Raw genomic sequence first — 57,671 nt, 5'->3', positions numbered from 1 at the left:
AAAGAGTGCCCAAAATGACTATAAAAATCATTTTAAAACACTCTTTGTTTTTTACTATATACTTAATTAAGCAGTTAACATATATTTAATTCATTCATTAATTTTTTAATCTCACATACTTGATTTTCATTTGGTTTTGTAAAAGGGGCAGTCATATAATCACTTACTTGTAATCCCCTTATATTCAGAGCTTTTTTCATTGCTGGTATAAATGGGTTTGTTATTAAATAAAAATCCATTGCTTTGTTGATATATTTTTGAATTTCTATAACCTTATCCATATCTCTATTATTATAAGCTTCTGCCCATTTTGAACAAACTTCTGGAATTAAATTTGATAAACCTCCTATACAACCTGCTCCCCCAGACATTAGATTATGTATAAAGTTTTCGTCATAACCACTATATATCTTAAAATTTGGGAACTCTGCTTTCATAGTATTTATTAAATCTCTAGTATGCCCCATTAAAGTTACTGTATCCTTATAACCAACTATATTTTTATGTTTTCTTACAAGTCTTAATGTAAGTTCTGGACTCAAATCATAACCAGTTCTATCTGGATAATTATATAGATATATTTCAGCTTCTGTATTTTTAGCTATTTCACTATAAAACAACTCAATACTGTCATCATCAAGAGAGAAATAATAAGGGCTTATTATCATAACTCCATCAGCTCCACTATTATGTGCATAATTTGAAAGCTCTATAGACTCTTTTATACTCATACGACTTGTACCTATAAACACTTTTACTCTCTTATTAACATAACTAATTACTAAATCTATAAGTTCTTTTTGCATATCCATAGACATATTAAAGAACTCTCCAGTACTTCCCATTATAACTAGACCATCTACACCTCCATCTATAAGATGGTCATAGACTTTCTTATTTCCTTCTTTATCTAAATTTCCTTCTTCATCAAATATTGTAACCACTGGTGTCAAAAATTCTGCTTTCATAATTTAAACTCCTAAAATTTATTTTAATATGTTCATTTAATACATTCAGGTTTTGCCTTAACATTACCTATATTAAAACATTTATTTAATGTAATTTCTTAAAATTCCAATACTTTCAACCTCACATTCAATTACATCTCCACTACTCATATATCTAGGGGGCGAAAAACCCATACCAACTCCAGAAGGTGTACCTGTAGCTATAATATCTCCAGCCTCTAAAGTCATCCCCTTTGAAAGTTCTGAAACTATGTCTGAAATGTCTGATATGAATAATCTTGTATTAGAATTTTGTCTTTCTTCACCATTTACTCTACTACATACCTTAAGTTTTACAGGAAAAGAAATTTCACTTTTATGTAAGATACATGGGCCTAAAGATGTAAATGTATCTAATCCCTTTCCTCTAAACCACTGAACATGCTCTTTTTGTAACTTTCTAGCAGAAATATCATTTATAACAGTGTACCCAAAGATATAATCTTCGACCTCTTCTTTTTTAATATTAACACCTGTTTTACCTATTACTACTCCAAGTTCAACTTCATAGTCTAATTGACTATTTATATTAAAATGACCATCTATCTCATCTTCTGGACCTATCGCTTTTGTTACACGTTTTGTAAAATAAACTGTTTTTTGAGGTTCTTCAAAACTATTATCAAAGTGAGTTTGAGTTTCTTCAAGATGGTCTTTATAGTTCACTCCCACACATAAAATATCATGTATAGGTTTTTCTATCGGAACATGTATAATACATTCTTCTCTTTTAAAAACATCATAATTGTGGAATCTATCTTCCTTTATAATACTTTTTATCCTTATAATATCGTCTTGAGATATATTTTGAATTAAATCATTTAAATCTTTAAAAGATTTGCTAATATTTAAGGAATTAATGTCTATAATAAATAATTCATCTTTAGAAAAAAAACCTATCCTTTTACATTCATTTTTTCCTTTAGTAAAACTGACAAACTTCATAATCTCACCCTTTATTAAAATTCTATATATATTCAGTCTTTTACTTAAATCTTATACATAGTTACATACTCTAGCTATTGCCATTTCAGTATATCCAAGAGACTCTGCTTTTGATTGCTTTCCATTTGCTACATCTACAATCATGTTTAATAAATCATCTGTCAATTCTTCCATTGTTTGTGGACCATATATAACTGGACTGGCATCAAAGTCCATATTATCTTCCATATTTGCAAAAGTTATTTTGTTTCCAGTTATCTTTATCACTGGAGCTATTGGATTTCCTGATGGAGTTCCTCTACCTGTACTAAATACTACTATTTGAGCCCCTCCTGCAACCATACCAGCAACAGATGAAGCATCATTTCCAGGTGTATCCATTATAACAAGACCTTTTTTATCAATTTGTTTAGCATAATCATATACTTCACTTATTGGTCTATGACCACCTTTATGTATACAACCTAGTGATTTTTCTTCAAGGCTTGTCAATCCACCAGCTATATTTCCAGGAGATGGATTTCCTTCTCTAACCTCTTCTCCAACTAATTTTAACGAATTTTCATACCTATGTACTATATGTAATATTTTTTCTTTTACTTCTTCATTTACTGCTCTTCTAGCTAATATATGCTCTGCTCCTATAAATTCAGTAGTTTCACTTAAAATTGATGTTGCTCCTAAATCAACAAGTCTATCACTTAATTCACCTATTAGTGGATTTGCTGCTAATCCACTTGTTGGGTCAGACCCTCCACACTCAGTTCCTAGTATAATTTCAGATATTGGAAATTCTTCTTTTCTGAGTAAAGATGCCTCTTGAGCCATTTCTCTAGCATAACGAACAGCCTTTTCTATAGTTTTCAAAGTCCCATGTTCTTCTTGTATTACAAGAGTTTTTATTGGTTTGTTTGTTCTCTCTTTTATTGCATCAACTACCAAATCATTTTGACAATTCTCACATCCTAAAGATACAACTATTACCCCATATACATTTGGATTTGCTGCATATCCAGCCATGACATCCATAGTCAATTGTTGGTCTGAATTTACTTGTGAACATCCATTTTGATTATTAAAAGTAACTGCTCCTTGAACTTGAGATGCTATTATTCTAGTTGTATCTGATGCACAAACACTAGTAGGTAATACTAATATGTGGTTTCTTATACCAACTCTTCCATCGGGTCTTTTATATCCATAAAATTTCATACTGATTTCCTCCTAAAATAATCTATATACCTTCTGTAATTTTTATGTATTATAACTTTTTATTACACTTACTAATCAAATATTTAAAATCATATTTGACAATTATTAAATAGTAAAAAACAATGAATTTAACTTCTATAAACTTAAAAGAATTATTTTATACATTAGCCATAGCTTGTTCATCCAAATCTTCTCTAACACTTCTAACATTATGGATATGTACATGTTGACCAATTTTTATTTCCTGATTTGCTTCTCCTATATGTTCCCCATACTTAGTAACCTTATCGCCTTCAGCCATGTCTTTTATAGCCAATTTATGATAAATAGTTATATCATCTAGTGCTGTAATTGTTTTTACTGTTTTATCTTTTAATTTAAAACTAATTTCGCTATTCTTACCTATTGCTTCAATAGCTACTGCAACATTATCTTTTTCATCAATTATCACTGCATTTATCATTATTCTTATTCTCCTTTGTAAATAATATAGTTTTATTAATATCCTAAAATCTAATTAGAGAGTTTACTATTTAAATAGTAAACTATGTAATATTAAGCTACTATTGTTCCATCCTCTTTTTGTTTTGGGAACTTAGGACACCCATACTTCTTAGCCCACCAACTAGTTATAAGAGGTACTAATATCGCAGTGACAACTACTGCTGCTGCTACTTGAGTTGTTGCTGTTGCAACATATGGTTGCCATGATGGGTCAACTAATGCAACAGCAGCAGGTACGGCAATCGCATTTCCAGCAGTTGTAGCTACAGCCCACCCTGCATATCCTGGACGTTTTCCTATAAATTTATCACAGAATACTATAAATATACCTCCTACAAACACAGATATTAATCCAAGTAGTACTCCTGATAAGCCTCCTTTTAGTATACTTGCAAGATTTATGCTACTACCTAGCGCAAATCCTACAAAAGGTACAAGCAAGTTACATCCTGGCTCTAGAAATTCTTTCATTTTTTTATCAAAATTACCTATTATCATACCAACAAGTATTGGTACTATTGCAGCCAATAAAGACAACAAAGGTACATTTGCAAGACCTGAAGTCCCAAGAGCTATTAATGTAAAAAATGGTCCATCATTTAAAGTAAGTAAACTCATAGTTGCACAATCTGTTTCATCTCCATATGAAGTCATCAATGAAAGATATATACTACCATTACTATTTGTAACTGCACTTATAACAGCTAATGTTGTAAGACCAAGTACTCCATCCATTCCAAATAGTTTACCTATAAGTATACCTACTAAAGCACCTATAGCAAATTTTGAACCAAGAAGGATTCCACCTCTTTTTAAAACTTTTGGCATTTCTCTAAATTGAAGTTGAGTTCCCAAACACACTAGCTGAACTCCAATTATAGTTGCAGACCCAACACTTGAAAATACTGCTGTTGTAAATGAACCTATTTGCACAATATCTGGGCAAAATGTATTAATGAAAGCTGCTATAAACATTGGAACTATCATCATACCTGCAGGAATTTTTTTAATAAAATCCATTATCATAAAGTTACTCCTCCTAAAACATGATATTTAATTACTCTTATTAAATTTTTAGCTTTAATTCTAACGGCCGTTTCAGTTCGTATTTAAGAACTAGGTTTTTATTTACGAATCTTTGAGTTAATGATAGCATTTTCCTATTTATGAGTCAATAAGAAAAATAAGTTTTTGTCAAAATTTTTTCAAATTATCTGACAATGTATTATGTATTATCAAATAGCTTCATTATATGCAAAAATACAAAGCACTAAAAAATATAGATTACTAAAATATACAAAATTTTTCACATAATCGAAATAAAACACGAATTATAAGATACAATTCATAATATTTTGATATATCTATACAAAATATAGCTATTAAATAGATTCTCTTAAATTATATAACTAAATATCACCAACTTTCTTTAGGTATATTTTGGAAATCAATGTACTTATTAATCTATAATCTTCTAAAAAATATATATCAGTCCTTAAATCAACAGCTTCTTCATGTACAAATTTACATATTTATTTTCCACATTGTAAAATATCACATAGTGTGCTAAAATCAACATATTCTAATACTTTAAATTAATAAAAAGAGGTGGTAAATTTATGACTTCAGATAATCATCGCCCGACAGCTAGGATATTAGATATTTTAGAAGCATTAGCTGAATCCGAAAACGGATATACTCTTACAGAAATAGCAGATGCTATTAATGCTCCAAAAAGTAGCATCTTTCCTATAGTTCATACACTTAGTGCTAGAAAATATATTACTATTGACAAGAATACATCCAAATACTCTATAGGGATACGTTCTTACACATTAGGTTCTTCATTCTTTGAAAAAAGAACTATTTTCAATTATGTAATTGAAGAAATGACTAATATAGTTAATTCTTGTTCTGAAACTTGCCAGCTTGGTATACTTGACAACAATGAAGTCCTTTATGTTGGTAAAGTAGATTCGCCAGAACCAATTAGACTTATTTCTTATGTTGGTAAAAAAATACCTGCTAATTGTACAGGTCTTGGAAAAGCTCTTTTATGTGATTTTGATAAGGAAACACTAATAAGTTTATATCCAGATGGTTTAAAAGGCTTTACAGAAAAATCAATTACAGACTTTGATGTTTTATATGAGCAACTTCTTGAAGTTAAAAAAACACAAATAGCTTCAGAATGTGAAGAATCAATGCAACATCTAAAATGTCTTGCTGTACCAATAAGAAAAAATGGATGTATAAGAGCTGCTGTTAGTGTAACACTACCATTGTTTAGAGCTAATGAAGAAAAAATAGAACTGATAAAAGAATTACTTTTAAATGCTCAGAAAAATATTCAATCTATGATGGAAGAACGCAATGAAGATATTATAATAAATTAAGTTAATATTTCACAGATACGATATATTGAAAATTGTAATAATTAAAGATTCTATTTTAAACTGGCATATTTATTTGATTTATACAATAAAAAACAAAGCTACTAATTTAACTACAGTAGCTTTGTTTTTTTATGATAGTTTTTATTTTTTTGTTGACATGACAAAAATACTATGTTAAATTCTAATCATAATCGTATTTACGAATTAAGTTCTTGTATAGGAACTCACATATCTGCATTAATCTAAAGCATAATTATATGATAAACAAGCTAAAGAAAGATTATTAGATATATATTTCTTATATAAAAATCAATTTAAAATAAAAGGAGATTTTAGTTATGAGCATTTATTATGTACCACCAATAAATTTACTTGGAAAAGGATGTCTTAATGAAGCTAAAGATTCAATTAAATCACTGGGAACTAAAAAAGCATTTGTTGTTAGTGATAAATTTCTAGTTTCAAACGGTACTGTAAAAAAAGTAACAGATATTCTATCTCAGATAGGTGTAGATTTTGTTGTTTATGATGAAGTTAAACAAAATCCAACTGTAACTAATGTAAATAAAGGGCTTGAAATATTAAAGTCAGAAAATTGTGATTTTGTTATTACTATAGGAGGAGGTTCTCCACAAGACTGTGGTAAGGCTATTTCTATATTAGCTACTAATGGAGGAGATATTAGGGATTATGAAGGTGTCAACAAAACTTCTAAAAAATGTCTTCCTATTGTAGCCATAACTACTACTGCTGGTACTTCTGCTGAAGTTACAATAAACTATGTTATAACTGATGAAGACAGACATGTAAAAATGATAATGGTTGATACCAATTCATTAGCTACAATGACAGTAAATGACCCAGAATTAATGATTAGTAAACCATCTAATTTAACTGCAGCAACTGGTATGGATGCGTTAACTCATGCTATAGAAGCTGTAGTGGCTAATGGAGCTTATGATGTTACAGATTCAACAGCTTTATATTCTATAAAACAGATATTTAAATACCTTCCAAGAGCTGTTAAAAATGGTAATGACATAGAAGCTAGAGAACAAATGTGTTACGCTTGTTTCTTAAATGGAATTGCATTTAGTAATGCAGGACTTGGTAATGTACATGCCATGGCCCATCAATTAGGAGGTTTATATGATTTACCTCATGGAGTATGTAATGCCATGCTACTTCCAATAGTTGAAGAAGAAAATGCTAAATCTGCTCCTTCTAAATTCCGTCCAATCGCCGAGATTATTGGAATGGATGTACATAATAAGTCAGATAAAGAGTGTGTTGACTTTGTAATAAATAAAATAAAAGCTCTTTCTGAAGAAGTAGGAATCCCAAAATCTCTAAAAGATGTAGGTGTTGATAATCCTAATTTTGAGTTACTTGCAGAAAACTCTATGAAAGATGCATGTGCTGGAGCTAATCCTGTTTTCTTTGACAAGGATAAACTTATAGAATTATTTATGAAAATATCTTAATTATAACAACCTCCCCCGTAAATTAATTATATATACTTATAAGGGAGTGCCTCAAAATACAATTATTTTATTATTGGCACTCTCTTACTACATCTTTCAAATCGTAATTCTTATCAAATACTAACATATACTATTATTAATTAAGAATCTTAGCTCTTAATTAACAAATCAAATATTTTATTAATGAATTATGACTGTTGTTGTATCTGGTATATTATCGTATATCCATTTTGCATTTTCTGTATTCAATCTTATACAACCATGACTAAGAGCTTCACCAAGTCTACCATCTATTATATAGCTACCTGTCGAATCGTATAATACCGAATGATAATAATATCCACCTTTAATTCTAGTAGCGTACTTAACCGAATATTCATCTGTCCCAAAAGAAGGTTTTCTTCCACTTATATAAAATGTCCCTGTTATAGTTGGAGTTTCAGGTTTCCCTATAGTACATTGCCACTTATAAAGTTGACCCCAACTTCCATTATCTTTCTTAAAAATATAAGTATATTTATTTCTAAGGTCTGTCACAATTAGATAGTCACTCGTGCTTTTAATATTATTTTCGTTAACAAATTTAGTCATATCAGTATAAAAATACTTATAATCTAACTCATTAGGTTTATTTCCATCAGTTGATAAGAAATAATTAAAAACATATCCTATTTTGTCATCATATACAACTTTACTCCAATCCCCATCTATTTCTAAAACTTCGACCCTAGATTTTTCGGGAATTACTGTAATTATATTTGAAGTCGTAGATTTGTCTTCTCTTAAATTTAAGTTACTCCAAGTATATTCGCTTACTGATACTAAGTCCTTATATACATACCCTTCTTGAGAATTATACATTACTTTAATCCATTCATCTTCTTCATCTAATACCTCCATTTTTGCTTCTTGAGGTATTACAGTTATAATACTTGAATTTGTAGATTTGCCGGACCTCAAATTTACATTTACTAAAGCATATTTATATATAGGTGTTCTATATTTTTTAATGTTTATTTTAGTTAGTTTCACACATACCATCCTCTCATATGTCTTTTTACAACATTTTATGAAATTCGATATGTATTCGTTCTCCTATTTTCAAACTTTACTTGTATTACTGATAATATTGCTATATACAGACTGGTTTTTTCTCATTTATATTTATCTATTTATTTAAATTCACAATATTACAATCCTTAATATATTCTTCAATTATACCTCTAGCAATATTAAAATAGCTTATGCATCTATCAACTATAACTGCATCACTACTAACTACTCTATCTAATTTTTCTAATACGACATCTGCATTTTTTACTAGCTCTACCTCAGTTTCAATTCCCCATATTTTAGCATACTCCAGTATCTTATACTTTAAATTTCCTGAATTGGAAACTGGAGAATCTAGATAAAATCTAATTTTTTGTGCATTGTATTTATTAAAAAATTCCCCTATCAACTTTAAGGCTTCTTCTGTTTTATCTATAATCTTATATGTCCCCCTAAGCCCTGCTAAGTCTCTCATATTACCATCACTACCTATTACTAAAGTTCCACCAGATAATGCCACTTCTATAGCTATTATTAAATTAAAACCATCTATATTTATAAGTCCTTCTTTGATTTTATCTAGAGAAAGTTTTTTTGACTGTCTTATTATATTTTTTTCTTCAGTGCATACTGCCCTTTTTAGTGCATCTCTTTGCCTTATGGAAAACTGATACCTATCTCCAACAAAAGTAACAACTGGGTCTATTTTATAATCCCTATTTATTAACCATTCTATTTCTTCCTTGGCCTTCATAAGCCTTACTAATTCACTACTTGAAAACCATCTCTTGTCATTCTCATCAAACCCTCTTTTAGATACTTTATTCATATGACTTCACCTCCGTATTTTAAACATTGCTCTAATACTTTAAGTATGATAAACTTACTATTTTAAAATATTTTTGATACTATTATATTATCCATTTAAGTTATCCAATACTTAAATTATACCGTTTAATTCCAGCTTATAATACAAAATAATAAATTCTATAGTACATTTATAACTTTACAATGCAAAAAGGATACTATTAGTAATTTATTATAGTATCCTTTTTATAAAATCTATTTATAATGATAATTTTAGGCTTTATATATTTAAATTTATGATTATACTTCTTTTATCATATTAGGAGATAGAATATCATTAAGAGCTTCTGTCATAGTTGGATGTGCATAAACACGGTCTCTTAAATATGTGTACTCTACTTCTAAATCTATAGCTAATTGAATTAAGTGGATAATCTCACTTGAATCTTCACATATCATAGTAGCTCCAAGTATCTTATTTGATTTTTTATCAATCACAATCTTTATAAAACCATCTGTCTTACCGATTTGCTTAGCTCTTGGAATCGCTTCGACTGGCATCTTTGCTACTAATACTTCATATCCTTTTTCCTTAGCTTGTTTAACATTAAGACCAACTCTTGAAAATGCTGGACTTATAAATATAGAATTTGGTATATTTTTTCTATCACTATTGCTTCTAGTCTTATCTCCAAATAATTGATTAATAATTATACGATAGTCATCTAGTGAAATATAAGTAAATTGTGGACCTCCATTTATATCTCCTATAGCCCATATATGCTCTTTGTTAGTCTTAAGAGTATTTGATACTTTAATAAATCCCCTTTCATTTAATTCTATACCTGCATTTTCTAGTCCTAACCCCTCAGTATTTGCCTTTCTTCCTGTGGCTACAAGTATCATATCGCTTGTTAATTCCTGTAATTTACCTTCTATTTCATACTCTACTATAGCTAAGTTAGAAACTTCTTTAATTTCTTTTATCTTTGTATTATTTATAATTTTTACATTTCTCTTTTCAAGTAGTTTTATTATTTCTTCTGAATCCTCAATATCTTCATTTGGTAAAATACCATTATTAGAATTTAATATTGTAACTTCTGCTCCAAATGAACTGTAAATACCTGCAAACTCTAGACCTATAAAGCCAGCTCCTATGATTGTCATTTTTTTAGGTAGAGTTCTTAAATTCATAAGAGACTCACTATCATATACTACATTCTTATTTTCCACACCTTTAATATTAGGTATAAATGGTTTTGAACCAGTATTAACAAATATCTTGTCTGCTACTAACTCATAAACTTCATTTTCAGTTTTAACTTGAACTGTATTTTCATCAATAAAAGTTCCCATTCCTGTGAATATAGTTATATTATCATTTGAATTTAATTTATTATAGTTAACTTCTCTAAGTTTTGTAATTAAAGTTTCTTTTTTATCTATAGCTTTCTCATATTCAGCTTGAGCTTCTTCCCAAGAACTTATATGTTTCGCTTTTACACTGTTTGCCGAGTTCTCTAAACTTTTAGTTGGTATACATGCCACATTTATACATGTTCCACCATACATCTTATTTGATTTTTCTATTAAAGCTACTTTTAAGCCTTTATTCGCTAAATCTCCTGCTAATGTTTTTCCACCTTTTCCAAATCCCATTATTATTGCATCAAATGTTTTTTTCATATAATTTTCAACCCCTTCTTGTATTATTTATACTTTTACTATAACAAGATTATCTAGGTAGTACAATTAGGCACTTTTTTGTAACCTTAAATTGATTTGAATCCTTATATTTAAACATTTTAATCTATTTATTTCTTTGATTCTCAATAAAAGATGCCATAGTCTCTTTATCCATAGCTCCTGGAATATACTGAGTTACATATCCTTCTTTATCAATTATAAACGTAGTTGGAAAAGCATTAATTCCATATTGATACGCTAATGCTCCATCTTCATCAAGTGCAACAGGGAAAGTATACCCTTCTTCTTTTAAGAAGTTAATCACATGTTCTCTTGAACCTTCTCTACCCAAATTAGGTGAAGCTACACCTAAAATTACTACATCTTCATTATTTTTCTTATAGTCTTTGTATAGTTGTTCTATGTGAGGCATTTCTTCTTTACATGGAGGACACCATGTAGCCCAGAAATTCAAAAATACAACTTTACCTTCATAATCACTTAATTTATGTGTCTTACCATATTGGTCTGTTAGAGTAAAATCAATAGACTTTATTCTCTCTTCATCTTTAGCTCCTGATTCATTATTTCCATCATTAGAGTCTTTTTGACCACCAGTATCACTAGAGCTATCTTCTTTATTATTAGAATTTGCTTGTTTATTATCTTCCTGATTACTTTCAATTTTACTATTTTGTGGGATATTAAAATGTTTGCTTATACTCCCAAATCCATTTACCATCATTAATATTCCTGATACTATAAGTATAAGCCCACCTATTTTTTTAATAATTTCCATGTTGGATTTTATCTTGTCTATAGTTTTAAAAAGTTTACTATAAAACATAGATGTAATTATGAATGGCAAAATAAATCCAATAGTATATACTGCTATTAAAAGATTTGCACTAAGGTGATTGGTTGAACTTGAAACCATTACTAATACAGATGCTAGTATCGGTCCAATACAAGGTGTCCACCCAAAACTAAACGTAAAACCTAATATAAAAGCTGTTATTGCTTTCATTTCTTTAAACTTTACATTAAATCTTTTTTCTCTATTCAATATTGAAGATTTAATTATTCCCATGTAAAATAAGCCCATGATAATAATTATAATCCCACCAATGAACATTATTAAATCTTTATTCTCACTAAAGAACATACTCAATACTCTTACTGATGAACCTAATATAAAAAATGTTGTCGAGATTCCAAGAGCAAAGAATATAGTATTTTTAAATAGAGAACTTCTTATAAAATTTGTCTTTCCTTCTTTTAAACTCTCTACACTACTATTTGATAATATACTCAAATAAATAGGCAAAATTGGCAATATACATGGTGAAAAAAACGACACTATACCTTCTATAAATACTAAAAATAAATTTACATTTTGCAAGCTAAAATTCCTCCTTATTTTATTTCCAAGATTAAAATTTTAAGATTTATTTATCACAGTTTAAGTTTTTATTACTCCACATTATCATTTTTTCCATAACAGGAAGTAATAGTAATCCTGACTCACTTAAAAAATAGGTTGACTCTACAATATTATTAACCAACCTTTTTTTCTTAACTATAATCTCTTGTTCAATTAAAAAATCTAATTGTTGAGTTAGCATTTTCTTACTACACTCTGGTATAGCTCTTTGTAACTCTCCAAATCTTTTTTTATCTTTTTGTATTTCCCATATTATTATAGCTACCCATTTTTTACCTAATATACTTGATAAAGCCTCTACTGGACAATCATATATCATGTCATCTATATTGTACATTTTACTCTCCTCTTTTCTTTAATATTAAATAAATTGTTATAACAGTATGTGTTTATAGGTATTATGTATACTTCTAACCTTACTTAATTAAAATTTTTATTGTATATCTCCCTAAAACAAATTATTTTAAGTTTCATGTAATTAATATATCAGTTTTATATACATATCACAATTGGTCACTTTTTTGTAACTACATAGAACTTAGCATAAAATCAAATTGAATAATTGTTATTGAAGTATATACCCTAATTCATTTCATTAAAATTTTGTCGATTCTAAACTGCATATAAAATTACTCTAATATAATAGTTCTTTGTATAAACAACTTATCCTGTTAAACTATTTTTCTACTTTAACAAACTTTATACAAAATACTAGACTTATATATTAATATTTACCCAAATTTATGCAAATTAAAAAGTCTGACCGATTGCTGTCAGTCAGACTTTAAAATAATAAACTTATTTTTCACTTATAAATCTAATAATATTGAAATAACATCAAAAGGTGCTATTTCATACACTTGTTGTTCTTGTAATTCTTCTATCGCATTTACTATTTTCCCGTTTCTACTTTTAAATATTCGTTCATCTAATATCATTTTCTTACTAGTTGGATTTTCCAATCTGATTACAAATTTTTCTTTACTATAGTAAGAAAGGTAACATGCTGACACAAGATAGTTCTCTGGTAAAGATATTATTTCCAATTCTCTACTTACAGATTTTTCAACGATAGATTTTTGAATCTTATTATCTATACGATACAAAAAGAAATTGTAGTCCTGTAATTGATAATTTACACATTCCTGTAGATACTTGTGAGTTAAACTTGCAACTTCTAATTCATCAAATGGTTTATAATTCATGTATACTGCAAATGAAAACTCTACCTCTTTAAGAATTTGGGCTTTATCAGTTTTAATTCTTATATGACCTTTTTTAGTCGTATCACCAGAAGCACGTCCTGGTCTATATAATAAGTCAGGCTTCCCTAATTCATCTGTAGTAGCAAGTAAAGTCAGTGCAATTTCATCTTCAATATGTTGATATTCTTTTATTCCTCTAGTAAATACAGTACAACTTCTATTTTGATTTGTCAGTGTAATATTACTTTCTAAAGGCTCTAAATCTATAGGCATCTCATTATAGATTTTTTCCCAGTTGTCAACAACTCCATTTTCTCTTGTTATATATCCAAATGGTAATGATGCTATATTTCTGTTATCTTTTATATCAGTTTTTACATGAACACGTAATCTATGATTGTGTATTGTATTATCAACATAAAGTTTTACTTCTATTAATGGATTTTCCTTTACTAAAGTAATACTAGCTTTTACACTTAATTTTCCATTAAGGTTTTTATTTTTCCTATCTTCTAGTGTAAGTGGTAGTAAAGTGATACCTTCAACCATTATTTTTTCATATCCTAGAACTTTTTCTGTAGATACTTTATTAAATGAAAGTTTGATATCTTCATCATCTTTTAATGGAGAAAAATCATAAGTATCTCCTGCATTTCCACTGTCTCTTAATGTTAAAAAATTTGATATATAAGTGCCATCTTTAAGCTGTAAATTTAAGCTTCCATCTTCATACATTATCTTATAATTATCATTAGATATAAAGGTATCATTAGATTCATTAAGTACCAGCATTTCCTTATCACTTGATTCAAAACTAACAACCTTATATCCAAGTGCAGGAAGCTGTATATTTATTCTTATTTTTAATATATAATAACCTGGCTCTTCAATAAATATATTACCAGCAGGTGTCTCTTCTAATATATTTTCTCTCGATTTAACATAAGTTTCTTCAATTATAGTGGCATCTAAATTATCTTTAAAACAAATATTTTTACTATCACTTACAACCTGTATCTCTTTATATCCATTAAAACTTTTAGCTTCTGTATTAAATATTAAAATATCATTTTTAGATAATTTAAGCGCTTCCGAAATTTTTTTAACAATAGTATTTTCAATACTATCACATATTTCGTTTGCTTCTCTTATACGATGAAGAATATCCTCTGTCACAGTATCAGTTACACATCCAGCCAAACTATCATGTGCTTGTCCTTCTAAAAGTTTTTTCCATGTATTTATCAATAACTGATTGCTTATTTCAATCTTACTCTTTTTGGCAATTACTAATAGTGGTTCTATCCTTTTAATCAACTTATTTTCTAGTTTATCACAGGCTAATTTTATATCCATTCTACTAGAACCAATTGATTTATGTATTCTCGCAAGTACTGGCTCTCTAAATTCACCCCTATAACTTTCTAGTGACTCTATAGATTTTACATACTTCAAAAACTCTTGATATGAGCTTGTTATATATGAATATTTTCCTATATCATTAATCTCTTTAACTTTGTTTTTAAAATCACCGATTATATTCAATTGGTCATTTCCTGAAGGTATTAGTACTTCATCTACATCACTATAAGATTTGATAAAATCAATTGCAGGGTCTAAACGTCCATTTACATACTTTGATGAAGGTTCTAAAAGCATACCTGTTCCATATCCATGTGGCATATTTACAGCATATATATAACTTTCACCATTTAGACTTTTCCACTTAAAGTATGGTGATTGAACCTGTTTACCAAGATGTATCCCTCTCCAAAAGAATATATTGTCAAGACCTACATGTTTTAATAAGACAGGCATTTGTGCATTAAATCCAAATGTATCTGGCAAATATCCAATTCTCATATACTTACCATATTTTTTACTTTCAAAAATACCAATCATTAAATTTCTTAAAATAGACTCTCCTCTAGCAAAGAATGCATCTGTTTGAGTAAACCATGGTCCAATATGCAGTCTATCTTCCTTTATTAGTTTTTTGATGATTTCTATTTTTTCTCTATGTAGTTGTACATAGTCATCCAAAATAGAAAGTTGGCCATCAAGTACAAAACTTACATCTGTATTACGTTCTAGTTCACCAATTATATCTGTAAATAGTTGTTCACTAAGTACTAATGCATCCCCAGAAGTAAAATACCATTCTCTATCCCAGTGTGTATGATTAACAATATGTGCTTTTATCATTTAATCTCCTCTGTTCCTTGTCTTTTATATTTAAGTCCAAAACTAATATTTAATACCTTATCTAGCATAAGATTTATATTGAATTTTAAGATTCCCACTCTGCTTCATCAAAATCATCTTCTTCAAATTCATCATCTTCAATTACTGGATTTCCACGTAATACTATAACTAGACCAGCCACAATTGCTGTTCCAACTGCTATTGATAATATATACATTGGCCAGTTCTCTACTGTAAACCACCCGTAAAATCCACTAATTGGAGTTGCATTTACTGAACCTAGACCAACCGCCATAGCTGAAGCAATTGCTGTTCCAATTACACATGAAGGGATTACTTTTAATGGAGATTCTACTGCAAAAGGAATAGCCCCTTCACTTACTCCAATTAGCCCCATTATAAGAGATGATTTACCTGCTTCACGTAACTGCTTATTATACTTCTGTTTTGCTAATATAGTAGCAAGGCCCAATCCTAATGGTGGTATAACAATTCCCACCATTGCAGCAGTATTAGGTGCATAAATTCCACTTGTTAATAATGCAAGTGATGTTGTTAAAGCTGCTTTATTAACTGGTCCACCTAAGTCAACTGCCATCATAGCTCCAATAATAGCTGCCATTAATATCTGATTTGTACCTGATAATCCATTTAACCAATTTTCTAATCCAGTATTTAATGTAGCAAAAGGAATACCTATCACATAATTGATTAATATAACAGTGATTAACGTACCAAATACTGGTACTATGAATATTGGTACTATTGAAGCTGCTGATTTTGGTAGTTTAACATGATTTTTAATAAATAAACATGTATATCCTGCTATTAAACCAACTGCTAAAGCTCCTAAAAATCCTGCTCCTATATCCTTAGCAATCATACCTCCAACAAGACCTGGTACAATGGCTAATTTGTCAGCTATAGAAAATCCTATAAATGCAGCAATTACAGGAAACATTAATCCTAAGGCAGTGCCTCCAAAACCATCTAAATCATGCAATAGTCTAACAATACTACTAGCACTTTCTGCATATTTAGCATCCCATATATCTGGTATGTTATAGAAAGAACCTCCCACACGAGATATTGCCATTATCATAGCACCTGCAATTACCAATGGAATCATATATGAAATTCCTGTTAAGACATGCTTTTTTAACTCAGAGACTATCTTTTTTAACATTATATTTCCCTCCACTTATTTATTGTCAATTAACTTTAGTGCATCATTTATTACTTTTTCTGCGTCCTTTATAGGTGCATTAACTGGTACTTCTAATATATCTTTCCCTTCAAAACGTTCAGCATTTCTAACTTTAGTGTCTACTGCAAATATTACTACTTCTGCAATTTGTGCATCCTTTTCAGTTAATTCATTATCTATCCCTGTAGCTCCTTGTGTTTCAACTTTTATAAGGTGTCCCATTTTTTTTGAAGCTTTCTTTAATGCTTGTGCTGCCATATATGTATGTGCAACTCCTGTCGCACATGCTGTTACTGCTATGATTTTTCTTTTCATCTCTACATATCTCCTTCATTAAATATATTAATTATTTCTTGTTCTGAATTAGCTAATTTTAGTGCATCCACATTGTCATCATCCATAAGCTTAGTGGCCAATTTAGATAATAATACAAGATGATTACTATCCTTATCAATATCACTTATAGCCAGTAAGAAAATACTATCTACTGGTTTTTCATCTAAAGCGTCCCACTCAATCTTATTTTTAGTTCTTGCAAATACTATAGAAGATTGCTTGACAGCATTGCTTTTCCCATGAGGAATAGCAATCCCATTACCAATACCTGTGGTTGCATGTTCTTCTCTTTCTAAAACAGACTTAACATATTCTTCTTTGTTATCTACAATTCCATTTTTAACAAATATACTACTCAATTCTTTTATTGTTTCCTCTTTTGTAGTTGTAGCAAGATTAAAAACAATTTGCTCTTTTTTTAATACATCTGATATTTTCACTCTATATTCTCCTCCATTAGCAAATCGTACACTTCTTTTGGTGAAGTTGCACTTAATATGTCATCTATATTTTTTTTATTGTCAATGAAATCATAAAAAACTTCATATATTTCATCAAGCTCTAAGTTTTTGTCATTTTCTAATGAAATAAAGAAAATAACTTCTACCTTTTCATTTCCCCATGTAATAGGATTTTTTAAAGTTGCAACAGATATATTAGATTTTTTAATATAACTAGGATTAGCATGAGGTGTAGCTATAGATTGAAAAGAGGTGTAAGATAAACTTTCTCTCTCAATTGCACTCTCAGCGATTCCATTTCTTGCAAAACCTTTTTTTATCAAATTATCTGTTATACATTTAATTACATCTTCATAATTTAAAGCTTCAATATTTAATAGAATATTTTCTTTAAAGATTAGGTTTTTAAAAGATTTATATTTTTTAGAAGTATTCCCTGAAACATTTTGTATATTTTTTTCCAATGTTCTTATATCACTTTCATTTAAAATAGGGCTAACTATTATTGTAGGAATAGTCTCTAACTCTAAATAAATAGTACTTATCACCAAATCTGCATCAATTTTACTAGATACTAATTCTTGTACAGAAAGTATCTTTTCAATTTTTATCATAGGAAAGTATTTTTTTATCCTTGCAGATAATAATCTGGATGAACCTAGACCTGTACTACATACTAGAACAACTCTAACATTTTGTGGAAGTTCTTTCATTCTTTCCCTAAAAGCTTCAAAATGTAGCGCTATATAAGCACATTCATCATCATTTATCCTAATATCATATATAAATTCAATTACCTTCTTTAAATCCAAAGCCTGTTCAAATGATAACGAAAAGTTTTGCTTTATTGTATTTACATATGGATTTTTAATACTAAGACCGTATTTCAATCTATTTATTGATGAATGTACATGTGAAGTTAGTCCATCAATCAAATCTTTGTCGTAAGCTGTCTCATACAATGTATTTTTAATAATTTCTCGAAGATTTGAGATATTATTTGTATTTGTCTCATAGTGATTATCTGACGTATCTTTTAGTTCAGTAGTATCTCTATGTTGGTCAGATGCTACTAGATGTAAATTTATATATCCAATTTCAGATTTTGGCAATAGTATAGAAAACTTTTGCTCTAGTTGTTTTGCTAAATAAGTTGTATTTGACATTTGATTATTTTCAATATTACCAACATACAAGCTTTCTTCTATATACTCACCTTTTCTAATCCTCTCTACAGCTATGACTAAATGGATAACTAATGACTGAAATTCATAATCAGAAAACTCAAAATTTCTTTCTCTGCTGAAATTCCTAAGAATGTCAATGATTATAGATAAATCATCTTCAGAAAAAATACCATTTACATCTGCTTGTATTTTTTCAAAGGCCTGATAAAAGCTTTCTTGTTCTTGCTTAATATACCAGTTTCTGCTCCAAAATTTATGTATAAACTTAGCAGTAAGTTGCCTTTTATCTCTTTCACTTATATCCAATTTTATTCCTTTACTAGGTTTTTTATATATAGATACTCCTTCATTTTTTAGCAATTTTTCAACCTCAGCTAAATCTCTTTCAATAGTTCCACGACTTATATATAATTCGTCAGAGATTTGTTGTATAGTGATATAATCATTACTTTTCAACAATATTGAATATATATATATTACTCTCTCCTCTCTAGTTGTAGGAATTTGACTTCCTTTATTATCTAGGTAAGGAAGTATTTTTTTCAAATCTCCATCAATATAAACACCTATTTTAGGTTTTCTCACTAAAGAAAGACCTATCTTTTTGAGCACTGCTTCTACTTCTTTAAGAGATTTTGAAACTGTTTTTTCTGAGACATCTAAATCATCTGCTATTTCTTTGACAGTTGTATGACCTTCTTTTAATAAAAACTTTATTATTCTAATTTCACGATTTTGAATCATATCAGTTAACATTTTCAAATTTACTCCTTCCCTTTGTTTTTATTCTAATGGAAAATGTTTTTCTAAAAAACTACTAATATTTCCTTATTAAATACGGTAATTTTGATGTATTGAATACTTTAATTTTAGATGATAAATTAAAAACTGTCTAAATTTAATATGAAAGGAAATAACCTAATGCTGACAATAATTATTGCTTTGCTTCCTGTAATGGGATGGGGATTTATGCCTATAGTTGCGAATCTTAAAAAAAGTTCTCCTTATGAACAACTTTTAGGTACATCTATAAGTGCGTTTATATTTTCCACTATAATAACTTTGGTTATGCATCCTGAGATTACATTTTTTTCATTCTTTGTAAGTATGATTTCTGGGATATTCTGGAGTTTAGGACAACTAATGCAGTTTAAAGCAATTCAAATTACTAGTGTATCTAAAGTAATGCCAATTTCAAATGGTTCACAATTGACTTTTACAACACTATTAGCTGTACTCTTATTTAATGAGTGGACTAGTTCTAAAATGTTCTTGATTGGTTCTTCATCGATATTATGTATAGTACTTGGCATACTTCTTACAAACTATCAAACAAAAAAATCTACTGACAACAATATGTTAAAATGTGTAGGAGTTGTATTATTATCTTCTTTATTTTTAGCATTATATGTTGTAACTAATCAAATATTTTCAATCGAAGGATATAGAATTATATTACCTCAATCTGTGGGTATGTTGATAACTTCATTTATTATTGTGAAGTATTTTTCTAAAGAAATTGTATATAAGGAAAATGTTTTATTTAATTTAATTACTGGAGTACTATGGTCAATAGCAAATTTAGGTATGTTTATAACAACTAATACATTTGGGGTTACAATAAGTTTTTCTATTTCCCAAAGTTGTGTGATAGTAGCCACTTTAGGAGGTATTATATTCTTTAAAGAGAAGAAAAATAAAAAAGAATGGTTTTCTATTTTTCTTGGCATAATATTAATCATGTCTGGTGTCCTTATGCTGAGTATTATAAAATAACTATTTATTTGTTTGAACAATTTTATTTATATATTTAGAGTTAATTGTATTATTAAAAATTAATTATACAATTAAAGCCTGTAAATTTAGTTTTTAAAATTTACAGGCTACTATAATTCTATTTAATCTTAAGTTTTTCATCTTCAACAAGTTTATTTGCAACCCACTCTGTGACTTGACCTGTTATTTTAATACAGTGTTCTTTTCTTTCAGGAGACATAAAGTTATCACCATCCCACTTCTTTGTAATAACTCTACAACATGTTGCACCATACTCTTTCTTAATATAATCATGTAAATCCTTAGCATATTCAAACATCTTTGGATTCATAGTTTCACCATGAACTCTTCCATATACAATACCTAAAGCCATTTCACCTCCAGATATTGCTCCACAAAGACATTGTGCTTTTCCAAGTCCTATTGGAAATCCTGATGCTAACTTAGTTATCTCGGGGCTCAAAGGTTGTCCTAAAGCATCATTTATTGTTTGAAGAACTGCTTCAGAACAAAAAAACTCTCCTTTTCTAAAGTATTCTTCTGCTATTGCTCTAACCTCTTTTACATATTCCTCTTTTGTTTTCATTCGTTTATCCTCCAATAAAATTAAGCTAAATTAAATTTCTAAAATTCATATCACTTTCATCCATTGATATTAATATCTTTACTAAATACGTATATTTAATAATTTTTATTTAGCTTTAGATGTAGTTTCTGATTTACTAAGATATATAATAAATAAAACTAAAACATACAAAATAATCACTGTAGCTATTATCTCTTCTAGTTTAGAAACATATAAAATCCAACTTACAGGATGGCCTGATTTAATTAGACAACCATTCATTAGTTTCATACCCATTGCACTTATTGCCATAGGGAATGTAAATGCAGCAAAACTTGGATAAAAAGGCAATCTTAATAATTTTGGTAAATACCCCAAAACTATAATATAAAATACAATCGAAAGTATAAATAACAAGTATAATATTACACTATTCTTATCTGAAAAAGAATTAATATATCCAGACAATAGTAATGACCCTGGTGCAGCTAATATAGCTATACTTGGTAAAGATGGTTCAGGCATTTCCTTGATTATCCACACTCTTTTTAAAACTACTGGTATAAGAACTATATAAGATATAAATCCTATCCAAAAAGCAACTTTACCTATTAAAAACTGATTAAATGCTGGTGCTGTAACACTTGCTGCAACTATCCCAACATAGACTATATACCAAGATGGAAATACTGCTTTTATTGAAAATTCAACTAAGAATTTCTTACTAAATAAGATTATCAACACAATATGACCTACGACTCCGATGCTCCAAATTACAATACCTAATTCTAAAGATAATGGTTTTACATATGTAGCAAATATCATCGTTGCCATTGTTATAGTTGGAAATGTACTTGATATTAAGGGGTTTTCTAATTGCTCTTTAACACCCTTTTTTAGTAATACTATTTTGACCATGTAAATTGCATATAAAACAAATCCTATAAATCCAATTACATTACGTAATGATTCACTATAAGATTGTAATAAGTTACCTAAAGTAAATATTGATAAAATCAGACTTGCAATAGGTATAGGATATTTTTTTAAAAAATTCAAATTCTACCTCCTTTGTTACTAAGTTATTTGTATTTTTAATTATATCAAAAAAATGGTCAAGTTGACATATTGTGACCATTTTTCTTATATAGAAAATATCTATTAAGTTTAATTTCATTATTATAAGTATCTATATACTTAATATATTAAGGCGATTGGTTTATTTATTTAATATCTAGTAGAATTATTTCTGGTTTGCATATTTTAATGACCATGGACAACTCATCATACATTTCAATACACAAAAACACTTTGAAATATCAATAAGAGACTCTCTTTTCCCTGGCAAAGCCCACTCATTTCCATGTATAGCTTTTGCAGGACAGTTTTCTACACAAATATTACAATCTGAACACTTCGAATCCATTAAAGGATATCTTTCAACAGAAATTGGAGCATCTGTAAGCACAGTACACATGCTAAAAGCACAACCATATTCCTCAGTTACAAACAAATTATTTTTTCCCATAAATCCAATACCACTAATATTTGCTATTGTCTTATGTGGTAAAGTACTAATACCTGATTGCATTGTTGGATTAATATAACCCTTTTCAGAATATCCATGTTCTAGATTATTTTTTTCTGATTGAGAATAAGCTTTATAACCTTTATCTTGAATATATTTTGAAATCCAATCAGCTAACTCTTCTACTTTCTCCTCTTTTTCTAAGAAATCATCACTATCTGTAGGTAAGTTATTATATATATCTGTAACGAATTTTTTTGATAATCCTATACAAAATAAAATTGCTTTAGAAAAACCATGTGTTTGACTTGCTGGAAATTCAGATATATCAATAAAACGAACAATATCTACACCTTTACTGTGTAAAATACATTTCAATTCATCATTCATATTTAACTCCTTCCAGAATTAACAAAGTAAAAATAGCATTATATATTGGTAGACTTTTCCATTAGCATTATGTTAACCAGTACTTTGTACATTCTTTATTTCTACTCATAAAACCATATTCAATTAAATATCTTCTAATTGTTGCAAAATCATTATATATAGATTTTAAAATCTGATTGACTTCCTTTTCTGAATACTGCTTACCATACTCAAATTTTTCCAAAATCTTAGATAAAATTACAACTTTTTTCTTTTCCTTTGAGGAAAATACTTTTAATTTTAGAGGATTCATACTTTCAAAGGAAGTCTCTAAAATGTGTTTTCTCTCCTCTTCAGTTACTACATATCTTTCGTCAACCATTTTAGCATGTTCATGGATTGGTATTATAGTACTACCTCTATTAGATTTTTCTTCAAATACAGACTCATATAATGCTAAATACAGTTTAGCCTGTTTTGCTTTTTCTCTAAACATAAATTTTTGATGACGAATAGTAGATGTAGATACTTCAACCTTTTTTGCAATTTCCTTATCCGATAAATCACTAATAAATAATTGAAATAATTGTTTTTGATTTTCAGTCAGTGTGTTATATTTTGAATCACCATTAATCATTTTTTCTAAATAATCACTGTGCTCTAATTCCATATGCAATTCAATAGCCTTTGAAGCTTCAAAGAATCTATCACCTATTCTGTATATTTCTCCCACTTCATATGTTTTTGCACATGTAATGCAAATATAACAATTTAACTCATCATTAAATACATAACCTTGTTTAATATCATTGATAGAAAGATTTTCAATTTTCATATGTATATCTCCATTCTATAGTTTATGTTTTACATAGATACATTATATTAAAGTTTATTTATATAGTCAACATTTTCATTTTTTGTTTATGAAATTCGTTTATTTATTAATTTGAAATTAGAATATAAAAAAAGAAATTCCTCAATTAATAATTAAAGAATTTCTTTTTATTCAACAAACCTATGTGATTAATCTTATAAAATATAAATTTATAGATACTAATCCTATATTTTAGTTTTTTATTTAAACTCAATTATAGTGTCTTTTCCACCTTCAACACTATTACCTACATTATATGTATTCATATTGTACTCTGAATAATTAGTTATTGTAACTGGAGTAATAAGTGATATACCCTTTGATTCAATCAAAGAACGGTTAATCTTCAACATTGGTGTTCCTTCTTTGACCTGTTCACCCACACTTACTAACGCTTCAAACCCTTCGCCTTTTAGATTTACCGTATCTAGACCAACATGAATAAGAAGCTCCATTCCATTTTCTAATTCTATTACAAATGCATGTTTAGTTTCTGCTATTACTGCTATCTTTCCATTAAGTGGCGCATAAACAATGTCTCCTGTAGAATCTATAGCTACACCTTCTCCCATAAGTTTTTGAGAAAATACAGCATCTGGAATTTTATATAATTCTATTACTTTCCCTGATATGGGCGACTTTATTGATTTCTTTTTAAACATTTTGAACATAAAACATACTCTCCTTCTTTACTTTTAACCATTATTAGCTGCTTTTAGTTTCTCACCTAGACTTCCTCCTGGATGGTATTTATAAAAATCAGCTGAATCAAAATTACTATTTTTAGATAATGCACATGCAATAGAATCTCCTAAAACTAAAGTAATCGTAGATGATGTTGTTGGTGCTAAATTTAAGTGGTCTGCTTCATCCTTTGCTGGATATATTAAAGCATAATCACACTCTGTTGCCAATACTGAATTTCTATTTGAAGTAAATGCAATTGTTTTAGAACCAATTGCTTTAACATACTTTATACAATTCACTACTTCCATAGAATTTCCACTATTTGAGATTAGAATTGTAATATCTTTGCTTTCAATCATTCCCAAATCTCCATGTACTGCCTCTGTTGCATGTACAAAAAAGCTTGGTGTCCCAGTACTGGCAAATGTAGCTGCCAATTTCTTACCTATATGTGCAGATTTACCTACACCCATAAAAATCACTTTACCTTCACAGTTGGCAATTTCATTAACTATACTTTCATATTCAATACCTGCTTCATCTATTAAACATTTTATGGCATTCATTTCAGTAGTCATAACATCAACCATTGTTTTTAAATAGCTCATAACTATCTCCCTTTCTATATTAAATATTTTTTGCAATATAATCTATAGTTTTTTTAATTCTATTTAAACCATCTTCAAGTTTCTCCCTTGAACAGGCTACATTTAATCGTAAATAAAATTCACTTTCTTCACCATATACATTTCCTGACATAATAGCTACTTCTCCAATATCCATCAATAACTTTTGAAATATATCACTACTTACCTTAAGGTCAGAAAAATCTATCCAAGCAAAATAACAACCTTCTGGCATAACCAACTTTAATGGCTCTAAATTATCCTTTATATACTTAATTGTATACTCAAGATTATCTTTAAGATATTTTAATAACTCATCCAACCAATATTCACAATCATTATAACAAACCATTGTTGCTAGTATTGCCAGTATTGCAGGTGAGTTTACAAAATCACGATATCTAGTGATATTTTCAAATTTATTTCTCGTACTCTCATTTGGTATAATCACATATGACCCAGTCAATGCTGGTATATTAAAAGACTTCGATGCTGATGTACAAATAAATATAGAATCTAAATAGCTTTCTGCAACCTTTAAAATAGGAGTCATTCTATTATCATACACAATATCCATATGTATATCATCTGATATTATCTTTACATTATTGTCTTTACAAATACCTATCATCTTAGCAAGTTCTAACTCACTCCACACTCTTCCAGTTGGATTATGTGGATTACATAAAATAAATATCTTAGATTCTTTGCACTTTTTCTCGAAATCATCAAAATCAATCAAATAGAATCCATCTTCATTTACAAGAGGTGATTTTATAATATTACGATTATTATTTGCTATAACATCATAAAAAGCATTATATGCAGGAGTATTTATCAAAATTCCATCTCCCTCATCACTGAATAGCTCAATAAGTTTACTAATTGAGTACATTACACTAGGACTGTAGTATATCCAATTACCATCAATATTACAATTAAACCTTTTAGTATACCAGTTTGTAACTGAATCTCTAAAATCCTCATGTTTCCATCTACTGTATCCCAAAACTCTATGATTCAATCTTTCCTGCAAAACTTCTGTTATTTCATATGGAAACTCTAAATCCATATCTGATATTGTAAAAGGAAGTAATCCCTTTTTTCCAAATCTATCTTCTACATAGTCCCATTGGGTACAATATGTACCCAATCGGTCTATTTTTTTATCAAAGTTAATCATTACATGCCTCCAAATGACCTTCCATAGCCTTATCCATTTGCTTTCTTAAAGAGTACACTTGAGTTCCTATAATTACTTGTATTGTGTGCTCGTCCAATTTAACAACTGCTATACCACCAGCTTCTTTAATTGCATCCTCATTTATCAATGATACATCTTCTAATTTTAAACGTAATCTAGTTACACAATTGTCTAATGATAATATATTAGATTGCCCACCTAACGCAGCTATCATCTGTTGTCCTTTATATGTAGATAAATTTTTAAAATCTGAACCATTTCCTTCAGATACTTTTAGCTCTTTATCCTCACGTCCTGGAGTCTTTATATTAAACTTAATAATTGCCCACTTAAATACAAAATAGTATATTGCAAAGTATAAAGCTGCTACTAATACTGCTATTGGCCATCCTGTAGCTGTTCCTCTTAACACACCAAAACTTATGAATGCAATTAAATCTCCTGTGAATCCCATTAATACACCTAAGTATGGAAGTACCATGTTTGCTAAACCATTCATAAATGTATGGAAAGCAAATAATGCTGGTGAGATAAATAAGAATAAGAATTCTATTGGCTCACTTATACCACCTATAATAACTGTCAACACTCCTGATATTAAAAGCCCCTTAAGTGCTTTTCTATTTTCTGGTTTTGCTGTACGATATATAGCTAATGCAGCACCAGCTAATCCATATTGAATCATTAATTTACCTTGTTCCATTTTACCAGCTAAATCAAGAGGTATAATCTGATTATTCTCTACATATGCCATAAACATATTCAATGTACCAAAGTATGTTTCTCCATCAATAACAGCAGTTCCACCTATTGGTGTAAAACGGAATACAGATGTTACAAGATGATTTAATCCAAATGGAATTGTAACTCTTTCTGCCACTGCGTATGAGAAATATCCCAATGGCCCAGCTGAAGAAATCCATTTTCCTAAATTTTGGAATGCATTGAAAAATGGTGGCCAAACAATAGGTATTAATAATCCGACAATACTCATAACTATTAAACTCACAATTGGAACTAGTCTTGGCCCACTGTAGAATCCTAATGATTCTGGCATTTTTAAATTACTAACTTTATCATATATTGCATAAACAATTAGACCTGCTACAATACCACCTAAAACACTTGTATTATATGTTTGTATTCCCATAATCATAGCTTGACCATTAGTTGACATTTGGTCTACTGGTACTAATAAATCAGCTCTTGTTAAATAAAAATTCGTACCTATATGCATTGCTATAAATCCTACTAGACCTGAAAAAGCTCCAAACTCTTTTTCTTTTTTTAATAATCCCAATGGAATTGCCATTGCAAATAATGCTCCCAAATTATTAAATGCAAATAATCCTATTGTCAGCATGAAATTTAAAATCATGTTGACATATTCATTTCCTAAAAACGGAACCATGGCAATCATCTTAGGGTCTGTAAAACCTGCACCAAGTCCTAACATCATCCCTGAAACACTAAGTAGTGCTATTGGGAACATAAACGTTTTTCCTAACATTTGGAAGAAGTTCCATAAACCTAACTTATTTTTTTTCATAATTTTACCCTCCTATTTTTATCTAAAAACATAATCAAATTTATAGAAAAACCTAAATCAAAAAACTCAATCCAACAATTAAGTTCAATGATTTAGGTTTTGCCTGCTCAACCAGTTACAATCCTAAAACTCACTGTCTATATTTAATAAAAAAACCTAAATCAAAAAACTTAACCTAATAGTTAAATTCAATGATTTAGGTTTTGCCTGCTTAACCAGTTACAATCCTAAAACTCACTGCTTGTATTTAATAAAAAAACCTAAATCAAAAAACTTAATCTAATAGTTAAGTTCAATGATTTAGGTTTTGCCTGCTTAACCAGTTACAATCCTAAAACTCACTGTCTGTATTTAATAAAAAAGCCTAAATCAAAAAACTTAATCTAATAGTTAAGTTCAATGACTTAGGTTTTGCCTGCTTATCAGTTACAATCCTAACAACCACTGTTTGTTATTTTATTTATGTGAATCATTAGATATAATTCTTCTTCTTTACTAATCTTATATTCAAATCTGTCTAATACCAATGCTGCAATTTCCTCAGTACATATTTTAGGTTTATTATAATTTTTATTCACCAACTTATACATATCTTCAATATCACTATCTTTATAAGTTTCTTTTCTTAGAATCCTTTGAACAAAAAACTTTAAGTGAGTTATAAGTCTAGTGTAATTTAGTGAATTTACATCTAATTTAAACCCATGTACTTCTTCAATTATCTGAATAACTTGTTTTGAAAACTCTAGTATATTAATACCTTCATCCTTCTGAGAATTCTCCAACCCATTGATTATATGAATAGCTATGTATCCAGCTTCATCTTCAGGCAATTTTATTCCTATCTTTTTTTCAATTTCATCAATTGCCCATAATCCAAATTCAAATTCTTCTCTATAAAGTTGTTTTGTCTCATTCAATATTAAGTTTGGTAATTTTATACCTTGTTTTTCTCTTTGGACAGCGAATTCTATGTGACTAGTTAAGGCTAATATTATTGAATCATTCACTTGAGTATTTAAAACTTCATTAGCCTTTTCTATAATTTCTTCTGAAATTTTAAAGTATTCAATAGAGGTCTTGTTAAGTATTTGATTGTATTTGTCTTTTTGATTATCTTGAACAAAATATTTCTTAGAAATCAAATTTTCATCTATCAAATCTCCTACTTTTTTCTTGAATCCAACTCCAGCACCAGTAATAATTATTTCTGTGCCATCTTCTAGGGAGCTTACTACTACATTGTTATTAAATATTTTTTTTATATTCACTATAAATCCCCTCTAAAAAAAATCTCTCATCACAATTACATAGTATATTATATTTAATTTAATGTCAATATTTAAAATTTCATTTTCGAATATATTTTGCATTTTCCCCTATAATACTACAATAACAAAATATTTTAAATCCTCTTAATTAAATTGTCATATTTTATCGTTTTTTTATTTAAATATATTCAAGTATTTCTTTTGTGTATTCAATTAATTAAAATTACTCTATATTTTATCTTCTAAAACTAATTTTTAATTGTTTTCCAGTATTTTCAAGTATTTTAATTTAAAAAATATATGTATTTATTGAAATTCAGATTATAGTGTATTGCTAATCTTTTCTCAAATATATATGTATTAAATAATATAACTTTTAATTTTCATAAATTAGACTATATTTTTTATAATATTTTTTATAACTTTATTTGTATTATATTTTTTGTTTTTCTGTTGAATTATAGTACTTGTTTATCTCCTATAACTTTAAAAATACTTTTTTTAATTATTTACAATGCATTTTCATTCCTTTTATTTAGCTACATCTTTACTATTTTTATAAGCGTACTATTCATGTCTATTACTATCTTCAATGAATATTTAACATTTTATGTAAAATTTATAAAAAAATGTATATAAATTTAAATAAGTGACTATACTAAAAACATGATACGGATAACCAATAAGTTCAACCTATCTCCCCCAAAATAGAATGAGTTACAGTTTCCCCCAACTGTAGCTCATTTTCGTGTAATTTAATAGTTTAATCTATCTCATTATCTCTACTTTTTATAAACATTAATTTTCCATTATTCATTCCCCATAACTCATCAGCATATAAAGCAATTCTATCAAAAGTTGTAGCTATTATCACACATTTATTATCTTTAGAGGCTAGTTCATAAAATACATCTACAAAACTTTTTTCACTTTTATCATCAGCTTTTTCTATAATATCATCACAAACTATTAAATTTGGATTATTAGACAGTGCCCTAGCAATACAGACTTTCTTCTTATCATAGTGACATAAATCTTTCACTTTGCAGTTTACTTTTTCTTTATCAATTCCTACTTTTTCTAGAATCTTATATATAATTTCATTCTTATTCTTTTCTCTATTTCCACCAATTAGCATAGTCAGAATAATATTATCTAAAACAGTAGCATTATTTAACAGATTATAGTCTTTAAATATTGCACCTATATGCTTACTTCTATAAATATTTTTATTTATACTTTTTAAATTTTCACCATTATATATAATACTTCCACTACTACAATCATTAAGACCTGCTATTGTAGATAACAAAGTACTCTTTCCTGCTCTAGTTTTTCCTATAATAACATACATTTTTCCAGTTTCAAATTCTACATTCACATCTTTTAATACAAACTTACTACTGCCCTCATATTTATAATTAACATCAATTAATTTAAGTATTGGCAATCTGCATCACCTAATTTCTATCATAAATTATTTGTATTGGCTTGTACATAATTGTACTATATATTGGTATTACGCCATTCAACAATATAAATATCATTGCCATAATAATTATATTAAGAATAAAATTTAAAATAGATTTATCTTTTAAACTTTTCATTTCTTGCTTGATACTATTATCATTTATATTTATATCTCCCACATAATCAGATAAATAGTCATTATATGTTATATTGTATTTATATTGATATTCAAAAACATAATTTGATATTGCTTTTTCTGATATACTTGCAATTCCTAATCCAAGTATAATACATATAAAAACCATTATAATACTTTCATAAATAAAACTTCTAATTATCCTAAACTTAGACATTCCAATTAGTCTCAATACTCCTATATCATATTTTATTTTTTTTATTGATATTACATAGCTTACCATCAATAATATCGACCCTAACACTAATATTCCAAGAGTAGATGTAAAAGCTACACTAGACAAATGTTTTATTGGTGTCATTAATTTATAATATGCTGACTCATCTATAGTAACTTTATAGATTTCACTTAGCCCCTTATTTCTTAATTCTTCCTCAAAAACCTTTCTACTATTAGAATCTTTAAGTAAAAAACTAGCACTTGTATAAAGTATCTGATTTTCTGGTTTAATCTTTTTTTCAAACTCAACTAAAGTGTCATATGAGGTTAATATATTGTTGTGTGTACTTGTGTCTTGAGTATTTTCTACTTTATTGCTATGTTTTTTCTTATATAGACCTACTATTTTTAGATTTAACTTCACATTAGTACCATAATCATTTAGCAAAGATATTGTATCTCCAACCTTAAACTTATTAGTTTCTAAAAAACCTTCACTTACTATACACTCATTTTCGTTTTGAAATACTCTTCCTTTACTTATATCTAAATTATAGTATTTGAGACTTGTATTTTTATCCGTAAATCCCATAACTACATAGTTTGTTGCTATGTTATCATAGACAAGATTTTTATCATTCCTAACTACATGTTTTTTATTATTGTCGAGATATACCATAAGATTCCCTATAAGTGATATTTTTTTTACATATTTTGATTTTGAAAAATTTAGATAGTCGTCCAAATTTAAAATATCATATCCTCTCAAAGATTCTGCTGAATCATTTTGGACAATCTTTTTTTCATTAATTTTAATGCTAACCTCTGACTCAAGTTTTTTCTCATATTTTTGCTTTATAATAGATGTACTTAAATTTATTATTGAGGAAATAGCTATTGATAAAACCATTAATAACATAATAACTATACTAAATGAACTATGAACTTTATTTCTAATCAAATTTTTGATTGCATTATTTAAAATATACACTTTATATCTCCTCTTATTAATTGAATACTATGTTAGCAATATTATTATAATTTTCATTAATTCTTACCTATATTCTTTAAATACTAAATAAAATGTTGAGCCTTTATTTTCTTCACTTTCAACCCATATAAAGCCATTACATAAATTACATACATGCTTTACTAAGCTAAGACCTATACCATATCCATCTTTATTTAGTTCATTTATTCTATATCTATCATAAAATATTTTATCTATATGATGCTTATTCATTCCAATACCATTATCTTTTACCAACACAATAACACTGCCCTTTTGATTTTTTACATTTACATATATATCTTTACCTTCTCCATACTTTATTGCATTATCTAAAAGATTGGATACTCCTCTATAAATCCACTTTTCTTTTCCATAGATACTCATATTTTCATCTTCATCAAAATCAAATTTTAAATTACTATACACTTTAGAATAATTATCACATACTTGTGCACATATTAAGGCTATATCAACCTCATACATATCCTCATTATTTTTTATATCACTTATTGCAAGTACATCTTCTACGCTATTTGAAACTTTATCAAGAGTATTTAATAACTCCTTATTTCCATCAAGCTCTAAACTTGTTCTCAATATAGATATAGCATTTTTTTGTTCATGTGATAGATATGAATTCAATCTTTTATAGTCCTCAATATGAGAATCAAATTTATTTTTTAAATCTTTATATACTCTAGACATAATAGGGTCTATACTCAATATTTCATTCTCATCTTTAATGTTATTTATATTATTCAATATTTCTATTCTTTCTTTAAATTCCAATCGATTTAGTATCGCTAAAAGTATAAAGTTAGATGTTACTATAAAAGCAAAAAATAGTATCATCACTACATTAAAATTATTCTTAAGTATTAAATTATAATTATTCATTGCTATTTTATCTGTATCATACACATTATCTAGGGCTATCTCACCATTAAATGGAGTTAGTTCTTTATAAACTGAGTTCTTATCTGTATCAGGTGTGTTTATAATATAATTTATACCTATTGTAAAAATTATAAAAACTATAACAGAATATAAGATTAACACTATAGTTTTTTTATCTTTTAATCCTTGCATATAGAATATCCTATCCCTCTAGTTGTTATTATTATCTCTTTACCTGCCTCTTCTTTTAATTTCTTTTTTAATCTAGCTATATGTACCCTTAATACAGATGATAATGGGTCAAAATATTCATCATAAACGTGTTCTGATATATCTATACTTGACACAATATTTGGATACCTACTTGCAATATATTCTGCTATATCAAATTCTTTAGTCCCCAACTTTACTTCTTTATCATATACATACACTTTTCTTGATGCTGGATTTATTGTAATAGGTCCTGCTTTTATATCTGGATTTGTCCTACCATAAAATCTTCTTATAACAGCTTGTATCCTCGCTCTTAATTCTATAATTTGAAATGGCTTTACTATATAATCATCAGCACCTAAATCAAGACCTTTAGCTAACTCATTTACTCCATCTCTCGCAGTTACAATTATTATTGGAGTATTTAGATTATTGCTTCTAAAAAATTCTAATATCTCTATTCCATCTTTATCAGGTAAATTTAAATCTAATAATATAGCATCATAGTCATTTATAAATGCTTTTTCTTCTCCATCTAATCCACAATTTGCTATATCTACTACAAGCCCTTCATTTTCCAGACCTGACTTTATATTATAAGAAAGTTCCTTATTATCCTCTATTATTAATACTCTCATATAATCATCTCCTAAATAAAATATCAATCTCTTTATTATATATAATGAATGTTTACTGAATGTTAATCTAACTCTATAACTATTTATATTTTAAACAAAACTCAACTTTATTATTATTTAAATATTTGTACTTGTCAAATTCGAGTTGACTCAATCCAGCCTTTAAATATCTCTAGTAAGATATTTAATAATCAATTCACAAATATTAATAAAATCAACAAACAATTTAATAGGCATTAATTAACAAAACCTCTTCTAAAAACATAACATATATTAAACAAGCTCTTGATTAAAACTTAAGCTTGTTTAATAAAAAATAAAATAGTTTATTAGATAAGGGGTTTTTTTATGCCATTCATGGATTTATCAGAATACATTGAAGGTGCAAATCTTAAAGTTAAAACTAAAAATGGTGAAACTGTTAAAAGAATATATTTTAACAACTCTGCTACTCCATTAGTTTTAAAAAACGTGGTAGATAATTTAAATTGTGAGATTCCTTGGCTTACTTATATCAATGCTCCAGGAATAATCTCAGAAAAAAATACTTTAGAATATGAGAATGTACGACATACTATTCTCAAGCTTATTGATGGAGATAAAGAAAAAGACTCTGTTATTTATGTGAAAAGTGCTACAGAGGGAATCAACTTATTAGCAGAATTTTTTAAGAAAGAAAATTCAAATAAACTTGTTATTACTACAGCAATGGAGCATATGGCCAATTATCTGCCTTTTAAAGTTAATTTTCCTACAAAGGTTGTTGGAATTACAGAAAAAGGAGAACTTGATTTGTGTCAATTAGAAAATATGCTTAAAAATAATGCTGGTAATGTATCTCTTGTTACAGTCACAGGTGCTAGTAATGTTACAGGTATAACCACTCCTATATATGAAATAGCAAGAATGGCTCATAAGTATGGTGCCAAGATATTAGTAGATATTGTTCAAGTAATTCAGCACAAACCTTTTTCAATGATGCCATATGAATGTGATGAGCATATAGATTTTATTGTTTTTAGTGGGCATAAATGCTATTCCCCACTAAATGGAGGTGCTCTAGTAGGCCCTAAATCATTCTTTGAAAAATTTACTCCTGCACTATATGGCTCAGGTTCTACCAAGTTTGTATCCGACGACAAAATAATATATGCAAATATCCCACAGCGTTTTGAAGCAGGATATCCAGAATATTTTGGAACTCTTGCAATGGGAAAAGCACTAAATACTTTAAATAAAATTGGTCTAAGCAGAATTTCAAGATATGAAAGAGAATTATTTTTATATACTAAAGAAGAATTGAAGAAAATACCCAACGTGATAATATATGGAGATAAATCAAACAATGTAATTATCCCAAATATATCTTTCAATATAAGTAATATGTATTATAAAGATGTCGCAAAATATCTAGTTAATAACTTTGGAATAGAAACTGGAGCCGGATTAGTAGGAGCAGATATTTATGTACAAAGACTATTAGGTATAAGCCCAAAAGAAGCATACATCAGATTTATGAGGGAAAATCCTGTAGGTCTTGTTAGGATAAGTTTAGGGATGTACAATACTTTTGATGAGATAGATAGATTTATATATGCTATTAAAACTTTGGCTTTTAAATAAGATTTTTCTATTCTTCTTCAGCAATAGATAAAGATTAATCTTATTGCCACATAAAAAATGAACTATATCAAAATACTTTTAATCATCAAAAGAGATACATTTTTTATACAAAACCTATATAATATTCAATGTAAAAAGGTGAATTCATCTAATGGAATTCACCTTTTTACATTGAACTTTTATTTTTAATAACCTTTCCTTTTTCTTTTATATAAATAATATATCATTAGATAATATCATTAACAATTAGGCACTTATTTGTAACCACTTCAACGATTTATATTATATAAATATAAACAAAAAAACTCACTGTGATGAGTTTTTTGTTTGCATATGAGATTTATTTTAATTACATATATGATTCAACTTTCTTTTTCAAATTATCTTTAGGTATGAATCCTATTAATCTATCTACAGGTTTTCCATCTTTAAATATTATTACAGTTGGTACTGTAGATACTTCAAATTCTTGAGCTAATTCTATACTTTGGTCTATATCCACTTTTAAAAAATTTGCTTTTTCAGCCATCTCATTTCCTAATGCTTCATATACTGGTGATAACATCTTACAAGGTCCACACCAAGTTGCGAAGAAATCTACAACCACTAATCCATCTTTATTTTCTACTTCGTTTATAAAATCATTATTATTTATTATTTTTGACATAACATATATCTCCTTTATTGTTTTCTTGATATTAATATACTACGACCCATGTAACAGTTCAATTAGTCACTTTTTTGTAACTACTCATTTTTAATAACTTTAATCTTACACCAGGTATAATTGTAATGTTAAATATTTATACTATAAACTTTTATTTTTCACTTAATTCTAGTTGACATTTCACTATTTAAGTTATAAAATCTAATTAATAACTACCTATGTAGTTATTAATATTTTATAAAAGGAGTTTACCTATGGATGATATAGTTAATGAGTTACAAAATATAGGATTTACAAAATATGAATCTCAAATATACATAGCATTATTAAAAGAAAATCCTTTAACAGGATACGAGATAAGCAAATTATCAGGCGTCCCACAATCAAAAGTCTATGAAAATATAACAAGACTAATAAACAATAATATAATTATCAATGTTGGAACTGACCCCATTAAATATGTACCTATAAATCCTAGTGAATTATTAAAAAATAAAAAAGAAGAATTTAATAATTCTATAGACAAACTAAATGATAACTTACAGGTATTAAATAAAGGTAAGAATATAGAATATGTTTTAAATATAAAAGGTGATAAAAATATCTTAAAAAAAGCAACAGAAATGATAAATAATGCAAGTCAAGAGATTATAATTTCTTGCCCTTATGAAGAAATTCTTGAACTAAAAAATGACCTTCTAGTTGCTTGTAAAAAAAATATTAATGTTGAAATACTACTTTTAGAAAATAAAATGCTTGAAGGTCTAAGTAATGTTCATATTCATGGAGGAAATGATACTACACTTGAAAATAAAAAACTTTACAAAGGAATGATTTTAATTGTAGATAACAATGAAATATTGACAGGAAACTTATCTGAAGGAAGTGAAGCTATTTCAATTTGGACAAAAAACTCTAATATTTTATATATTGGAACTCAATACATAAAACATGAAATTTATATTTCAGAAAAAACAAAGGGAGGTTTCAAAAATGAACAAAATTAAGATTAAACAAGTTGATGCTTTTACAACTGTACCTTTTGGTGGAAATCCTGCTGGTGTAGTTACTGATGCATCCAATATTTCTGATGAAATCAAGCAAAATGTGGCTAAAGAAATGAACTTATCAGAAACTGCATTCGTTTCAAAATCAAATGTAGCAGATTTCAAAGTGCAATTCTTTACACCTGGCTTAGAAGTTGATTTATGTGGTCATGCAACAGTAGGAGCTTTTCATGCACTTTTAGAAGAGGGAAAACTTGATACTAATAAAAATATATTTTATCAAGAGACAAAAGCTGGTGTGCTATCCGTAGAACTTAAAGAAATAGATAATGAAAATATATTTATGATGGAGCAAAATCCTCCTGAATTTGGAAATTTAGATAACTACAGAAAAGAACTTGCGAAAATGATAGGTGTAAATGAAGATAGACTTCTTGAATATCCAATTATGAAGGTAAATACTGGACTTTGGTGGCTTGTATTTGGATTAAAATCTTTAGATGATTTAAAAAATATTTCTCCAGACTTAAACGAAATCAAAAAATTTAGTGGTGAAAATAACATAATTGGTATAACTCCATTTTGCATAGAGACTATAGATAAAAAATGTGACTATCATTTAAGATCTATTGCACCATATGTTGGAGTTACAGAAGACCCTGTATGTGGAACTGGAAATGCTTGTGTATCATCTTATATAGTACAACATAATATTTTAGAAAAAACTAGTTTTATTGGTGAGGAAGGTAATTTTATAAACAGACCTGGAAAAGTATATGTAAATATAGAAAAGGAAAATAATAATATATCTTCTGTAAAAATTGGAGGAAGTGCTTATACTGTTTTAAGTGGAGAAATTATGTATTAATCCTTTATCTAATTTAATAAAAAAAATACTAGTCAATTAAGACTAGTATTTTTTTATCTATTTTCTAATAAATTTACTCTAATATATATAATAATATCATACTTAAGAGCAAATCTTTTTATTATTAATTAGTTACAAATCAACCTAATACAATATGATTACTGTAGATTAATCTATATAAAATAATAATTATTTATTGATTATTTATCATCCTCAACAAGTTTACTTAATGTCTTATCAGATAAGAATAATAGTATAGCTGCAACAAATAGTATTACTGGAATTACAGTGTATACCTTAATCATATCAAATTTAAGAGTGAATGCATATATATATCCATATCCTTGACCAGCTAAGAAAGTGGCAAATGTCCATACTCCCATAAGAACACCTAGAAGTTTCTTAGGTGCATACTTACTTACGAAAGAGTTTCCAAGTGGTGAGAATAACATTTCTCCAAAACTTAGAAGTATACCAAACATGATTATCCATATTATACTAGCTTTAGCAGTTTCAGGAGCTCCAACACCTCTTGAAAGTTCTGCTCCAACAAGCATTAAGAATGCAAGACCTAAGAATGTTAATCCAAGACCTGTCTTTTTAAATAAACTTATATCTCCTTGTGGTCTACTAGCAAGTTTGAACCATAACGCTCCAAGAACTGGCCCTAATACTATACATACAAGTGCATTTAATGAGTCAAACCAAGCAAGAGGAATTTCAAACCCTCCTATAGTCATGTCTACAAATGCTGCACCATAATCATAAACTGCAAGATAAGTTAAGTACCAGAATAACCAGAATACTACAGAGAAGAATGAAATAAGTATAATAGCCCAAATTCTCTTCTTATCCATACCTGTAAGAGGCGAATTATCTTTTGCTTCAACTTTTTCAGCAACTACACCTTCTTTAAATGGTCTCTTTCCTGCATTTCCAAGGAATCTCCATCCATATGTGAACCATATAGCACCTATTACACAAAGTACAGCTGCTATGAAGAAACATTGAGAGAATCCAAGCACACCATTTTTTGCAAATGTCTTAGCATAAAGTATCCCAACTGCTGTAGTTCCAATAAAAGAACCTATGTTAACAAAAGAATACTGTACTGAGAATGCTGTATCAAGCTCTTCTTGATTATCAAAAAGCTGTCCATTTACTGCTGATACGTTTCCTTTAAAGAATGCAGTACCAATTGAAACTAATATTATCATTGCATTTACCATAGAAACTGTAGTTGCAATAGAACCAAGATAATATCCAACTCCCATGATAAGCATACCTATAGGTATAGTATATCTGGCTCCTATCCATCTATCTGATATATATCCCCCAATGATTGGTGCAAGATATGTGAATGCAACAAGGTTAGCTTGCATTATAGCAGCTTGTCCCTTATCTATTCCAAGACCACCATGAATTACAGCTGTTGTAAGGAATATATAAATTAAAAATTTCGCAGAATAATATGCTGCTCTTTCAAATGAGAAAGTTGTAGAACAGATATAAAATCCTATAGGGAATTTACCCTTCTTATTTACTGTTGTGCTCATAAGTTTAAATCCTTTCTTAATTGTATTTTTATATTTTTACGTTTTATCCAGATTCTTTCTTTTTAATGAAAGATATGGTGACATTGTTTTGTAAAACAATTTGTAATAATTATTAAGATAATTGCGTTTTTATTTGTAGAGTTTATCTTTTCATGGAACAAATTTAATATGCTTTTTAATTATAAAGTTAATTATATAAATTCATTATTTTCAGATATATTTATAAATCATTAGATTCTTACTTAAAACCATGAAAAAATCTTCACCATAGCAATTCTTATTTTTTTACGTGATAGTATTTTACAAACTAAATTCCTCCTTTTGTGGCGACTTATATAATTACATTTAAGTGCTTTTTTAAAGGAGTCTCAAATAAAGCAACATATATTTATTAAAATAATGTTTTTATTTACTTTTTAAATCTATATATTACTTCATCTAACCAATTCTCAACTTAAACAAATAAACTACTATCTATTCACAGATTAGATTTATTTCTTATAATTAAGCTTATACTAAACACTGTGAATCTAAACATAAAAACTGTTACTTTAAAGTGATTATCAACATATTCGTTTTAATAATATTAACCGAAGCTATGTTATGTATTTATAATGTATTTCACACAAAAATGCCTCAATTTGAAAACTTTTTCACGAATATTTATTTTTCACCTCCCCCTATTTATTTCACCATGTAAATCGTACCATAAATATATACTTATATGCAAGGAAAAAATCGATTAATCGACAGTAAATAATTAGAAAAATTTAAATTATATTTGTCAAGTATATTATATAAAATATTTTGTATGGAAATATAAGTTAAATCAACCTCTAGAATGTTTTTTAGAAATGAAATTTTGACCTTTTTATTAGTTTATTTATTTCTTAAAATAAGCTTTTTGTATTCAATATATAATAAGCAAATCATACATTTCAAAATAGATATATTTTCTAAAAATAATATCAGTAAATAAGATATAAAAAAATTCAAATTGAATTTAAGAAATTTATTACGTTAATTAAATAACTGTTATATATTTAATTAACTTAATAGATTTCTTAAATTTTCAAACTTATATATACTTTATCTTCTAAAAATGAGTTCTTATCTTAAATTTCTAAATGTAGATAAATACAATTATTTCAAGTATATTATAAGTAATCCAACTAAACACGCCTAATAAATATTCTTTTAACAATATTGAAGCATTTATAAATAATTATATTTATTTATTATCTTAATTACACTTTAACTAAAAAAGAAAAAGTTTATTTAAAAACAAACTATTTAATCATTCCATATTACTCTAATAAAATTATTAACAAATTTTGTACAACTATAATTTTTCAAGTTATACTGTAAATATACAGTAATTTTCTTAATTATAAGTTTCATCATATATTTAGTCTTATTTTGTCGATTATATTTTTTTAAAAATATCCTAATCCAAAAACACTCTATTACAATAGATTTTCATATATAAAAAATAGTTCCTAAATAAATAACTATAAATGAAATTTAAATAAGATGGATTCTATTCAATATAGTATCCATCTTATTTGTTTAAAATAAAAAAATATTTGATAATATTATACAGTTTTTAACCTAGATAAACCATCGTACTATAAATCCAAGTAGCTAATTTTATAAATTGATTAAAAACAACAAAAAAATATTTATAAATGTATATTTTAAAATTAATTTTATACTTCATTTTACCTTTTGTGTTGAATATTAATTTTTTCAAATTTATTACAGTCTATATTTAAATTATGTATAATTATTTTAAATTCAATATTTTTTATGTTTTAATACTTACAATCTAAATTATATTCTGCTCGTATTTTTTAATTATATTTTATTAGATTATGATTTTTAAATAAAAGATACTATAAAATACTTTATTGAGGTATATGACTTGATATATATGAACTAACTTCATCAGGAGAGATATCTAAAATAGTTGCAAATTCTTCATTCAATAATCTTTCGGCTTCTTTCATTATATTGTCATCTGCTTGATGTGTTTTTTTACCAATAGATTTTACATACTCTTTATTATCATATATACTTCTTATTAGTTTTATTAACTCTTCACATTTACCATTTCTAAGTATTTTTTTAAATTGCTCACTTCTTGTTTTTTCATTGTCTATCCATAGTGTATCCATATTAGGAATATCATTTATTAATGAAATAACATTAATTTTAGAAAGTAACTTTCTCATTGGTACTTTCTCATTATCTACAGGAATTTTTATTACTGTGTTACTAGAGTAAATAGGGCTTAACACATAATACTCTTTTTTTATTCCTTTTGTAATCTGTTCGTTTGTTATATCCAGGACTTTACATACTCCTGTCATACCATACATTATATAATCATCAACCTTAAACAAAAAACATCACCATCCTTAATAAAAAATAGCTTTGGCAACTGAATTCATCTTGCCAAAACTATCTGCTATATATTATATTTTAACATATTTTGGGACTTTAATGTGAATAAAACTTATATTATTAAAATAAAAAAATACATTAACCACTAGTTAATGTATTTTTTTAGATTTACATCGCAAATATAAATTAAAATAGTTTATATTTTATGAGTACTTATAAAATTGGAGCTTGACTATTCATTGAATATCCATCACTTCTTACATCGTTTATCTCTAATATTTCATTCTTTATTTCGACTTTAGTAAGTTTCTTAACTGCTCCATAAGACTCTTTCAATGAAAGTTCATCTCCCCTTCCAGAAATAACCCATAAAATCTTGTACCCTTTAGGTATTACTTGTAGTTTACTTTCACCTTTCCCATCAGTAAAATAAACTAACAAATTAATCTTTTTATTATTGGCATATTCAAATACTGGAGAAAATCTAGTACCTCCACCTATACTAATTCTATCTTTTAGGTCCTTTTCGTTTCTCACCTTGTATACACGTCTAATTTCGTTATCACATTCTATAACCGTAATTTCATGACTATAGTTTTTCACAATATTGAGAACTTCTTTAATCGCTTGTTTAAACTCTTCATCACTGATACTTCCACTTATATCAAGAGCAACTGCTATTTCTGCTTTATGACTTCTAAGCTCTCCTCTCAGGTCTAATCTATTTGGTTGTCTTCTATTTCTTCTTGTTATAGTCTTCTTTTTATTACTTTCAACTGTACCCATTATCCTATTAAGATACAAGTTCCATGGCAATTCACCTTTACTATTTTTAATTGATGATATCATACTTTCTAAGTAAGCAGGAATTTTACCTTTTTGAGAACTATTAATAAATTTTTCAGTAAATTCTTTAAGAGTTTCTTCATCTATATCATTAGATTCTTCCCAAATATTATGAGTGTTTTCTGGACTATATTCAGTTTCTATATTTCCATATTTATCACTATCATCTTCTTCACCATCTTCATTCTCTTCTAGTAAATCTAATTCAGTTTGGATTTTTTCTACATAATATTCAAAAGGCTCATATGGCTCAAGTTTTAAGGAATATTTTAAATTTACCCATTCCAAAGTAGTTGCATATGGTGGCAAATTAGTTAAGAATTTATTTACTACTATGTCCATTGCCATATTGATAGCTAATGTACTGTACTTTCCTTTTAATTCCTTAGCTCTCACTAAATGCATAGATAGTATGTGATGAATTTCATGTTTAATTGTAGTTTCCATTTGCTCTATATCAAGTGTTAAAAAAATCATTGGATTAAAGTATATAACATATTTAGCTCCTTTAAAATTTACACCTGTAGGGCTACTTATATCAAATCTTATCTCTCTTGACATCTGAAACAAAAAATATCCATAAAAATTATCCTTTTCTTCCATAAGGCTTAAATTAACTTTATCTATAAGATTAAAAAACTCATACTTAAAATCTTTTGGTATATCTACATCAAATTTCTCATTCGCACGATTTGCCTTTAGCATAGAATGAGTACTTATAATTTCACTTGCTTTATTATAAAGTTCTTTTGCTTGCTTATCAAAATAATTTTCCATACATTATCCCCTTATTAGACTATAAGATTCAAAATATGATTTTACGAACTCTTCATTTTCTATGGCTTTTTTATACACTTCAGTATAACTGTTTCTAATATCCTTCATAATTCCTATCATTAAGTCTACAGGATATACTTTTAAAAATTCAATAAATCTATTAATATATTGATTTGATTCATATTTATCATTCTTAATATTTAATTCTAAGTTTTTTAAGATATTCATAGCTGATAGATAAAGCCTTGTATGACTTTCATCTTTTACTCTTTCTATAATAGAATCATCCATAGATTCTCCTAAAAAAACATCTTCATAAGATATTAATGGTTTAGAATCTGATTCAATAAAACTTATAAACTCTTCTGCAATAACCTTACCTATATTCCCTTTTATAACATTTAAAAATACTGCTCTAGGAATTGAATTGTTTTTTTCTTTATAAACTTTATAAATTTTAGATACTCTTTCATAACTTCTAGGAGTTGCTCTTACATCATCTTCATTTATCTTATGAAGATATTCTGGAAAAGTAGAAATAAATTCTATAACTTCTCTTTCAATTCCTTCATCAACTGCCCACTTTAACCATTGTGTATGCTCACTCTCCATATTCAGCCAAACAAATCTATTTTCTTGGGCTGCATCCATATCCACAACTTGATAATCAAAGTCTGAACCATATTTACTTGATGGGTTCATTGCTGCCAAAATCTTTACATCATCATGCAACTTATATCCATTAATCTCTCTATTCAAAATTAAATTCATAAGTTCTTGTTGCACTGTATGTTCACAACGATTTATCTCGTCTATAAATAAAAGAACACTCTTACCTTTAGATATCTCTTCATCAATTTCTCTTAATTTGTTATGAACAGCATATACTGTTGTTTTCTTTTCAATCTTATATCCATTTGAATTAACTCCTACATAAGATTCTATAGTTGGAAGACCACCTATTTCACCCTCTTTAAGCAGGTTCCCATCAATAACAACTAAACTCCAATTATTTTCTTCAGCAAGTTTTTTTGCTAAAGCTGTTTTTCCTATCCCACTTTCTCCCACTATTAAGGGAACTTCTCCAGTGGATAATATTAAGTCAACGCTTTTTAATGTGTCTATAAAATTCATTTTTCTCTCTCCTACATAATCTTTAATTTCTCATCCACAGCTATTTTTTTTGCTGCCTTACTTCCATACTTATAAATAAACATAATTTTATCTATTGGCAGATTTTCACTATTCCTATCTATAACACTACAGTTTAAAAAATCTCTAACATATTTTTCTTCAACATTTTCCTTTGATAATACGTCTTTTAATACTCCCTCTAATTCATCTTTAGATATTTTCTTTATAATATATTTAATCACTAAAATGTTAACTTTCAAAAACTCTAACATTTTATTCTTATCTAAATCAGTTATAAAGCCAATAGCTGCTTCATTATTTTTTATAGCTATAATTTCTGCATTATAACTAGGTGATTCTATATATCTTAATGCATCATAACTTATTCTAACTGCCTCTTCTTGTACACTTTCATAAGGCTCTTTTATAAATTTTATTGAATCATAATTTTTTCTTACTGCTAATAATTGCAGTTCTTCACTTGGATTTTTAGCATACTTAATAGCCCATCCAGCTTGATTTATAGCCATCTTAATAACTCTATCAGTTGGATTTTTGATATAGTCTAGTATACTCCACCCCTCATTTACTGCTTTTATCATCATATCTTCAGTTGGATTATCTACAAATTTAATCGCCCTAACATTATTATCTATTGCTAACTCTTGCATCTCTCTAGTTGGATTATTTATATATTCTAGTACAAGCCCATTTTCTTTGATAGCTAGTAGTTTCATTTCATCAGTTGGATTATTTAAAGTAGATATAATATTAGGATTATTTTTTATCATTTCAATAACTCTTGCTTTTTCCATAATATGCCTTTCTCTCTATAATTATTTTTATCTCTATACTAATTATAATAATTTATTCCTATTTATATAATTGTTTCTTATTATAATTAATATACTTTTTAAGCAAATTTAAACAGAATAATTATACCAATATATAAAAAAATTTCTAAAATACAGTAAAATTGAATACATATACATAAATACATTGCCATTATTTATAAAATTAAATAAAATTTTAATACTTCAATTAATAATAAAAAAGAGTTATCTCAAAATAGATTTTTTATAATCAAATTTTGAGATTAACTCCCCTTTTAGATTTTTCTATGTTATTTTTATTACTTCTTTTAATTAATATCTTAGATTTTTCTATTAATCCTATCTTCTCATAATCATTTTGTCACTTTTTAACTATCTGATATAAAGAACCACATTCATATCACTTAGAATGATTTTTTATTTTGTTATTTATCTAATAACTTTTTTATTTTATTTATTACAGTTGAACTTATGCCTCCACCTGCTTGATATATAGTAGTTGATTTTTTCTTAGATAATACTCCTTCTTGTGATTTATTTAAGTCATTAGTAGCTATTACTACTGGTATATTTTCTTTTGATGCAAATGGTCCAACAGATAATGCATCTATTAAATCATTATCCTTTGACAATGCTATTGCCTTTAAATTACTATCTTTATAGAAATTTTCTATTACCTTAGCATTAGTCTCTTGTCTGTCTTTACCAGCTATTCTGTTATTAGACACATTCTTTTGAACTATTTTATCAATTTGAGATACTGCTTGATTGGAAATTTTTTCTTCACCTCCTATAAAGTAGGCCTCTTGTATATTTTTAGACTTTAAGTAGTCGTATGATGCTTGGTCTAATCCATCTTTATGTGTAAGTATTATAGGAGATTTTTCATTACCTGCTACTGATGAAATTGATAAAGCATCAGCTTCTCCCTCTCCTGCACTTACATATATTTTTTCAATATTTTTATTATGAGACATCTCTTTAGCTACATTTAAAGATGTCTCATATCTTGTTTTACCACCTATTCTTTTTACAGAAATTGATTTATCAAATTTATTTAATTGCTCTATAACTGATTTGGATATTGAATCCTCACCACCAATAACTATTATGTTACTAGCTTTTAATCTTTTTATTTCTTTTAAGGTATTATCATCTATATTTTTACCATTAGATAATAATATGGGTGCATTTTTTGAATTTGATAATGGTGTTGCTGATAACCCATCAACCATATGTTTTTTGTTACCATTTACTAATATTACTGTATTTGATGCAGACCAACCTTCTTTTGATATTTTTATGGCAGTATCATATCTATCAGTACCAATCATGGGTTTTAACTCAACATTACTGTTGACACTTTCCCATACATTTACTCTTTCATAAGGGGCTACATACATTCCATCCCCGTCTTGAATATTATAAGTTTTATGGAATTGTTCAAAATTAACCAAGACACGGTTCACTCTTGTATTATTTGGGCTATGTAAATCTCCATTAGCAGTATTTTGCAATACTTCTCTTGAGTATGTTTTTGTATATGCTTTTGAGTAACTTTTAAAGAATAAATCATAATCTGGATTATTAGTTTTTGATAAAATATTTAGAGCAGTGCCAACACCTGCAATATCAGAAATATTTTCTCCTAATGTGTATTCTCCATTAACTTTTATTCCAGGTGCTGTTTCAACTCCATCAAAGAAATCAATAACTCTTTTGCAACGCTCTTCAAAAGCTTTATAATCTTCTTTACTCCACCAGTTATTCTCTTTACCATTTGAATCATATTGTGCTCCTGAATTATCAAATGCATGAGAAATTTCATGTCCGATTATTACACCTATCCCTGCAAGATTTTCTTCTAATGATGCCTTAGAATCATATAAAGGAGCTTGTAATATACCTGCTGGAAATTGCATGATATTAGTATATAACCCGTATGCTGCATTTACACCTGCTAGCCCTATACCAAATTGTTCTGTTGAAAAAGATTTATCTATATTTTCAGCATCACTTTTTAATCTAGTTAGTTTTATTTTAGACATATTATCAAAGTAACTACCGCCATCTTCTTTTGATAATATCTCTGTATTTTCAAATGGAGATTCAAAAGAAGATGGATAACCTACTAAAAATTTCATAGCATCAAGTTTTTTTATAGCTTCTTTTTTTGTTGATTCATTCATCCAATCAAGATTTTTTATGTTATCTTTATATACATCAATAAATTGCTTAATTATTTTTTCTACATCTTTTTTTGATTCCTCAGAGAAATGTTTATTTACAAAAAGTTCATCAATGTATTCATTAAGATTACTAGATACTAATTTTGTAGCTTCTTTTTCTCCGAATTTAGTTTGAGTTGCTCCTGTAGAAGAATAGTGAAACTCATTTAAAGCATAGAAATAGTCTTCACTAAGCTTATCAGCATTATCTTTCGCTAAATTTATTTTCATAAATGTTTTCATAATATCTAAATTTTTATTAGTAAAAATTTTATTAAATGTTTCAAGCTCTTTCATATCTGAGACTTTGATACTAACAGATAAATTATTGTATCCAGCTGTAGCTAAAGCCTGAGAAATTTCTAAGTTAGGGACTTTTTGTTCTAACTCTTTTAAATTTATTTTTTCATCATTATACTCTTGACTAGTTTCTATTTTTTTTAATAAATCCATATATTTATTTAGATTGTTAGTAGCCTCTTTTTCACTCTCCCCATTTAATATTAATAGTTTCTTATAAAATTTAGCATATCTATCTTTTTGCTCATTATACTCTAACATCCATGTATCAGTAGATGATGATATATCTAAATATTTAGTACCTTTTCTATAATCGCTCATTGACATTGTTGAAAATACTGCGTTAGTTCCTATTTCTTTAATTATATTTCTATTTATTTTATTAAGTTCTTTTATATCTTTTGCACTTTCTATAGCATCAAGATATTTTTTTATAGGTTTATTACCCAATTTATTTCTACTTTTTAAATCTAGTGAATTAAGATATAAGTTTTTAATTTTTTCTTCTTTGCTACCTTTTCTAGGATTTCCATTTGATATTCCTTTAATTATTGCATTAACTTTTTTGTCATTTTCTCTTTGCATAGAAGCAGGACCACCAGCCTCATACTCACCATCTGGTATATTAGACTCTTCTAGCCATTTTTTATTTATGCTACTATAAAAGTCATCTTTTAAATTAGTTCCTTTGAATGCCCAGATACGTTTAACAATAGTTTCAACTTCTTCTATAGTCATAATTTCTGACCCATTAATCTTTTTATCTTTTGTATTAACCAAAACGCCACCTTTTATTAGATTGTCTATATGAGGCTTTGCATATGATGGTATATCTGTAAAACTAACATTTTTATCTTCTATCCTTTTGTTATGACCTGTGGGCTCAGAAAGAGTTCCAAAAGCACGGCTTATCATTATTAAACTATCTAATCTATTTATTTGTTGATTTTCTTTACTTTTAAATCCTTCAATAATTTGTTTCTTATCAATATTAGGATTATATGCTTTTGAAGACTTTAAAAGATACTCTGCTATTTCATTGTATGTAACATTAGTCTTTTTAACTGATTTTCTCTCTTTGTGTTTATTTAGATTTGATTTTTCTTCAGTATTTTGACTTTCTTGATTTTTACCTAAATTTTGTGCCTGTGCATTTGCTGTAAATAATGTAGATATAACCATACCTGTACACATTATTTTTGCTTTAGTTCTTTTGTTCATAAAATGTCACCCCTTATTATACTTCTCACTATATAACTTTCTATAATTAATTACACCTAATTAGATTGTAACAAAACAATGTTTACTCAATGTTTATACCTTTAATATAGGTTGATTAATTTAAAAATCATCTAATTCTTGTGTTGCAATAACTATATAAACAATATAAGATGGTCAAATAAATCTTGATTTATTTGACCATCTTAAAAAATGATATATTATTTTTCTCAATTTAGATAAAGACATTCTTAATTCCTCTACCTCATAATTTTATTCACGCTCTATAGTTCCATCTTCAATGCCTTTTTGTATTTCTTCCTCGCCTAGTTTTGGTAAATTATGCTGTTGCTCTGTTTCTTTTGGTGAATTATTTATTTCCTTCTTACCTTCACATCCAACTACACCAAGAGCTACCATTGATACTATTACTACTGTTGTAAATTTCTTATTAAATTTCATTTTTTCTCTCCTTTTATTTTATATATTTTTTATTTTATTACCTTTTTCATAAAACTAATATTTATTATAGTTGTTAAACAATATATTAATTATCTAACAAATTATTTGATGTATGATTTTATTCTGATTTAAGTGCTACTATTGGTTGTAACTTAGATGCTTTATTTGCAGGAGATATTCCAAAGACTACTCCCATAAATATGGCAAATCCAACTGCAGCAAATACTACATTCCATGCTATATAAGGCTCAGCCCCCATTGTTTTCAGTATTGGAAATGATCCAAGTATGCCTATTGAAGAGCCTACTGTTCCACCTATTAAGCTTATTGTAAGAGATTCTACTAAGAACTGTACTAATATAAATTTTCTAGGAGACCCTAACGCTTTTCTTATACCGATTTCTTTAGTCCTCTCAGTTACAGATACTAGCATCATGTTCATTATACCTATACCTGCTACGAATAAAGATACACTTGCTATTGCTCCTACCATTAGGTTCATAATAGCATCCATTGATTTCATTGAATCTATCATTTCTTTATTACTTGATACATAAGGATCATTTGGTGCCATACCCTTTTTAGCAAAATGAGCTTTTATTTCATCCATTGTATTTGTAACACTATCATTTGAGGCAGATTGTACATTTAATTTGGATATATCACTTACTCCTAAAACAATTTGAGCTGTTTTATAAGGCATATATATAGTATCATCTTCTGGGCTATTATAAGCTTCATCAATCTTACTTAATACACCTATGACTTTATATGGTATAGATTTAATATTTATTATTTTTCCAAGCGCATCTCCTTTAGGGAATAATTCGCTGGCAACTTTACTGCCTAATACTATAACTTTAGTTGATTTATCATTATCAATTGGCATAATAAATCTACCACTCTTAACTTTAGTGTTATTTAATTTTGCATAGTTTTCATCTGTTCCAACTACACTTTTTTTGCTATCTTTTTTATCGTAACTCACAGTTGCTGAATCACTTATTTCTGGAGATATTTCTTTTACATTTGAACTCATTTTTAATACTTTTATATCAAATTCATTTATTTTTTTATCTCCATATACACTTGTAGTTATTAAATCTAGTGGCTTTGATTCAAAACTTTTATACATACTTTGTTTACTACCTATAGATATTGTAACGAATAAAATTATACTGCCTGTACCAATTGATATACCTAATATAGTAAGAAATGAACGTAGTTTATTAGCTTTGATTTCTCCTAATGCCATCTTAATTATTTGGAAAATATTCATATACGCCACCCCCTATTCAAAAATTTCACCATCTTTAATTCTCACCAATCTTTTAGCATTTCTTGCTATATCCATATCATGAGTTATCATAATTATAGTTTTACCTTCTTGATTTAGACCTTCTAATATTTCAAGTATTTCTTTACTTGTTTTACTATCTAGTGCTCCTGTTGGTTCATCAGCTAGAAGTATTTGTGGATTTGTAGCTAGAGCTCTTGCTATTGCTACTCTTTGTTGTTGACCTCCAGATAATTGATTTGGTCTATTATTCAATTTATCTTGTAGTCCAACCTTTTTCAGACATTCTAGGGCTATTACTCTTCTTTCTTTAGGAGTTTTACCTTGGTATATAAGAGGAAGTTCTATATTTTCTAAGGCAGATAATTTATTTAATAAGTTAAAATTTTGGAATATAAATCCTATTGTCTTATTTCTTACAGCACTTAACTCATCTTCACTTAGTGATGTTATACTTTTTCCATCCAGTACATATTCACCATTATCAGCTAAATCTAGACAACCAATTATATTCATAAAAGTTGATTTACCTGAACCTGATGGACCTATTATAGATACAAATTCACCTTTTTTAATATCTAATGAGACCTTTTTTAATATAGTTATTTTTTCATTTCCTATACTATATGATTTCACTAAATCCTTAGCTTGTATTACATACTCACCCATGTATTGTTACCTCTCTACTCTATTGATTTTTCCACTGTTGAACTTGATTCTACCTCTGAATTTTCACCAGAGCTTTTAAATGATGGTATACTTATACGTTCATTTTCTGAAAGACCTTTTGTAATTTCTATATATTCTGAATCCGTAATTCCTATTTCAATATATTTTTTTTCATTTTTATCTGCAAGAGTAACAAAGTATCCTTTTTCATCTTTTTGAACCGCCATTACAGGAATTTTTATTACATCATTTTTTTCGTTTACTATGATTGTACCTGTTACAGACATACCATCTTTAAGAATTTGTATAGTTAAATTACTTTCTAAAATCCACCCAGTAGTTTTATCACTAGTTTCGACTTTATACCAATTCTCTTTTTTATCTAGTATTGTTACTTCTTCACCTTGTAATAATTTTCCAAGAATCCTACTATTAGATACATTATTCTTTCTAAGAATTGTATCGTTGCTAGCTATTTTTGCTTTTACATTTTTTTTATCTATCCCTTCTAGCTTAACTCCATATTTTTGTATCCACCCTTGTGTGTTGTCTTCTAATCTAACTCTCATCCAACTTCCTTTTCTTTCTAATATGTGGAATTTATCTCCTTTTTCTATTTTAGATACTTTGCCATATTCTTTAGATGCTCCTTTTCTTACACTTATTTCTTCATATTTACTTTCTCCAACTTCAAGTATTGAGTTAGAAACTGCCACATTTACATTGTATGTTGGATTCTCTCCTTCTTCTGCTTTGTTAGATATTTCAGTTATCGTTCCTTTTATAGTTTTATCTGGAAATGCCTTTGCATTTATCTCAACCATTTGATTTACTTCTAACTTGGATATATCATATTGATTTACTGATACAGTTATTTTAATTGCATTTGGATTGTTTTTTTCTGCATCAATTAATGAAACTTTTCCTCCAGCTGATACAACAGATTTTATGTTTCCTTTTTCTACTGCTAAAGTGTTCATTGTTGCATTTATTTGTTGTTGTTTTGCCTCTGCATTTTTATTAAGTCCTATGTATGCCCCTGACCCTGCTAGAGTTATTGTAATAGCTGCTATAACTATAAGTTTTTTTGGTTTTTTCATAATGTTCCTCCTTAAGCATTGTAAAGTACTGTAAATATGTAATTGTACTTTAATATTTTCTGTAATTTATCTTATATTTGTATTTCTCATCATAATATCTTAATATTTACTTTGATAAGTGTAAGGCTTTAGAACTAATCCTTAACTCTGGTACGAGTGTAACATCTTAATGTTAATCTTATGTTTACATAAACTTAATTTTTCTTATGTTTACATAAACTTAATTTTTGTATATTTTATTTAATACAAGATAATCACTTTGTTTTATTATGAAAATTATTCCTTTAGCATCATACATAAATTAATATGCTACAAACTATAAATCATATATTAGCTAATTGTATACTTACTCTTTAACTATGGAACATGAATTAACAAATAATAAAAATAAAAGTAATAAAATAACTCAAACACTACAATTGCTGAGGTTTTAATTGCAGAACATATTTCTAAAGCTAAGGAAGTTCTTACATTTGTATAATCTCTCATAATAAAATTGTTTAAATTTATAGTATTGTTTTATAACACCTAAAGCTTTTCTGTTTTTTGTACAAAAAAAAGAGATGATTCAAATTTTTATTTTGATACATCTCTTTTTTATATAAATTCACATTATTTTTAATCGTTAGCATCTAGCCATTTAGTTAAAACTTCTATATATTTATCATTTTCTTCAACAAATGGCATATGTCTTGAATATTCAAATAACTCCCACTTACTATTAGGAATTCTATCATACATAGTTTTTGCAATGTATGGTGAACATAAATCTATTGCTCCACTAGTTACTAAGCAAGGTTCCTTGATTTCATGTAATCTATCTGTAAACTCATATCCAGAAAGTGTCCCTGTAGGCGAAAATTCATTTTGTCCCCATCCTACAATATATGCTTCAGAACCTGATTTTTTAGGTCTTCTTAGGCATTCAGGAGAATCTTCTGTTACTTCACCTGCACAATACATTTCCATAAATTTTTCTAGCGCATCATTATATTCCTTGCTAGAGTAATCTCCAGTATTTACTGCATCAAGCAATGCTTTTTGGTCAGCCTCATCCATATATGAGATTCTTCTTTTTTGTTCTTTCTCCCAAAGCTTTGCAGAAGAAAGAGTAGATGAAAGAATGTATGACTTGATACCTTGTGGTTTATACTCAAGAGCATACCAAATAGCCTGCATACCTCCCCAAGATTGACCTAATAGATGAATTTCTTCAAGTCCTAGATGCTTTCTCAGTTCAATAAGCTCCTTTATCCAAGTGTCAGCATTAAATAACTCAGGATGCCCTTCTACAAATGAATTTCCACAACCAATTTGGTCATACATTATTACTTGTCTACCACTCTCAGCTACCTTATCCAATACTTCAAAATAGTTGTGTGTAGAACCTGGTCCTCCGTGAAGTAGTACTAATGGTTTCTTCCCTTCAGTGTTTTCTCCTACTATACGATAATAGGTTTTAAAACCTTCAAAAGGCATATATCCTTCAGTAATTTTCATGTTTATCTCCTCCAGTTTGCTATTATGAACAATAATTATGTTCATTAATATGGCTATTTAAAGCTTATAATACACCTTTATTGATGTATTTTAATCTTTACTTTTGTGTTCATAAATAGTATAACATAAAAGAAAAAAATCTCCATACCAAATCAATTATAAAATCACATTAACTATATAATTTTATTTTATGTTAATAATAATAGATATATTTATAGTTATATTGTTCGATAATATAATAGTAATATAAAATATTATTTCCTCAATAGAATATAATTATTTTATATTCATTATAATATTTTGTATTCTACAATGTTTTACATTAAAAAAGATATCTTTGTATTTCTATTTGCTTATCTTTTTATCGATTTTTACAGTATTTTTTAAATAAAATATTGTTAACTCCATTTCAAATAAAATTGGTTTTATGATAAAATTATTTTTATTATATTTTAAAGGAGGCTTGTATTTGAACAATATCGATTTACTTAAAGTTATAAAGTTATCTTTAGGATGCTCTCTTGCTATATTTATTGCTTGGCTATTAAAATTAGAATACTCAATGGTTGCTGGAGTTATAGTACTACTTACAGTAAAGAACACTAAAAAAGAAACTCTTAAAGGCTTTATTGGAAAGTTTTATGGTTTTCTTTTATGTACTCTTTTTTCCTACTTATGTTTTAATATTTTAGGATATAATTTGACTTCATTTTCAATATTTATATTTATAATTATACCAATTTGTTTTTTATTAAATATTCAAGATGTCATTGCTATGTGTGTAGTCATCGCATCCCATTACTTCATTCAAGAAGAAACATCTATTAAGTGGATTTTAAACGAAGCTGGAATATTTGCAATAGGGACTGGAATAGGTGTCATAATAAACATGTATATTCCAACAAATATACATAAAATCTATGAAGTTCAAAAAAAGTTACAAGAAGAAGTGAGCGTTGTACTTATAGACATTGCAGATATTATTGTAAACCCTAAAAAAGAGAATGAATATAGTAGAGATTTATATACATTAAATTCACTTATTGATAGAAGTATTTCTGAAACTTATGATAATATTAATAATACTTTATTAAATGACACTAAATTCTTCTTAGAGCACATGGATATTATAAAAAGCCAACGGGATATTTTAGAAAGTTTGTATGGTTATGTATCTCAACTAAATTCTACACCACCACAAGCTCATATTCTATCTGCTTTCATACATAAGATAGGTTATACCAAATTTGAAGCTGAAACAGGAAATCTACTTCTTGAGGAATCGGATAGATTATTGTCAAGTATGAAAAATCAACCTTTACCTGTAAATAGAATAGAATTTGAGAATAGAGCCATTTTATTCTTATGCTTGACTAAGTTAAAACAGTTTTTAATTAATCGTATACATGCTCAGGAACTTAGAGATAATAATTTTTATAAATAAAAAGAGGAGAAATACAGTAGTTGACCCAACTAAAAAATATCAGATATAATGTTAAATGCGCCCTCAGTAAGAGGGCGCAATGTTTATAATTTATTCTACTGTCATGAATGAATCATTATTCATATCGAACATACATTATTCTACCAATTCCAATATTAAGTTCTGTATTAGCGATTTCTATTTTAATAATCACATCATTTTCTTTACAGTACTTCGCTAATTCTGCACCAGAACGGTTCTTACCACTAAAATCTAAAGAAAAAGGCTTATCATATTCAAAAGGATATTCAACAGGTTTACCTTGTGGAGCTAATGCAAACATCCCATATGGTGTGTTCATAAATCCTATTACAGTATATGTATGCTTTGATGGGTCTAAGTTTGATTCTTTTCCAGAAAATGTAATTGTATTTACTGATGAATTAACTAAACTACATCGAACACCCTGGTATGTTATATGTTTCTCATTTATATCTTCTCCATTTTTTCCAAAATTTCCAACAACTATTGACCCTTCTTGATGTGCTTGCATAGTATGCTTGCCAGGTGGTGCTGGTTTCTGTGTCTGTTCTGGTTTTGTTGTCTGTACTATTTCTCCAACCTTTGGATATGCTGTCTTATCAAATGGCAATGGATGTGTAAGACTCTTGTATATGATGTCCTTTCCTGCTGATTTATTAGCATCAATATCTACGTGATACAAACGCCCATCACCAAAACGTATAAGATTCCACTGATGGTCATTTGATTTACTGTGGACATAATAAGATTCAATTCCCATCGCATCACACAAAGCCTTCATGCTCCTAGCCATTCCAGAGCATGCTCCTTTTTTAGTAACCAATGTATAGGCAGTATTGGCTCCCTCTGCTGCGTTCCAGTCAACATATGTTGTGTTATTTTTAATGTGATTATAGGCAACTAAAATCTTAGCATCTGTGGTCATATTCTTTGTGATTTTCTTATTCATAAAATCTGCTGTTGCTTGTGCTACTGAATTCAATTGTGCTTGTGATAGCTTTGGGCCATATATGCTATTAGTTCCTGTGACATAGCTTTTTGGTGTCTTTGCTGTTACTTCCTTGGCTGTCATACCATAAACTGTCATACTCATACCTGAGGTTAAAACTATTGTTGCAATCAATAGCTTGGTAGCTAACTTCCTAATTTTTTTCATACTCAATATTCTCCTTTATAAAATATAGTTACTTCCTATTCCTTGCCATTAATAAGGCTCACTTTGGATTTAAAAAGGTGGATTGTCAACATGTCTGTTTCTACATTCATACTTTTGTGAAATGTTCAAATTTCATGGAAAATCTAGTCGATATTTTTACATAGTTTGTATACAATATAACTAGAAAATCAGTGCCTTTGCTGTCAGCTTGATAAAATAATGTTAATTAATATGTTCAACACCATTATCATGTAGCAAATGCTATCTCTATCCAATTATTAGTAATGGCAAGAATAAATAGAATTGTAAATAATAGAGTTAAGGCTAATTTTGTATACATTTTATACAATCTCCACCTAATATTATATCTATTATAATTTTAA

Annotated in this window: 48 protein-coding genes; 7 read left to right on the top strand and 41 right to left on the bottom strand. The window is 27.8% G+C overall.

The genetic code is table 11. The features are described from left to right. Nucleotides 1-74 precede the first annotated feature (74 nt). The 5 genes from Q3287_RS13955 to Q3287_RS13935 all read right to left on the bottom strand — a co-directional run bounded on the left by Q3287_RS13955 (nucleotide 75) and on the right by Q3287_RS13935 (nucleotide 4,694). Nucleotides 75-968 (bottom strand): dihydrodipicolinate synthase family protein, encoded by an 894-nt coding sequence (locus Q3287_RS13955; RefSeq protein WP_079739795.1) that lies wholly within the window; start codon nucleotides 966-968, stop codon nucleotides 75-77. 81 nt (nucleotides 969-1,049) lie between these two features. After that, nucleotides 1,050-1,952 carry a fumarylacetoacetate hydrolase family protein gene (locus Q3287_RS13950; RefSeq protein ID WP_074179855.1) on the bottom strand — a complete coding sequence of 301 codons (903 nt, stop codon included), beginning with the start codon at nucleotides 1,950-1,952 and terminating at the stop codon, nucleotides 1,050-1,052. Nucleotides 1,953-2,003: 51 nt separating this feature from the next. Then, the gene (locus Q3287_RS13945; RefSeq protein WP_021385940.1) at nucleotides 2,004-3,164 is read right to left on the bottom strand and encodes a UxaA family hydrolase; all 1,161 of its coding nucleotides are present in this window, start codon (nucleotides 3,162-3,164) and stop codon (nucleotides 2,004-2,006) included. A 157-nt stretch (nucleotides 3,165-3,321) separates the two neighbouring features. Beyond that, entirely contained in the window at nucleotides 3,322-3,627 is a 306-nt protein-coding gene (locus Q3287_RS13940; protein WP_054271529.1) for a UxaA family hydrolase, read from the bottom strand. Between the two features lie 92 nt (nucleotides 3,628-3,719). Beyond that, nucleotides 3,720-4,694 carry a 2-keto-3-deoxygluconate permease gene (locus tag Q3287_RS13935; RefSeq protein WP_407964249.1) on the bottom strand — a complete coding sequence of 325 codons (975 nt, stop codon included), beginning with the start codon at nucleotides 4,692-4,694 and terminating at the stop codon, nucleotides 3,720-3,722. Between the two features lie 593 nt (nucleotides 4,695-5,287). Between Q3287_RS13935 and Q3287_RS13930 the strand changes: the two genes are divergently transcribed. Together Q3287_RS13930 and Q3287_RS13925 are read left to right on the top strand one after the other, a co-directional pair. Beyond that, nucleotides 5,288-6,064: an IclR family transcriptional regulator gene (locus Q3287_RS13930; protein ID WP_054271531.1), complete on the top strand. Its 777-nt coding sequence runs from the start codon at nucleotides 5,288-5,290 to the stop codon at nucleotides 6,062-6,064. A 338-nt stretch (nucleotides 6,065-6,402) separates the two neighbouring features. Then, on the top strand, nucleotides 6,403-7,548 hold the full coding sequence (locus Q3287_RS13925; protein WP_054271532.1) for an iron-containing alcohol dehydrogenase: 1,146 nt from the start codon (nucleotides 6,403-6,405) through the stop codon (nucleotides 7,546-7,548). A 180-nt stretch (nucleotides 7,549-7,728) separates the two neighbouring features. On the opposite strand, the gene Q3287_RS13920 is transcribed toward Q3287_RS13925, so the two are convergent. The 10 genes from Q3287_RS13920 to Q3287_RS13875 all read right to left on the bottom strand — a co-directional run bounded on the left by Q3287_RS13920 (nucleotide 7,729) and on the right by Q3287_RS13875 (nucleotide 19,898). Beyond that, nucleotides 7,729-8,589 (bottom strand): SH3 domain-containing protein, encoded by an 861-nt coding sequence (locus Q3287_RS13920; RefSeq protein WP_407964248.1) that lies wholly within the window; start codon nucleotides 8,587-8,589, stop codon nucleotides 7,729-7,731. Nucleotides 8,590-8,716: 127 nt separating this feature from the next. After that, a complete protein-coding gene (locus tag Q3287_RS13915; protein WP_407964247.1) occupies nucleotides 8,717-9,430 on the bottom strand; it encodes a DUF434 domain-containing protein in 714 nt (237 codons plus the stop codon). Between the two features lie 278 nt (nucleotides 9,431-9,708). Then, entirely contained in the window at nucleotides 9,709-11,097 is a 1,389-nt protein-coding gene (locus Q3287_RS13910) for a dihydrolipoyl dehydrogenase family protein (protein ID WP_407964246.1), read from the bottom strand. A 124-nt stretch (nucleotides 11,098-11,221) separates the two neighbouring features. Beyond that, on the bottom strand, nucleotides 11,222-12,499 hold the full coding sequence (locus tag Q3287_RS13905; RefSeq protein ID WP_054277499.1) for a cytochrome c biogenesis protein/redoxin: 1,278 nt from the start codon (nucleotides 12,497-12,499) through the stop codon (nucleotides 11,222-11,224). A 46-nt stretch (nucleotides 12,500-12,545) separates the two neighbouring features. Then, nucleotides 12,546-12,878, bottom strand: a complete 333-nt coding sequence (locus Q3287_RS13900; RefSeq protein ID WP_021385918.1) for a helix-turn-helix domain-containing protein — start codon at nucleotides 12,876-12,878, stop codon at nucleotides 12,546-12,548. Between the two features lie 472 nt (nucleotides 12,879-13,350). Further along, complete coding sequence (locus Q3287_RS13895; RefSeq protein WP_407964245.1) at nucleotides 13,351-15,951, bottom strand: alpha-mannosidase; 2,601 nt, start codon at nucleotides 15,949-15,951, stop codon at nucleotides 13,351-13,353. An 85-nt stretch (nucleotides 15,952-16,036) separates the two neighbouring features. Beyond that, on the bottom strand, nucleotides 16,037-17,137 hold the full coding sequence (locus Q3287_RS13890) for a PTS fructose transporter subunit IIC (protein WP_407964244.1): 1,101 nt from the start codon (nucleotides 17,135-17,137) through the stop codon (nucleotides 16,037-16,039). 15 nt (nucleotides 17,138-17,152) lie between these two features. Further along, nucleotides 17,153-17,473 carry a PTS fructose transporter subunit IIB gene (locus Q3287_RS13885; protein ID WP_407964243.1) on the bottom strand — a complete coding sequence of 107 codons (321 nt, stop codon included), beginning with the start codon at nucleotides 17,471-17,473 and terminating at the stop codon, nucleotides 17,153-17,155. 2 nt (nucleotides 17,474-17,475) lie between these two features. Continuing rightward, entirely contained in the window at nucleotides 17,476-17,934 is a 459-nt protein-coding gene (locus Q3287_RS13880) for a PTS sugar transporter subunit IIA (protein ID WP_054271539.1), read from the bottom strand. After that, nucleotides 17,931-19,898 carry a BglG family transcription antiterminator gene (locus tag Q3287_RS13875; RefSeq protein WP_407964242.1) on the bottom strand — a complete coding sequence of 656 codons (1,968 nt, stop codon included), beginning with the start codon at nucleotides 19,896-19,898 and terminating at the stop codon, nucleotides 17,931-17,933. Before Q3287_RS13875 ends, Q3287_RS13880 begins: the two co-directional genes overlap by 4 nt. Before the next feature lie 165 nt (nucleotides 19,899-20,063). On the opposite strand from Q3287_RS13875, the gene Q3287_RS13870 reads away from it, so the two are divergent. Then, nucleotides 20,064-20,918, top strand: coding sequence for a GRP family sugar transporter (locus Q3287_RS13870; RefSeq protein WP_407964241.1), 855 nt, complete (start codon nucleotides 20,064-20,066; stop codon nucleotides 20,916-20,918). Between the two features lie 118 nt (nucleotides 20,919-21,036). Here Q3287_RS13870 and Q3287_RS13865 read toward each other — a convergent pair whose 3' ends face one another. The 13 genes from Q3287_RS13865 to Q3287_RS13805 form a co-directional block, all read right to left on the bottom strand. Further along, complete coding sequence (locus tag Q3287_RS13865; RefSeq protein ID WP_054277503.1) at nucleotides 21,037-21,504, bottom strand: C-GCAxxG-C-C family protein; 468 nt, start codon at nucleotides 21,502-21,504, stop codon at nucleotides 21,037-21,039. A gap of 105 nt (nucleotides 21,505-21,609) precedes the next feature. Next, nucleotides 21,610-22,542, bottom strand: a complete 933-nt coding sequence (locus Q3287_RS13860) for a TDT family transporter (RefSeq protein WP_407964240.1) — start codon at nucleotides 22,540-22,542, stop codon at nucleotides 21,610-21,612. A gap of 184 nt (nucleotides 22,543-22,726) precedes the next feature. Next, complete coding sequence (locus Q3287_RS13855; RefSeq protein ID WP_407964239.1) at nucleotides 22,727-23,401, bottom strand: 4Fe-4S binding protein; 675 nt, start codon at nucleotides 23,399-23,401, stop codon at nucleotides 22,727-22,729. Nucleotides 23,402-23,468: 67 nt separating this feature from the next. Then, entirely contained in the window at nucleotides 23,469-24,215 is a 747-nt protein-coding gene (locus tag Q3287_RS13850) for a DUF2087 domain-containing protein (protein ID WP_407964238.1), read from the bottom strand. Between the two features lie 239 nt (nucleotides 24,216-24,454). Next, a complete protein-coding gene (locus Q3287_RS13845; protein WP_407964237.1) occupies nucleotides 24,455-24,925 on the bottom strand; it encodes a PTS glucose transporter subunit IIA in 471 nt (156 codons plus the stop codon). A gap of 24 nt (nucleotides 24,926-24,949) precedes the next feature. Further along, nucleotides 24,950-25,549, bottom strand: coding sequence for an SIS domain-containing protein (locus Q3287_RS13840; protein WP_054271547.1), 600 nt, complete (start codon nucleotides 25,547-25,549; stop codon nucleotides 24,950-24,952). 19 nt (nucleotides 25,550-25,568) lie between these two features. Next, nucleotides 25,569-26,750 carry a MalY/PatB family protein gene (locus Q3287_RS13835; protein ID WP_407964236.1) on the bottom strand — a complete coding sequence of 394 codons (1,182 nt, stop codon included), beginning with the start codon at nucleotides 26,748-26,750 and terminating at the stop codon, nucleotides 25,569-25,571. Next, the gene (locus Q3287_RS13830) at nucleotides 26,743-28,320 is read right to left on the bottom strand and encodes a PTS transporter subunit EIIC (protein WP_054271548.1); all 1,578 of its coding nucleotides are present in this window, start codon (nucleotides 28,318-28,320) and stop codon (nucleotides 26,743-26,745) included. Before Q3287_RS13830 ends, Q3287_RS13835 begins: the two co-directional genes overlap by 8 nt. Before the next feature lie 434 nt (nucleotides 28,321-28,754). Next, nucleotides 28,755-29,591, bottom strand: a complete 837-nt coding sequence (locus tag Q3287_RS13825; RefSeq protein WP_054271549.1) for a PRD domain-containing protein — start codon at nucleotides 29,589-29,591, stop codon at nucleotides 28,755-28,757. Nucleotides 29,592-30,354: 763 nt separating this feature from the next. Beyond that, nucleotides 30,355-31,041 carry an ATP-binding cassette domain-containing protein gene (locus tag Q3287_RS13820; RefSeq protein WP_407964235.1) on the bottom strand — a complete coding sequence of 229 codons (687 nt, stop codon included), beginning with the start codon at nucleotides 31,039-31,041 and terminating at the stop codon, nucleotides 30,355-30,357. 10 nt (nucleotides 31,042-31,051) lie between these two features. Further along, on the bottom strand, nucleotides 31,052-32,407 hold the full coding sequence (locus Q3287_RS13815; protein WP_407964234.1) for an ABC transporter permease: 1,356 nt from the start codon (nucleotides 32,405-32,407) through the stop codon (nucleotides 31,052-31,054). Nucleotides 32,408-32,470: 63 nt separating this feature from the next. Beyond that, entirely contained in the window at nucleotides 32,471-33,517 is a 1,047-nt protein-coding gene (locus Q3287_RS13810; protein WP_054277511.1) for a cell wall metabolism sensor histidine kinase WalK, read from the bottom strand. Then, nucleotides 33,505-34,176, bottom strand: coding sequence for a response regulator transcription factor (locus Q3287_RS13805; RefSeq protein WP_054277512.1), 672 nt, complete (start codon nucleotides 34,174-34,176; stop codon nucleotides 33,505-33,507). Before Q3287_RS13805 ends, Q3287_RS13810 begins: the two co-directional genes overlap by 13 nt. Before the next feature lie 348 nt (nucleotides 34,177-34,524). On the opposite strand from Q3287_RS13805, the gene Q3287_RS13800 reads away from it, so the two are divergent. Next, nucleotides 34,525-35,799: an aminotransferase class V-fold PLP-dependent enzyme gene (locus tag Q3287_RS13800; RefSeq protein WP_054277513.1), complete on the top strand. Its 1,275-nt coding sequence runs from the start codon at nucleotides 34,525-34,527 to the stop codon at nucleotides 35,797-35,799. A 349-nt stretch (nucleotides 35,800-36,148) separates the two neighbouring features. Here Q3287_RS13800 and trxA read toward each other — a convergent pair whose 3' ends face one another. Next, nucleotides 36,149-36,466: a thioredoxin gene (gene trxA / locus Q3287_RS13795; protein WP_407964233.1), complete on the bottom strand. Its 318-nt coding sequence runs from the start codon at nucleotides 36,464-36,466 to the stop codon at nucleotides 36,149-36,151. A gap of 254 nt (nucleotides 36,467-36,720) precedes the next feature. On the opposite strand from trxA, the gene Q3287_RS13790 reads away from it, so the two are divergent. Both Q3287_RS13790 and Q3287_RS13785 read left to right on the top strand, forming a co-directional pair. Then, the gene (locus tag Q3287_RS13790) at nucleotides 36,721-37,473 is read left to right on the top strand and encodes a TrmB family transcriptional regulator (protein ID WP_054277516.1); all 753 of its coding nucleotides are present in this window, start codon (nucleotides 36,721-36,723) and stop codon (nucleotides 37,471-37,473) included. Then, the gene (locus tag Q3287_RS13785; protein WP_074179874.1) at nucleotides 37,460-38,341 is read left to right on the top strand and encodes a PhzF family phenazine biosynthesis protein; all 882 of its coding nucleotides are present in this window, start codon (nucleotides 37,460-37,462) and stop codon (nucleotides 38,339-38,341) included. The genes Q3287_RS13790 and Q3287_RS13785 overlap by 14 nt, the downstream gene beginning before the upstream one ends. A 200-nt stretch (nucleotides 38,342-38,541) precedes the next feature. Here Q3287_RS13785 and Q3287_RS13780 read toward each other — a convergent pair whose 3' ends face one another. The 11 genes from Q3287_RS13780 to pepI form a co-directional block, all read right to left on the bottom strand. Then, nucleotides 38,542-39,897, bottom strand: coding sequence for a peptide MFS transporter (locus Q3287_RS13780; protein WP_054277518.1), 1,356 nt, complete (start codon nucleotides 39,895-39,897; stop codon nucleotides 38,542-38,544). A 1,907-nt stretch (nucleotides 39,898-41,804) separates the two neighbouring features. Next, nucleotides 41,805-42,302: a CarD family transcriptional regulator gene (locus tag Q3287_RS13775; protein WP_054271555.1), complete on the bottom strand. Its 498-nt coding sequence runs from the start codon at nucleotides 42,300-42,302 to the stop codon at nucleotides 41,805-41,807. Nucleotides 42,303-42,516: 214 nt separating this feature from the next. Then, nucleotides 42,517-43,926 (bottom strand): VWA-like domain-containing protein, encoded by a 1,410-nt coding sequence (locus Q3287_RS13770; RefSeq protein WP_407964232.1) that lies wholly within the window; start codon nucleotides 43,924-43,926, stop codon nucleotides 42,517-42,519. 3 nt (nucleotides 43,927-43,929) lie between these two features. After that, the gene (locus Q3287_RS13765; RefSeq protein ID WP_407815162.1) at nucleotides 43,930-45,060 is read right to left on the bottom strand and encodes an ATP-binding protein; all 1,131 of its coding nucleotides are present in this window, start codon (nucleotides 45,058-45,060) and stop codon (nucleotides 43,930-43,932) included. A gap of 11 nt (nucleotides 45,061-45,071) precedes the next feature. Next, the gene (locus Q3287_RS13760; RefSeq protein WP_407964231.1) at nucleotides 45,072-45,875 is read right to left on the bottom strand and encodes a hypothetical protein; all 804 of its coding nucleotides are present in this window, start codon (nucleotides 45,873-45,875) and stop codon (nucleotides 45,072-45,074) included. 443 nt (nucleotides 45,876-46,318) lie between these two features. Next, nucleotides 46,319-49,642 carry a cell wall-binding repeat-containing protein gene (locus Q3287_RS13755; RefSeq protein WP_407964230.1) on the bottom strand — a complete coding sequence of 1,108 codons (3,324 nt, stop codon included), beginning with the start codon at nucleotides 49,640-49,642 and terminating at the stop codon, nucleotides 46,319-46,321. A gap of 270 nt (nucleotides 49,643-49,912) precedes the next feature. Continuing rightward, nucleotides 49,913-50,101, bottom strand: coding sequence for a hypothetical protein (locus Q3287_RS13750; protein ID WP_054277523.1), 189 nt, complete (start codon nucleotides 50,099-50,101; stop codon nucleotides 49,913-49,915). A 118-nt stretch (nucleotides 50,102-50,219) separates the two neighbouring features. Then, nucleotides 50,220-51,380 (bottom strand): ABC transporter permease, encoded by a 1,161-nt coding sequence (locus Q3287_RS13745; RefSeq protein WP_407964229.1) that lies wholly within the window; start codon nucleotides 51,378-51,380, stop codon nucleotides 50,220-50,222. Between the two features lie 12 nt (nucleotides 51,381-51,392). Further along, nucleotides 51,393-52,067, bottom strand: a complete 675-nt coding sequence (locus tag Q3287_RS13740; RefSeq protein WP_054277525.1) for an ABC transporter ATP-binding protein — start codon at nucleotides 52,065-52,067, stop codon at nucleotides 51,393-51,395. A gap of 14 nt (nucleotides 52,068-52,081) precedes the next feature. Further along, nucleotides 52,082-53,167: an SH3 domain-containing protein gene (locus tag Q3287_RS13735; RefSeq protein ID WP_407964228.1), complete on the bottom strand. Its 1,086-nt coding sequence runs from the start codon at nucleotides 53,165-53,167 to the stop codon at nucleotides 52,082-52,084. Nucleotides 53,168-53,785: 618 nt separating this feature from the next. Then, complete coding sequence (gene pepI / locus Q3287_RS13730) at nucleotides 53,786-54,667, bottom strand: proline iminopeptidase (protein ID WP_054271559.1); 882 nt, start codon at nucleotides 54,665-54,667, stop codon at nucleotides 53,786-53,788. Between the two features lie 469 nt (nucleotides 54,668-55,136). Here pepI and Q3287_RS13725 point away from each other — a divergent pair, with 469 nt between their 5' ends. Next, nucleotides 55,137-56,111, top strand: coding sequence for an aromatic acid exporter family protein (locus Q3287_RS13725; RefSeq protein WP_284182362.1), 975 nt, complete (start codon nucleotides 55,137-55,139; stop codon nucleotides 56,109-56,111). A 115-nt stretch (nucleotides 56,112-56,226) separates the two neighbouring features. Here the strand turns inward: Q3287_RS13725 and Q3287_RS13720 are convergent, their stop codons facing one another. After that, nucleotides 56,227-57,288, bottom strand: coding sequence for a transglutaminase domain-containing protein (locus Q3287_RS13720; protein WP_407964227.1), 1,062 nt, complete (start codon nucleotides 57,286-57,288; stop codon nucleotides 56,227-56,229). Nucleotides 57,289-57,671: the final 383 nt, after the last annotated feature.

It is taken from the genome of Clostridioides sp. GD02404, assembly GCF_045898275.1.
Taxonomy (GTDB): Bacteria; Bacillota; Clostridia; order Peptostreptococcales; family Peptostreptococcaceae; genus Clostridioides; species Clostridioides difficile_A.
The sequence above is the reverse complement of the archived record's forward strand: the minus strand, read 5'-3'. Positions and strand labels throughout refer to the sequence as shown.

Bases quoted from the DNA above. Each gene is read 5' to 3' on its own strand.
- Q3287_RS13750 (WP_054277523.1), bottom strand. From the start codon at position 50,101: ATGAAATTTAATAAGAAATTTACAACAGTAGTAATAGTATCAATGGTA.
- Q3287_RS13850 (WP_407964238.1), bottom strand. From the start codon at position 24,215: ATGAAAATTGAAAATCTTTCTATCAATGATATTAAACAAGGTTATGTA.
- Q3287_RS13900 (WP_021385918.1), bottom strand. From the start codon at position 12,878: ATGTACAATATAGATGACATGATATATGATTGTCCAGTAGAGGCTTTA.
- Q3287_RS13785 (WP_074179874.1), top strand. From the start codon at position 37,460: ATGAACAAAATTAAGATTAAACAAGTTGATGCTTTTACAACTGTACCT.
- Q3287_RS13755 (WP_407964230.1), bottom strand. From the start codon at position 49,642: ATGAACAAAAGAACTAAAGCAAAAATAATGTGTACAGGTATGGTTATA.
- Q3287_RS13930 (WP_054271531.1), top strand. From the start codon at position 5,288: ATGACTTCAGATAATCATCGCCCGACAGCTAGGATATTAGATATTTTA.
- Q3287_RS13805 (WP_054277512.1), bottom strand. From the start codon at position 34,176: ATGAGAGTATTAATAATAGAGGATAATAAGGAACTTTCTTATAATATA.
- Q3287_RS13770 (WP_407964232.1), bottom strand. From the start codon at position 43,926: ATGGAAAATTATTTTGATAAGCAAGCAAAAGAACTTTATAATAAAGCA.
- Q3287_RS13800 (WP_054277513.1), top strand. From the start codon at position 34,525: ATGCCATTCATGGATTTATCAGAATACATTGAAGGTGCAAATCTTAAA.
- trxA (WP_407964233.1), bottom strand. From the start codon at position 36,466: ATGTCAAAAATAATAAATAATAATGATTTTATAAACGAAGTAGAAAAT.
- Q3287_RS13835 (WP_407964236.1), bottom strand. From the start codon at position 26,750: ATGATTAACTTTGATAAAAAAATAGACCGATTGGGTACATATTGTACC.
- Q3287_RS13865 (WP_054277503.1), bottom strand. From the start codon at position 21,504: ATGAAAACAAAAGAGGAATATGTAAAAGAGGTTAGAGCAATAGCAGAA.
- Q3287_RS13740 (WP_054277525.1), bottom strand. From the start codon at position 52,067: ATGGGTGAGTATGTAATACAAGCTAAGGATTTAGTGAAATCATATAGT.
- Q3287_RS13925 (WP_054271532.1), top strand. From the start codon at position 6,403: ATGAGCATTTATTATGTACCACCAATAAATTTACTTGGAAAAGGATGT.
- Q3287_RS13780 (WP_054277518.1), bottom strand. From the start codon at position 39,897: ATGAGCACAACAGTAAATAAGAAGGGTAAATTCCCTATAGGATTTTAT.
- Q3287_RS13895 (WP_407964245.1), bottom strand. From the start codon at position 15,951: ATGATAAAAGCACATATTGTTAATCATACACACTGGGATAGAGAATGG.
- Q3287_RS13720 (WP_407964227.1), bottom strand. From the start codon at position 57,288: ATGAAAAAAATTAGGAAGTTAGCTACCAAGCTATTGATTGCAACAATA.
- Q3287_RS13940 (WP_054271529.1), bottom strand. From the start codon at position 3,627: ATGATAAATGCAGTGATAATTGATGAAAAAGATAATGTTGCAGTAGCT.
- Q3287_RS13935 (WP_407964249.1), bottom strand. From the start codon at position 4,694: ATGATAATGGATTTTATTAAAAAAATTCCTGCAGGTATGATGATAGTT.
- Q3287_RS13950 (WP_074179855.1), bottom strand. From the start codon at position 1,952: ATGAAGTTTGTCAGTTTTACTAAAGGAAAAAATGAATGTAAAAGGATA.
- Q3287_RS13855 (WP_407964239.1), bottom strand. From the start codon at position 23,401: ATGAATGATGAATTGAAATGTATTTTACACAGTAAAGGTGTAGATATT.
- Q3287_RS13840 (WP_054271547.1), bottom strand. From the start codon at position 25,549: ATGAGCTATTTAAAAACAATGGTTGATGTTATGACTACTGAAATGAAT.
- Q3287_RS13760 (WP_407964231.1), bottom strand. From the start codon at position 45,875: ATGGAAAAAGCAAGAGTTATTGAAATGATAAAAAATAATCCTAATATT.
- Q3287_RS13885 (WP_407964243.1), bottom strand. From the start codon at position 17,473: ATGAAAAGAAAAATCATAGCAGTAACAGCATGTGCGACAGGAGTTGCA.
- Q3287_RS13890 (WP_407964244.1), bottom strand. From the start codon at position 17,137: ATGTTAAAAAAGATAGTCTCTGAGTTAAAAAAGCATGTCTTAACAGGA.
- Q3287_RS13875 (WP_407964242.1), bottom strand. From the start codon at position 19,898: ATGTTAACTGATATGATTCAAAATCGTGAAATTAGAATAATAAAGTTT.
- Q3287_RS13830 (WP_054271548.1), bottom strand. From the start codon at position 28,320: ATGAAAAAAAATAAGTTAGGTTTATGGAACTTCTTCCAAATGTTAGGA.
- Q3287_RS13735 (WP_407964228.1), bottom strand. From the start codon at position 53,167: ATGAAAAAACCAAAAAAACTTATAGTTATAGCAGCTATTACAATAACT.
- Q3287_RS13915 (WP_407964247.1), bottom strand. From the start codon at position 9,430: ATGAATAAAGTATCTAAAAGAGGGTTTGATGAGAATGACAAGAGATGG.
- Q3287_RS13765 (WP_407815162.1), bottom strand. From the start codon at position 45,060: ATGAATTTTATAGACACATTAAAAAGCGTTGACTTAATATTATCCACT.
- Q3287_RS13920 (WP_407964248.1), bottom strand. From the start codon at position 8,589: ATGGTATGTGTGAAACTAACTAAAATAAACATTAAAAAATATAGAACA.
- Q3287_RS13945 (WP_021385940.1), bottom strand. From the start codon at position 3,164: ATGAAATTTTATGGATATAAAAGACCCGATGGAAGAGTTGGTATAAGA.
- Q3287_RS13790 (WP_054277516.1), top strand. From the start codon at position 36,721: ATGGATGATATAGTTAATGAGTTACAAAATATAGGATTTACAAAATAT.
- Q3287_RS13870 (WP_407964241.1), top strand. From the start codon at position 20,064: ATGCTGACAATAATTATTGCTTTGCTTCCTGTAATGGGATGGGGATTT.
- Q3287_RS13810 (WP_054277511.1), bottom strand. From the start codon at position 33,517: ATGCAAGGATTAAAAGATAAAAAAACTATAGTGTTAATCTTATATTCT.
- Q3287_RS13745 (WP_407964229.1), bottom strand. From the start codon at position 51,380: ATGAATATTTTCCAAATAATTAAGATGGCATTAGGAGAAATCAAAGCT.
- pepI (WP_054271559.1), bottom strand. From the start codon at position 54,667: ATGAAAATTACTGAAGGATATATGCCTTTTGAAGGTTTTAAAACCTAT.
- Q3287_RS13910 (WP_407964246.1), bottom strand. From the start codon at position 11,097: ATGAAAAAAACATTTGATGCAATAATAATGGGATTTGGAAAAGGTGGA.
- Q3287_RS13955 (WP_079739795.1), bottom strand. From the start codon at position 968: ATGAAAGCAGAATTTTTGACACCAGTGGTTACAATATTTGATGAAGAA.
- Q3287_RS13845 (WP_407964237.1), bottom strand. From the start codon at position 24,925: ATGTTCAAAATGTTTAAAAAGAAATCAATAAAGTCGCCCATATCAGGG.